This is a genomic window from Brevundimonas sp. UBA7534 (assembly GCF_002479325.1).
Taxonomy (GTDB): domain Bacteria; phylum Pseudomonadota; class Alphaproteobacteria; order Caulobacterales; family Caulobacteraceae; genus Brevundimonas.
The window spans coordinates 366-47,882 of the sequence record NZ_DLMO01000066.1; the positions used below are offsets into that span (position 1 = coordinate 366).

Here is a 47,517-nt window from a genome sequence, read left to right on the forward strand (position 1 = left end):
GCGCATGGCCAGATCATAGACGCGGTCCGCGCACGGCAGGTCTGCGTAGTCCTCCAGCCAGGCCGACAGCTCGTCGTAGGTCGCGACATGGTCGGGGTGGAACAGACGCTCGAATTCGACCTGGCCCAGCAGCACGCGGTCCTTGGCCTGGCGGGCCGACAGGCGCGCCGCCTCCAGGTCGCCGCGCCGCAGGGCGTCGAAGGCGGTGGTGTAGCTGAGACGGTCCGCCGGGGTCAGGGCGGTCGGACGCATGGAGCCGGACGCGGCGGCGGACGCTCCTCCCTCGTAGGGCGTTTCCGCAAGGGCGGCGTTCGCGCACCCGGCGAATACGAAGGCGAGCGTCGACGCGAAGATCGCGCGGCGGATCGAAATCATAAGGCGGCCCCCGTTGGCGTCCCCGGCCCGTCTCGACTCAGGCGATGGATCGTTTGGCGTCGGTCGTCAGCATGGAAACATGCTGCAAACAGTCGTGACCTCAAACCGAGTCCGTTTCAAGGCGGGACGCCACATTCAGAATGTCCGCCCACACCTGTCGCTTCGCCTGGGGCTGGCGAAGCAGGAAAGCCGGATGAAGCGTCGGCAGGGCGGGGGCCTGCACGGCGCCTTCGGCCAGGCGCCATTCCCGCCACTCGCCGCGCATCTTCATGATGCCCTCGTCGGTCTGCAGCACCGACTTTGCGGCCGCCGCGCCCAGCAGCAGCACGGCCCTGGGTTTCAGCAGGGCGAAGGCGCGCTCGACAAAGGGGGCGCACACGGCCTGCTCCTGCGGGCTGGGCGTGCGGTTGCCGGGCGGGCGCCAGAAGACGGTGTTGGTGATGAAGACCTTTCCGGTCAGGCCCCCGGCCTCCAGCATCCGGTCCAGCAGCTTGCCCGCCTTGCCGACGAAAGGCTGGCCCAGCCGGTCCTCGTCCGCGCCGGGGCCTTCGCCGATGATCAGGACGGGCGCGTTCGGGTCGCCCCGGCCGAACACCGACTGGGTCGCGCCCAGGCCGCGCAGGGCGCAGCCCTCGAAGGCCGCCACCGCCGCCGCCAGATCCTGCAGCGTGCTCGCCCCGGCCGCCAGCCGCCGCGCCTCCTCGATGGCCGCCCCGCCGTCCAGCGCGGTCGGACGCGCGACCACCGAAGCGGTCGCCCGCTGCACCGCCTTGACCGCCGGCGGTGGCGCGACATGGGTATGATCGACCGGCGCCTCGCCATAGCAGGCGTCGACCCCTGCATCCCGCCAGAAGGCGAGCAGGCTTTCCATCGCAGCGATGTCGTGGGGTTGCGCGTTCATGTCTCGATCCACCGATAAGCCTTGACCGCCCTCGCGTCACCTTCCGATAAGCGGCATAACCATACGAATAACCGGGATTTCAGGGGAAGACATGGCCGAGCAAGCCATCGAAGGCGGCGCCGAGAACGCCCGTCAGGAAGCCATCATCGACAATCTGCCGCCGATCGAGGCGCTGGAAGGCGTCGAGCGCGAGGTGATGGAATATGACGTCGTCATCGTCGGCGGCGGCCCCGCCGGCCTGTCNNTCCTGTCCGGCGCCGTCATCGACCCCAAGGCGCTGAACGAGCTGTTCCCCGACTGGAAGGATCGCGGCGCGCCGCTGGAGACGCCGGTGACGAAGGACCGCTTCCTGCTGCTGGGGCCGCAGGGGTCGGCGCCGCTGCCCATGCCGCTGATGCCGCCCTTCATGCACAACCACGGCTGCTACATCGCCTCGCTGGGCAATCTCACACGTTGGTTAGGCGAACAGGCCGAGGCGCTGGGTGTCGAAGTCTATCCCGGCATGGCCGCCAGCCATGTCGTCTGGGAAGAGGGCACGGGCCGGGTCAAGGGCGTCGTCGCCGGCGTCTTCGGCATCGACCGCGAGGGCAAGCCGACCGGCGACTTCCAGCCGGGCATCGAACTGCACGGCAAATACGTCTTCATCGCCGAGGGCGTGCGCGGCTCCCTGGCCAAGACCATCATCGCCAAGCACAAGCTTCAGGACGGGAAGTCGCCCCAGAAGTACGGCATCGGCCTGAAGGAACTGTGGCAGGTGCCGGCCGAACAGCATCAGCCCGGCCTGGCCCAACATACGACCGGCTGGCCGCTGGATGAACACACCGGCGGCGGCAGCTTCCTGTATCACTTCGGCGACCGCTACGTGGCCGTCGGCTATGTGGTGCACCTGAACTACAAGAACCCCCACCTGTCGCCGTTCGACGAGTTCCAACGCTTCAAGCACCACCCCGAGATCGCCCAGCATCTGGAGGGCGGAACCCGCATCTCCTACGGCGCGCGCGCCATCACCGAGGGCGGGCTGCAATCCATTCCGAAACTCAGCTTCCCCGGCGGCGTGCTGATCGGCTGTTCGGCCGGCTTCGTGAACGTGCCGCGCATCAAGGGCAGCCACAATGCCATGAAGACCGGCATGCTGGCCGCCGACGTCGCCTATGAGGCGGTGCGGGCCGGACGCGCGGGCGACGAACTGGTCGAATACCAGACCGCCTTCGAAAAGAGCTGGGTCCACAAGGAGCTGTCGGTCGTCAGGAACGCCAAGCCGCTGCTCAGCAAGTTCGGCACGACCCTGGGCGGGGCGCTGGGCATGGTCGACATGTGGTGCCGCACCCTGCTGGGCGGGTGGTCGCCGATCCCGACGCTGAAGCACGAGAAGACCGACGCCGCCTCCACCGAGCCGGCCGCCGGCCACAAGCAGATCGCCTATCCCAAGCCGGACGGAAAGCTGTCGTTCGACAAGCTGTCGTCGGTGTTCATCTCCAACACCAACCACGCCGAGGACCAGCCGGCCCACCTGAAGCTGCTGGACCCGTCCGTGCCGATCCGCGTCAACCTGCCCAAATATGGCGAGCCGGCGCGGCTGTATTGCCCCGCGGGGGTCTATGAGGTCGTCTATGGCGACGAGGCGGCGAAGAAGGACCCGCGCTTCGTCATCAACGCCCAGAACTGCGTCCATTGCAAAACCTGCGACATCAAGGATCCGTCGCAGAACATCGTCTGGACCACGCCGGAAGGCGGCGGCGGCCCGAACTATCCGAACATGTGATCGGCGGCGGGCACGGGGGCGTCCGCGCCCCTTGCCCGGCGCCGGAAAAGCGTGAAGTGTCCGGCGCATGACTGCTGCTGATCGTTCGCGCCTGTTCGCCGCCTCCCTGGGCGTGCTCGCCCTCGCCGTCGGAATGGGCGGCGGAGACGCCCGCGCGCAGACCCCGCCGCCGGGGTCGATCCAGACCGACCCTGAACCGACGTCGACCCCGCCGTCGGGGCAGCCTGCGCGCGGGGTCGCGCCGCAGGACCAACTGCCGCCCGCCGTCATCCTGGCGCCCGACCAGTCGCCCGACGAGGCCGCGCCCGGACAAACCTCGCCCGACGACGCCGAGACGCCGCCGACCGTGACCTTAGCCGAGGCGCCGGCCGAACCGGCCATCCCCGAGGTCTGGGCCCCCGTGCCGACCGATGCGGACGGCCGCAGCGCCTATGGCCTCTATCTGGCGGGCAAGCTGGCCCTGATGCAGGGCGAGGGCGGGGCGGGGGCCGACTATCTGGCGCGCGCCCAGGCCCTGACGCCCGAGCAGCCGCGCCTTAAGGCCCAGGCCTTCACCTCGGCCCTGCTGTCCGGCGACCTGGACCAGGCCGCCCGGATCGCCCCCGCGCCGGGCGAGGCGCCGGCCGTGATGGTGGAAGGCGGACGCCTGGTCCGCATCGTTCAGACCTTCGCGCATGGCGACGCCCGCGCCGCCGACACCGCCCTGGCCCGCGAACCGATCGCCTCGCCCCATGCGCGGGCCGGCCTGATGGTCTCGCCGTGGATCGCGGCGGCGGCCGGGGACTGGGACCGCGCCCTTCAGCCGTCGCCGACCGGCGCCGACCCCCTGACCGCAGCCTTCGCCCGGTTGAACCAGGCCCAGTTGCTGGAACGCCGCCGTCGCTACGACGAGGCGGAGGCCGCGCTGAAGGCGCTGTCCGACACCGCCGTGATCGGCGCTTTGTTCCACCGCCCCTATGGCGAGTTCCTGGAGCGGCGCGGACGTCGCGACGAGGCCCTGGCCGTCTATCGCAAGGCCATCGAGGGCGGCACGGTCGACCTGGCCCTGGTGCGAGCCTTGGCGCGGGCCCGTGACGGCGGCCGCGCCCCGGCCATGCCGACATTCCGCGAGGGCGCCGCCGAAGCCCTGGCCAACGCCGCCGCCCAGGCCTCGGCCGAGCGCGGGCACGAGTTCGCCGCCGTCTATCTGCGCCTGTCGCTGAACCTGAACGAGACGCCCGCCTCGCAGCTGGCGCTGGGCCAGACGCTGGATCGGGCCGGGCTGTCGGCCGCCTCGCGCACCGCCTATTCGCACGTCGGGACCGAGGACCCCGTGCTCTACGCCACGGCTCGGGCCCAGCTGGCGGCGGGCCTGCAAGAGGAGGGACGCCCCGAGGACGCCCTGGCCGAACTGCGCCGCGCGGCCGAGGCGGCCCCGGACGACCAGCGCATCGCCCTGATGCTGGCCGGCCAACTGATGACGGTCGAAAAGAACGCCGAGGCGCTGGATATCCTGAACGGCCCGCTGCTGAACCGCGAGGGCCAGACGGCCCAGGTCCACTTCCTGCGCGGCGCCGCCTATGAGGCGCTGGACCGGGTTCCCGAGGCCGAGGCCGAGCTGTGGGCCGCCGTCCAGGCCGCCCCCGAGGATGCCGACATGCTGAACTACCTGGGCTATCTGTGGGTGGACCGGGACCTGCGGGTGCAGCAGGGCGCCGAGATGATCCAGCGCGCCCTGGCCCTGGAGCCTGAGAACGGCAACATCCAGGACTCCCTCGGCTGGGCCCAGTATCGCCAGGGCGACTATTCCGCCGCCGTCGATACGCTGGAGCAGGCCATCGACAAGGAGCCGGCCAACGCCGAGATCAACGATCACCTGGGCGACGCCTATTGGCGGGTCGGACGCCGCCGCGAGGCGGAATGGATGTGGAAGCGCGTCCTGGTGCTGGATGCCGAGGACACGCGCCGCGCCGAGGTCGGGCGCAAGATCGAGCAGGGGCTGGACGACGCAGCGGTGACGGGCGGCGTGTCGCAATAGCCATGCGGCGGACGGCGACGGCCCCGGCCAAGATCAACCTGTTCCTGCACGTCGGCGCAGCGGACGCCGACGGCTATCACCCGCTGGCCAGCCTGGTCGCCTTCGCCGACATCGGCGACCGCGTGTCGGTCCAGCCGGCCGAGCGTCTGTCGCTGGAGGTCGAGGGGCCTTTCGCGCCGACCCTGGCGGGCGACAATGACAATCTGATCCTCAGGGCGCTGCGATGTCTGGGTCAGGCTACGGGGAAGGGGCCGCCGGCGCTGAAGGTCGTGCTGGACAAGCAGCTGCCGATCGCCGCCGGCCTGGGGGGCGGATCGTCGGACGCGGGCGCGGCCCTGCGCCTGGCCGCCCAGGTTCTGGGCCTTGCGGCTGACGATCCGGCGCTGGAGACGGCGGCGGCGGTCGTCGGCGCCGACGGGCCGATGTGCCTTCACGCCCGCCCGGCCTGGGCCGAGGGACGCGGCGACTGGCTGACGATCGAACCGCGCCTGCCGGACCTGCCGATCGTGCTGGTCAATCCCGGCGTCCCTTCGCCGACGGGGCCGGTCTATCGCGCCTATGACGCCGGACCCGTCCGGTCGGCCGATCGTCCTGCGCCTCCCGACGACTGGAGCCCGCACGGCGTGGCGGCCTGGCTGTCGCGCCAGCGCAACGACCTGGAGGCGCCGGCCCTGTCGCTGGCGCCCGCCATCGGCGAGGCCCTGGCCGCCGTCGCGGCCAGCCAAGGCGTGTTGCTGACGCGCATGTCGGGCTCGGGCGCGACGGTGTTCGGTCTCTATGCCGATGACGCGGCCGCGCGCGCGGCGGGTGAGGCCCTGGCGGCCCATCGGCCCGAGTGGTGGGTGCGCGCATGTCGTCTGCAAGGGGCGCAAGCAAACGTGCAGCTTTCGGGCGACAATCCGGCGTAATCGGCGCCCCCGCCCCTGTATGGCCGAGCTTTCGTCAAGATCATCACGAAAGTTTCCGATTGTTTCACTTTCGCGGAACCGTAGCGCCGGTTTTCGACTTTGCCAGCCAGTTCCGAACACGGGAACGGATCGCCGTCTCCCCTAGCGCGATCCCACAACGCAAAGAGGAAACCGCCATGCTTCGCACCAAACTGCTTGCCGCCACCGCCGTCGCCACCCTGATGGCCGCGCCCGCCCTGGCCCAGGAGGCCACGCCTCCGGCCCAGACCACGGTTCCGGACGCCGCGACCGCCAGCGCGCCGTCGACCATGCCCGCCCCGGCCGAGGCCGCGCCCCAAGCCGCCCCTCAGGCCATGACCACGGCCGAGACCGAAACCCCCGCCGCCGGCGAGACTGTCGTGGACGTGCTGCGCTCCAGCGGCCAGTTCTCGACCCTGCTCGGCGCCTTGGACCAGGCGCAGCTGACCGAGACGCTGTCGACGCGTCCGGCCATCTCCATCTTCGCCCCGACCGACGCGGCGTTCGCCGCCCTGCCGGAAGCCGAGCGCACCCGTCTGATGGATCCGGCCAACGCCAATGAACTGCGTCAGGTGCTGCTGTATCACGTGATCGTCGCCGACGTGACGCCCGACCAGATCGAAGGTCGCAAGGGCGGCGTGCCGACCGCGTCCGAGGCGCAGATCCTGCTGGACGGCACCGGCGACGCGATCAGGGCCGACGGCGCCACGGTCGTCAGCGCAGAGCTTGACGCCTCCAACGGCGCGGTCTTCCCCATCGACAAGGTGCTGAACCCGGCCCAGTCGATGGCCGCCATGGGCGACGAGGAAAGCGCGACCGCGACCGAGGCGACCGACGCTTCCGGCGACGATGCGGCTGCGGCCACGACCGAGACCACCACGCCGGCCGAGCCGGGCATGACGGCCCCGAACGGCCAGCCGGCCGCGACCACCACGACGGTCGCTTCCCCGCCGGTCGCCAACCCGACCGACGGCCAGATGGACAACCCCGCCGACCCGGCCGTGAATCCTTCGGCCACCCCGCCGGTCCAGACCCCTGATGCGGTCGACGGCGAACAGGAAGGCGACCCGACCCCGCAATAAGGCGTCGGACGGCCTTCGCCCCCTGTCGGGGCGAGTTGAAGCGGAAGGCGGCGGGCCCTATGGTCCGCCGTCTTTTTTCTGAGCCTTCCCCGAGCCTGCCTTGACCGCTTCGACTGAACCGCTCGCGTTTCAGGACCTGATCCTGACGCTGCACCGCTACTGGGGCGACCAGGGCTGCGCCATCCTGCAGCCGTACGACATCGAGGTCGGGGCCGGCACCCTGCACCCGGCGACCGTTCTGCGGGCCCTGGGCAGCAAGCCGTGGAAGGCCGCCTACGTCCAGCCCAGCCGCCGCCCCGGCGACGGCCGCTATGGCGAGAACCCCAACCGGCTTCAGCACTATTACCAGTATCAAGTCATTCTGAAGCCGAACCCGGACGACCTCCAGGCGCTCTATCTGGGGTCGCTGGCGGCCATCGGGATCGATCCGAAACTGCACGACATTCGCTTCGTCGAGGACGATTGGGAGAACCCGACCGTCGGGGCCTGGGGCCTGGGCTGGGAGGTCTGGTGCGACGGGATGGAGGTGACGCAGTTCACCTATTTTCAGGGCGTCGGCGGCATCGAGGTGGACGTGGTGTCGGGCGAGCTGACCTATGGCCTTGAGCGCTTGGCCATGTATGTCCAGGGCGTCGACAACGTCTATGACCTGAAGTTCAACAAGGACGGCCTGACCTATGGCGAGGTCTTCCTGGAGAACGAGCGCCAGCAGTCGGAAGCCAACTTCCACGGCTATGACGTCGACGGGCTGAAGCGCCGGTTCGAGGACATGGTCGCCGAGGTTTCGCGTCTGCTGGCCATGACCGGGCCGCAGGGCCAGCCGCTGGTCCTGCCCGCCTATGACCAGGTGCTGAAGGCCAGCCACCTGTTCAACCTGATGGACGCCCGCGGCGCCATCGCCGTCGCCGAGCGCCAGAGTTACATCGGCCGCATCCGCGAACTCTGCAAAGCCTGCGCCCTCGCCTACGTCGAACAAGAGCGGAAAACCGCCTGATGCCCCAGCTCCTCCTTGAAATCTTCTCCGAAGAAATCCCCGCCCGCATGCAGCAGGGCGCCGCGCGCGACCTGGAGCGGATGGCGTCCGAGCGGCTGAAGGCCGCCGGTCTGAGCTGGGACGCGCTGACGACCTACGCCGGGCCGCGCCGCCTGACCCTGGTGGTCGACGGCCTGCCCGCCGCCACGCCCGACCGGTCCGAAGAGGTGAAGGGACCCAAGACCTCCGCCCCGCCCCAGGCGCTGGAGGGCTTTCTGCGCAAGACCGGCCTGACGCGCGAACAGCTGGTTGAGCGAGACGGCGTCCTTTTCGCCGTCATCAGCAGCCAGGGCCGCGCCACCCCCGACCTGATCCCCGAGATGGTCGACCAGATCGTGCGGACCTTCCCCTGGCCCAAGTCGATGCGCTGGGGGACGGGGACGCTGCGCTGGGTGCGGCCGATCAAGCGCATCCTGTGCGTCTTCGACGGCGCGGTCGTTCCGTTCGAGATCGACGGCATTGCGTCCGATGCGGTCACCGAGGGCCACCGTTTCCTGGGCTCCGGCGCGCCTTTCGCCGTCAGCGACTTTGTCGACTATCGCCAGAAGCTGGAGCGCGAGCACGTCCTGCTGGACGTCGCCGACCGCAAGCTTCGCATTCTGGAACAGGCCAAGGCCGCCTGCGCCGCGCAGGGGCTGACCCTGGTGGACGACGACGGCCTGCTGGACGAGGTGGCGGGCCTGGCCGAATGGCCGACGCCGATCCTGGGCGACATGGACCCGCAGTTCCTGTCGTTGCCGCCCGAGGTGGTGCGCCTGTCGATGAAGGTGCACCAGAAGTATTTCGCCGTGCGGGATCCGGCCACGGAGGGTCTGGCGCCCAACTTCGTCGTGGTGGCCAATGTCGAGGCGACCGACGGCGGCAAGGCCCTGGCGGCCGGCAACAGCCGCGTCCTGTCCGCCCGCCTGAACGACGCCCGCTTCTTCTGGGACGAGGACCAGAAGGTCGGCTTCGACGCCTGGCTGAAGAAGCTGGAAGGCGTCACCTTCCACGCCAAGCTGGGCACGATGGCCGAACGGGTCGAACGCATCGCCGCCCTGGCCCGCGAGATCGCTCCCCTGGTGGGCGCCGATCCGGACCAGGCCGAACAGGCCGCCCGCCTGGCCAAGGCCGACCTGGCCAGCGGCATGGTCGGCGAGTTCCCGGAACTGCAAGGGATCATGGGCGGATATTACGCCCGCCTGGCCGGATACCCTGACGCCGTCGCCGACGCCGTCCGCGACCACTACAAGCCCCAGGGGCCGGCCGACACCGTCCCGACCGCGCCGGTCACGGTCGCCATCGCCCTGGCCGACAAGCTGGACACCCTGGTCGGCTTCTTCGCCATCGACGAGAAGCCGACGGGATCGAAGGACCCCTATGCGCTGCGGAGAGCGGCGCTGGGCGTGATCCGGCTCCTGCTGGAAAATGGGGTGCGGATTGACCTGATCAATTTCCTTGATGCGTCCTTCGCTCGACTTGATGATCAGATCGACGCCCGCGAGATCGCGCGCAAAACTGCTGCTGGGGGCGACTCCGTCCACGCCCGAGGTATCGTGGGGGATGGAAAGTCGCGGCATCGCGATCTCCTCGCCTTCTTCGCCGACCGCCTGACCGTCCTCCTCCGCGACCAGGGCCAACGTCACGACCTCGTCGCCGCCGTCTTCGCGCTGGGCGACGACGACCTCGTCCGCATCGTGCGTCGGGTGGAGGCTCTGGCGGCCTTCCTCGCCACGGACGACGGGGCGAACCTGCTGGCGGGCTACAAGCGCGCCTCCAACATCTTGCGCGCCGAGGAGAAGAAGGGGCCTGTCCCGACCGGCATGGTCCGGACCGGCCTGCCGAACCAGCCCGAGGAGGAGGTCGCCCTGGCCTTCGCCGTCGGCGCCGCCCGCACGGCGGTGGAGACGGCGCTGGACAAGGAGGACTTCGCCGCCGCCATGTCCGCCCTGGCGGGTCTGCGCGCGCCGGTCGACGCCTTCTTCGAGGCGGTGCTGGTCAACTCGGACATTGCCGAGGACCGCGACAACCGGCTGAAGTTGCTGGGTCAGGTGCGCGACGTCATGGGCCAGGTCGCCGACTTCGGCCAGATCGCGGGCTAACCTAATCCGTCACCCTCGGGTCTGTCCCGAGGGTGAAGATCTATTGCGAGGGGCGGTTCAAACCCGTCCCGTCACCGGCACCAGCGCGCCGGTCATCGCCCGGCTTTCCGGCGAGGCCAGGAACAGGATGACGGCGGCCAGGTCGGCGGGCGCCACCCATTGCGCCGGGTCGGCGTCCGGCATGTCCTTGCGGTTCGCCGGGGTGTCGATGATCGAGGGCAGCACGGCGTTGACCGTCACCGAGGTCGCCTTCAACTCCTCCGCCAGCGCCTGGGTCAGGGCGTGAACCCCCGCCTTGGCCGCGCCATAGGCGCCCATGCCCGAGCCCGCCTTCAGCGCGGCGGCCGAGCCGACGTTGACGATCCGCCCCTGATCCGACCCCTTCAGATAGGGCAGGGCGGCGCGGCTGGCGTTCAGGGCGGTGGTCACGTTCAGGGCGTGCATCCGGTCCCAGGCGGGGTCGGCGTCGTCGGTGGTCTGCCAGACGAAGCCGCCGGCGATGTTCAGCAGGGCGTCCAGCCGGCCGAAGCGGCCGATCACGGCGGCGACGGCGCGATTGGCCTGGGCCGGGTCAGTCAGGTCCACGCCGCCGACCTCCAGCACGCCGTCGGGCGCGGAATGGCCCGTCGCATGGTCGATCACCGCGACCTTCAGCCCCGCGGCCCGCGCCGCCTCCAGCACCGCGCGCCCCAGCGCCCCGTGTCCGCCCGTGATGGCGACGACCCGATCCGTCATGTCCGTTCTCCTTCGGTCGCGATCCTAGAGCCGGCGGCCGCGCGATCAACCGACGGCGAACACCTTGCCCATCAGCCGCTCCAGCGCCTGGGCGTCCGTCGCGTCGAAGGCGGCCTTTGTCGTCGCGTCCACGTCGAACACGGCGATCAGGACGCCCGAGGCGTCCTTGACCGGCACGACGATCTCGCTGGCCGAGCGGCTGTCGCAGGCGATGTGGCCGGGAAAGGCGTGGACGTCCTCGACGATCTGCGTCGTCTTCGTCGCCGCCGCCGTCCCGCACACGCCCCGGCCGAAGGCGATGCGCAGGCAGCCCAGCGTGCCCTGATAGGGCCCGACCACCAGCTCGTCCGTCTCGTCCGGCGCCACGACGTAGAAGCCCGTCCAGAAGAAGTCCTCGAACGCGTCGGCCAGCATGGACGACACCGTCGCCATCCGCGCCGTCACGTTCGGCTCGCCCTCCAGCACGGCCAGGATCTCGGCCTCGACCTCGGCGTAGCGAGCGGCCTTGTCGGCGGGGCGGTCGTCGCGGGCGACATAGGACATCACGGGTCTCCTTCGCGGCCGCATATAGGGGTCGCGGCCGGTGTTGCGAAGGGCGCTTCTGCCGACTGACGATATCGCTCGCCGCGCGAAAAAAGCGGCGCTAAAGAGCGGACGATGGATGAGTTGTTCCGCAGCGAGAACCTGGTCGCGCGCCGCGTCCCGGCCCAGGATCAGAGCCGCTGGGTGGTGACGTTCGACAACTACAGCATCGGCCACGGCTTCGACCGGGAAGGCTTCGGCGAGGCGTTCCTGAAGCAATACGGCGTTTCGGCCATCCACGTGATGGGCCAGCGCGAGGACTGGTACCAGTATCCCGACATGGAGGCGGCCTTGGCCACCGTGCGCGCGGCGACCGCAGGCGCGCGGGTGATGACCTACGGGTCCAGCATGGGCGCCTATGCGGCCATTCGGTTCGCCGACAGGGTCGGCGCCCAGGCCGCCCTGGCTCTTTCGCCGCAATACTCCATCGACCCCGCCAAGGCGCCGTTCGAAAAGCGCTGGCCGGCGGATGGACGGCGCATTAAGTGGCGGGCCGAACTGGACGGGCCGATAAGCTCCGCCATCCGGCCGGTCGTGGTCTATGATCCCGCCAGCGACGACCGCCTGCACCGCGATCTGATCGTCCGCGACATCGAGATCGACGAGATCGCCCTGCCGTACAGCGGCCATCCGGCGGCGACCTACATGCTGGAGGTCGGGCTGCTGGTTTCGCTGGTCTTCGGCGTTCTGGAGGGCACCGCCGACGTCCGCACCTTCCAGCGGGAGGGGCGTCAAAGGCGCCGGGTCAGCACGGCCTATATGTGCAACCTGGCCGAACGGCAGCCGGCGTCGCGGCAGATGACGGCCATCGCCCTGGCGCGCCGCGCGGTCGAGCAGAACCCCGACAGCGCCATCGCCGGCGTGACGCTGGCGCGGCTTCTGACGGCGGCGGGGCGGCATGAAGAGGCGTTGACCCTGCATCGCCGGAATGTCGAGTTGACCTCCCGCTACTTCATCTATCTGGTCGCCTATGCCGACGCCTTGGCCGCCGCCAAGGATCCGGCCGGGGCTTTGGCGGTCGCGCGCGAAGTCATGGCCGAGGCCGAGATGCAGCGCATGCCGCACCTGAACGGCTGGCTGGGGCTGATCTCCTGGTCGGCCGGCGAACGCGACGAAGCGATCACGGCCATGGCGCGCGCGGTGGAGCTGGATCCCGAGAACATGGGTTATCGTCGGCTCTTGCGAGACTACCGCGCCTCCGCCGGGGGCGTCCGTGCACGGGCGTCCGCCATTCTGGATCGCACCTGGGCCTGGCTGGGCCGCCAGCGAGGCTAGATCACGCCGCCCGGGCGGACGAACCGTCGGGATGGCTCCACACTGTTTGCGAGGCGCCGATATGCGGGCATGGCGAGTGATGATGAAGCGACTTCGCATGGCGTATCTCGGCGTGCGCGACTTCGCGCGCGCGAGGAAATCTAACTACGCCGCCTTCCGCCGGAGCTTGCGCCAGGCGGCCGAGGGCACGCGCTACTTCTACCTGGGGCCGGACGCCGCCCTGACGCGGCTGAAGTCGGGTCACCTGCTGTATGTCGACCCTCAGGACGAGGACATCAGCGCCCACCTGATCGGTCACGGTCACTGGGAGCGGTGGATCCACCACGTGGTGCTGCAACTGGTCCACCCCGGCCATCACGTCGTCGAGGTCGGCGCGAACCTGGGCTACTACACCGTCGCCATGGCGCGCCGCGTCGGGTCGGACGGTTCGGTGACCGCGTTGGAAGCCAACCCGCGCCTGGCCGGCCTGCTGCGCCGGTCGGTCGATCTGAACGCCTATAACGGACGCGTTCGCGTTCTGGACCAGGCGGCGGCGGATGCGCCGGGCCGCCTCAGCTTCGTGACCACGCGTCGTCATTCCGGCGGGGGCCACACCCGCGTCGTCGAGAGCGCGATCGGCGCGGAGACCGAGGTGATCGACGTCGAATCCGTGCGGCTGGACGACCTGGGCGTCGAGCGCGCGGACTTCATTCGGCTGGACGCGGAAGGGTCCGAGCCCCTGATCCTGCGCGGCGCCGAGCGGTTGCTGCAGAACCCGGACGTCGTCGTCTGCCTGGAATGGAGCGCGATCCAGATGCAGTGCCGCGCTTCCATGCCCGAGTTCGTCGGCTGGCTGGCGGGGCAGGGCTTCCGCTTCTGGAAGATCGAGGAAACGGCCGCGCTGACGCCGATGGAGGCGCATCAGATGATCGATCTGAACGGCTGCGACGTGGTCATGAGTCGGCGGCCGGTGAAGATCCGGCCGATGCGTCCCGCCTACTGATCGCCGCGCTGAACGATCAGGCCGATCGACGTCGTGGCGAAGCCGGCGAAGGCGACCTTGACGTGGGGTTGGGGCTTGTAGGGCGGCACGTCGTAATAGACATCCAGCGGCTCGTCGCCGGGATTCCAGTCGATGACCGCCATACGGTGGCCCTTGGCCGCCAGCCGCTGCGCCAGCGCCTCGAGATCGCGCCTGCGGAACAGGACGGTCTCCATATGATCCACCGTCGCGACATCCGACGAGAGGTTGAGCTCGGTCGTGTGCACGGCCCAGCCGCCAGGCTTCAGGCACTCGACGGACCGCTCGATGAAGGCCAGGCCCTTTTCGATCGACCCCAGATGTTCAAGCGCGCAGGCCGACCAGCAGAAATCGAAATCCACCAGGTCGGCGGGCACCGCGTTCATGTCGCACTCCCGGAACGAGACGTTGCGCTCGAACAGCGCGTCCGGACACACCAGCGGCCGGCGCAACGAGTCCTTGCCGTGGGCGTGCTGAAGGGTCTCGACCCATCCCATCTCGACGGCGCCGTCCACCGCCAGGTCCGTCGCCACGACCGCCACATCGTGCGACGCGAAGAAGGCCGGCAGCGGCTCCAGGCCGACGCCGAACCCCAGCGCGCGTGCGCCGGCCCGAACCGCCCCCCGCTCCCACAGCGCCTGGGCGATGAACACGAACTCCCACAGCTTGCGGTGATAGCGCAGCGACTCCCCCAGCCGGCCCGTCCAATAGGAAAAATACGGCGCGCGGAAGGAGTCCTGGCGACACAACGCACCCCCTGCGAACACCCGCTCGCCCGGCGCGGCGTTGGGGATGAAGGGCGGTTGACCCTTCCATTGTTCGACTGGCGGCAGCGCCAACGCATCCAGGATCAGGCGGGTTTCGCGCTTGTGCTCGGCGAAATCGACTTCCAGACGGGCAAGCGCGCGTTCCATCTGCGTCAGGCGGCCGGGCAGCCGGTTAAGTTGTCTAAAGAATCCGTCTAGGCGACGGAAGGCGTCGGCAAGGCCCGTCAAGGTCAAACTCCCTCCGCGGCGGGAATCGTCTCCGACCGAGGCTCAGGCCGACAGCCTCTACCCGTCCAACCGACGCGCGAAAAGAGGCGGCTTCGTCTCTGTGTCGTGATCGCTCCAGGGTTGGATCGCCGCGCGCCTGATCGGCCCGAACAAATCAGGCGCCATGCGCCGGTCTCAACGGACCATCGAAGGCGCGGCGGAGGTCGGCGCCGCCTTGGACGCTGATCAATCCCCGCCGCAGATCGGCAGTCAGCGGCGGACTATGTAACACGTTGCTATCCCGAGGGGCGGGCCCTAGGTAGCGCGGCATGGCCCTGGCGATGGCGACCTTGGCGAGAACTGTTGCGGCGCTGACCCTGCTCATCGCCGCCTTCGTGGTTGGGCCTGGCGCCGATGCGGCCGCCTGCGCCCCTGAAATTCCGTCGGCGCACCACGCCGCCGAACACCCTGCGTCGGGCGGCGACCATTCCGGAAAAGGCGCCGATCACGGCGTCTGCTCGCACGGGCATTGCCATCATTCCGGCAGCGAGAAGCCGGCGTCGCCTGATGTCGCCCCCGTCTGCGCCAACGCCGCCCTCGGTCATGACCTTGATCGAGGCGACGTCGTCGCATCGCATCGGACCGACGGACTGAAACGCCCTCCCAGAGGCTGACCGGAAGCCTGCGCGCCTTCGCGCGTCCTTCTCGTCAGACATCTGGAAAGTGAACCATGCCATCCTATCGTCGTCGGCCGCGTCTTGCGGTCGGCAGCGCGCTCGCCGCCATCGCGGTTGCGCTGGGAGGCCCTGCATGGGCCGAGCCCTCTCCCTCGTTCGCCGTCTTGCTGGCGCAGCTCGATCAGACGCCCGCCGCCGTCGAGGCGGACGCCCTCGTCGACGCGGCCGAGGCGCGCGTGCGCCAAGCCGGCGTTCGGCCCAATCCCGTGGTGGGGCTCGACGTCGAGAACGCCTTCGGGACCGGCCCCTTCTCGGGCACGGCCAATGCCGAGACCACCCTCGCCGTCAGCCAGAATCTGGAGCTTTGGGGCCGCCGTTCCGCGCGCGTCGCCGTCGCGCGAGCGGAGGCGGGAACCGCCGGTTTGCAACGTGACCTGGCCATCGTCGATGCGGCCGGAAGGCTGGCGCTTGTTTACGCCGAGGCCGAGGCCGCCGAACGACGGGCGGAACTGGCCGAGGAAAGCCTGACCCTGACCGTCGCCGACGCGCGGGCCGCCCTGGCCCTGGTCGGTCAGGGCCGCGAGCCGCTGATGCGCGGCATACAGGCGGAGAGCGAAGCCGCGTCCGCCCGGGCCCGTCGCGACGAAGCCCAGGCCGAGCGCGACGCCGCCTATGCACGGCTCACGGCGGTGGCGATGCTGCCGACGCCCGTCACGAGCGTCGGCAGCAGCCTGCTCGACCAGACGCCGCTCTCGGCGCCCGCATCGGCCGAGCGCGCGCCGACGGTTCGAATAGCCCAGGCCGAGCGCGAGACGGCCGAACGTCGCATGGCCGCCGAGCGCGTCCAGGCGCGGCCCTACATCAACGCCAGCATCGGCGTCCGCCGTTACGAGATGGAAGACGCCACGGCCCTGACCTTAGGCCTGAGCATGCCTCTGCCGCTGTTCGACCGGAACCGAGGAAATATCGAAGCGGCGCAGGCCGAGTTTCGCGCCGCCGACGCGCGGTTGGCCGGCCGGCGTCAGTAAGCCCAGGCGGATCGCGAGGCGGCGCGTGCGCGACTCGCGGCCTCGGCCAGTCGAGTGAGCGCCTCCGACGCGGGGGTCGACGCGGCCGAAGACGCCTACCGCCTTTCCCGCATCGGTTTCGAGGCCGGCCGCATCTCCCAACTGGAGCTTCGCGCCTCACGGACCGCCCTGATCAACGCCCGAACGGCGGCCGTCGACGCTCGCCTCGCGCGGGTGCGGGCCGAGATCGATCTGGCGCGCCAGGACGGCCGCGCCCCCTTCCAAGGAGCCTTCTGATGGCCAAGAGAAATTTCAATGGCGCCCTGCGGGTCGGCGCCGCCGCCGCCCTGGCGCTGCTCGTCGGCGGCGGCCTCTATTTCGCGATGCAGAAGCCGGCTGCCGAAGGTCGGGACGATCACGCCGGCCAGGTCGAGGGCGACCATGCGGGAGAGGACGCCGCACAGGACGCCGAAGGCTTCGTCGCCCTGACGCCGGCGCAGCTCCAGGCGACCGGAATCGGCGTCGTCGGGGTCTCCAGGGGCGGCGGGCAAGAGACGCGTCTGTCGGGGCGGGTGGAGCCGATGGTCGACGCGCGCGCGGTGGTCGCGGCCTCGGTCGGCGGGCGCGTCGAACGGGTTTTGATCGCACCGGGCCAATCGGTTCGGGCGGGCCAGCCCCTCGTATCTCTGGTCAGCGGGGACGCGGCCAGCCTGAGAGCTGAGGCGGACGCCGCCCAGGCGGTCTATGTCGCCGCCGAACAGTCGCACCGGCGCGACGAGGAACTGGCCGACCAGGGCGTGATCGCACGCCGGGAGGCCGAGGTGTCGCACGCCCAGGCGCTGAGCGCCCAATCCACCGCCCGCGCGGCCCAGGCGCGCGCGGCGGCCGCCGGCGCGCCCGACATCGCCGGTCGTCTCAACGTCACCAGCCCGATCGCGGGCGTCGTCACCAATGTGCAGGTCGGCCCCGGCGGTTTCGTCGCCCAGGGGGGCGTCGTGGCCGAGGTGACCAACCCTGCGCGTGTCGAGCTTGTCTTCAACGCTCCGCCCGCCCTGGCGGCGGCCGTTCGCGCCGGCTCCACCCTTCGCGCGACGGGGCCGAACGGCGCGTTCGACGCCGTCGTCATCGGCGTGGCGGCGGATGCGGGGACCGGAGAGAGCGGCGCGACCGTGATCCGCGCGCGGCCGTCGGGCGCCAGCCTGCCGCCGGCCGGCTCCGCGGTGACCGGCTCCATCGTGACCGGCGAAGCCGAGGCCAGCGGTCTGACCGTGCCGACCGAGGCCGTGCAGACGGTCGAGGGCGACACCGTCGTCTTCGTCCTGGTTCAGGGCGGCTTCCAGGCGACCCCGGTCCTGACCGGACGTCAGGCCTCGAGCCGCACCGAAATCCTGCGCGGCCTGACGGGGACCGAACGGATCGCCTCGACCAACGCCTTCCTGCTCAAGGCCGAGATGGCCAAGGGCGAGGCCGAGCACGGCCACTAGGGGAAGTTCATCATGTTCAAGGCCATCATCGAGGCGTCCGTGCGCTTCCGCTGGTTCGTGGTGCTCGCCACGGCCCTCGTCTCCGCCTGGGGGCTGTTCCAGCTTACCTTGCTGCCGATCGACGCCGTGCCGGACATCACCAACCGGCAGGTCCAGATCAACACCGTCGCTCCGGCCCTCGCGCCCGAGCAGATGGAGCGTCAGGTCACCTATCCTCTCGAAACCGCCATGTCCGGCATACCCGGACTGGAAAGCACGCGGTCGCTCAGCCGCAACGGCTTCAGCCAGGTCACGGTCATCTTCAGCGACCAGACCGACATCTATTTCGCCCGCCAGCAGGTGGCCGAACGGATGGCGCAGGCGCGCGAGAACCTGCCCGAGGGCGTCGAGCCGGGGCTGGCCCCGATCACGACAGGCCTGGGCGAAGTCCTGATGTGGACGGTCGACTACAAGCCGTTCAACAGCGACAATCTTGCCAGGCCGGGCCAGGCCGGCTGGCAGGCCGGCGGGGCCTATCTGACCCCGGACGGGGAACTGCTGACCACGCCGCGGCAGCGCGCAACCTACCTGCGCACCGTGCAGGACTGGATCATCGCCCCGCGGATGCGGACCGCCCAGGGTCTGGCCGACGTCGATGTCAACGGCGGCTACGTCAAGGAGTATGCGGTCCGTCCCGACGCCGCGCGCCTGGCGAGCTACGGCCTCAGCCTGAACGACCTTGTGGTCGCGCTGGAGCAGGCGAACACCCAAGCCGGCGCAGGCTACGTCCAGCGGGCCGGCGAGGCCCTGACCGTCCGGATCGACGCCCTGGCCGCCACCGTCGAGGACCTGGCCCAGGCCCCCGTCGTCAACCGCAACGGCCTCGTCGTTCGGGTGGCGGACGTCGCGACTGTCGAGGTCGGTCAGGCCCCCCGTCTGGGCGGCGCCAGCCGCGACGGCCACGAAGCCGTCGTCGGCACGGCGCTAATGCTCGCGGGCGGCAACAGCCGCACCGTCTCCCAGGCCGCCGAAGACCGTCTCGCCGAGGTGGCGTCCAGCCTTCCGCCCAGCGTCGTCGCCGAACCGGTGCTGAACCGGAGCGACCTCGTGAACAAGACCATCGCGACGGTCGCCAGGAACCTGACCGAGGGCGCGCTGCTGGTCATCGTCGTGCTCTTCCTTCTGCTGGGGAACATCCGCGCCGCCTCGATCACCGCCTTGATGATCCCGATCAGCTTCCTGTTCGCGGTCATCGGCATGAATCGCTTCGGCATCAGCGGAAACCTGATGAGCCTGGGCGCCCTCGACTTTGGCCTGCTGGTCGACGGGGCGGTCGTCGTGGTCGAGAACACCCTGCTGATGCTCAGCCGACGGCGCGCCGAGATCGGACACGCCCTGACCCGTCGCGAGCGCCTGCAGATCGCGGGCGCGGCGGCCCGCCAGATGGTCAAGCCGGCCGCCTTCGGGCAGCTGATCATCCTGCTCGTCTTCACGCCCCTGCTGATGCTTGAAGGGGTCGAGGGCAAGACCTTCATCCCGATGGGCGCGACGGTCATGTTGGCGCTGGTCGGCGCCTTCGTCTTCTCCTTCACCTTCGTGCCGGCGATGACGGCGCTGATCGTCCGTGACCCCAAGAGGGTGGACCTGGACGAGCGGGGTCATGCCCGCGAGCATGAGACCTTCATCCTGCGTCATGCCCGGCGCCGGATCGAGCCGGCGATCCGGGCGGCCGTCGCGCGTCCCAGGGGCGTCCTGGCGTCAGCGCTCGGCGCCCTGGTCGTCGGCGGCGTCGCTTTCACCACCTTGGGCCGGGAGTTCATCCCGACCCTCGACGAAGGCGACATCGCCATGCAGGCGCTGCGCGTCCCGTCCGCTTCCCTGGAGCAGTCCCTGGCCATGCAGATGGCCCTGGAGCGCGCCATCAAGGCCCAGCCCGAGGTGAAGACCATCTTCGCGCGCACCGGCACGGCGGCGGCGGCTGTCGATCCGATGCCGCCGAACATCTCGGACGCGGTGATCGTGCTGAAGGATCGCCAGGACTGGCCCGACCCCCGCCTTTCCAAGGCGGATCTGATCGGTCGCCTTGAGGCGGTCGCCGCCGCCCAGCTCGGCAACAGCGTCGAGTTCAGCCAGCCGATCGAGCTGCGCTTCAACGAGTTGATCTCCGGCGTGCGGACCGATCTCGCCGTCATGGTCTATGGCGACGATTTCACCCAACTCCAGGCCACGGCCGATCAGGTCGCGGCGGCTCTGCGCGCCACGCCGGGGTCGGCCGACGTCCGGGTGGAGCAGGCCACGGGTCTGCCGACCCTGACCGTCAAGGTCGATCGCTTCGCGGCGGCCAACTATGGCCTGTCGGCGGGCGACGTCTCCGACGCGGTGTCGACCGCCGTCGGCGGCACGACGGCCGGGCGGATTTTCGAGCGGGACAGGCGGTTCGACGTCGTCGTCCGCATGCCCGACGCAGCGCGCAACGACCCGGCCGCCCTCGCGGCCCTGCCGATCACCACCGCCAGCGGGGTCACCGTGCCGCTGTCCTCCGTGGCCAGCATCCAGATCGCGGAGGGGCAGAACCAGATCAGCCGCAATGACGGCAGCCGTCGCATGGTGGTGCAAGCCAATGTGCGCGGAACCGATCTGGGCGGCTTCGTCGCCCAGGCCCAGGCCCGCGTCGACGAACAGGTCAGGCTGCCGACCGGCTATTCTCTTGCCTGGGGCGGCCAGTTCGAGAACCTGAAGCGGGCGGAACAACGCCTGGGACTGGTCGTCCCGATCGTCTTCATCCTGATCGGCGTCCTTCTGTTCATGGCGCTGGGGTCGTTCGCAGAGGCTGGACTGGTGTTCGCCTGCGTGCCCCTGGCGCTGGTGGGCGGCGCGTTGGCGCTCCTGTTGCGGGGGATGCCGTTCTCGGTCTCGGCGGCGGTCGGCTTCATCGCCGTGTCGGGGGTGGCCACCCTCAACGGCCTGGTGCTGATGCAGGCCATCCGCGAGCGTCTGACGGCGGGGGCGGCGCCGGTCGCCGCGGCCATCGAAGGCGCGACCAGCCGCCTGCGCGCGGTCCTGACCACCGCGCTGGTGGCCATTGTCGGCTTCATCCCCATGGCCTTCGCCCACGGAGCGGGGGCCGAGGTTCAAAAGCCGCTGGCGACCGTCGTCATCGGCGGTCTGATCACCGCCACGGCCCTGACCCTGCTGGTCCTCCCGACCTTCGCGGCCAGGGCCGTGAAGCATCGAAAGTCCGAAGGGACGGAGCACTGAGGGGCGGCGACCGCGACACCGGGACGCTCCCCGGTGGTCTCGGCAGTCTCTGGTAGGCCTGGAGGGACTCGAACCCCCAACCAGACCGTTATGAGCGGTCGGCTCTAACCATTGAGCTACAGGCCCCCGAGACGAGGAGGTTCCGCCTAGCAGGGGGCGGCGGCCGCGCCAAGGGGCGGCGGGCTTTCGGCGAATTCACGCCGATGAACGGAACCTGACACGGCGCGTCGGGCGTTCATTCAGCCGCAAACGGCCAAGGTGCGCCCATGGACGGCGCACGGCCGGCCGGATCGACTTCACGGAGACCTTCATGACCCGCACCCTGAACGCCCTGATCAAGCCGGCCGCCCTGGCGGGCGCGGCCGTGGTCGCCGTGGCCTTGGCCGCCGGCGCGCCGCCCGCCATGGCCCAGACCCCTCCCGCGATGACGCATATGCAGCCGGCCCCTTCCCTGAACCTGTCGGCCTTCGGCGAGGTCAAGACCGCGCCCGACATGGCCACCATCACCTTTGGCGTCCAGACCGAGGCGCCGACCGCCGAGGCCGCCATGCGCGCCAACGCCGAGCGGATGAACCAGGTCATGGCCGCCCTGCGCCGCGCGGGCATCGCCGAGCGTCACGTCCAGACCTCGGGCCTGAACCTGTCGGCCCAGTACGACTATCAGGAAAACCAGCCGCCCAAACTGCGCGGCTATCAGGCCGTCAACCGGGTGACGGTGCGGATCGAGGACCTGTCCAAGGTCGGATCGACCGCCGACGCCGTGGTGGCCGCCGGCGTCAATCAGATCGACGGCATCGGCTTCGGCCTGAAGGACCCGACCACGGCCGAGAACGAGGCGCGCCGCCTGGCCGTGCGCGCCTTGCAGGAGAAGGCGGCCCTGTACGCCCAGGCGCTGGGCGTCCAGCTGGGCGGCGTGCGCAGCCTGAGCGAGGGCGGCGGCTATACGCCCCAGCCGCCGATGCCGATGTACGCCCGCGCCGTGTCGTTGCAGGCGGCGGATTCCAGCCCTGTGTCGGGCGGCGAACTGTCGGTGCGGATCGACATCACCGGCGTCTATGACATCGTTCGCTGAGGCTTGACCGCTTGACGCCGGCCCCCGTCGTTGCTCCGCTGGCTGCGGGGCGCGACGGGGGATTGGGCGGTTGACCGACGCCAGACTGGAGATCGCCGCCGGCTTCGCCACGATGCAGGGGCCCAAGGCGGACAATCAGGATTTCGGCGGCGTCCATCTGGGCTCGCCGATCGAGCGGCGCGAGCATGGCGTCGTGGCCGTCGTCGCCGATGGCGTGTCCGGTTCCAAGGCCGGGCGCACGGCGGCCGAACTGGCCACGCGCAGCTTCATCGACGGCTATCTGGACCAGAATCCGCTGAACGGCATCGCCGCCAACGGGATCAAGGCGCTGCGCGGCTTCAACCGCTGGCTCCACGCCAAGGGACGGTCCGACCCGGCCATGACGGCGGCCGCCACCACCTTCACCGCCCTGGTGCTGAGGGGGCGCGAGGCGACGGCTCTGCACGTCGGCGACAGCCGCGCCTGGCATTTCCGCGACGGCGTGCTGACGCGGCTGACCGAGGACCATACCCGCGCGGTCGAGGGGCTGAACCACGTCCTCTATCGCGCCGTGGGAATCGAGGCGGACGTCAAGCTGGACGTGCGCCACCTCGGCCTGGCGCCCCATGACCGACTGATGCTGACCACCGACGGTGTGCACGGCGTGCTGGACGAGGCGGCCCTGGCGCGGCTGCTGAGCCGCCGCGCCTCGCCCGACGCCGACGCCCGGGCGGTGCTGGCCGAGGTCGAGGCGGTCGGGGCCCGCGACAACGCCACGGTCATCGTCATCGATGTGATCCAGACCGGCGCGCCGGACTGGGAGGCGATCACCGCCGAGGCCGAGGGACTGGCGGCGCAACCGCCGCCCGACGCCGGAGCGGCGGTCGACGGGTTCACGCTGCAGCGGCTGGTCGCGGACGGCCGTTACACCCGCCTGTTCCTGGCGCGCGACACGACCGGCGACCTGGGCCAGGTGGCGTTGAAATTTCCCAAGACCGCCGTGGTTTCGGCGCGCGGCGCGCGGCTGGCCTTCCTGCGCGAGGCCTTCATCGGCCGCCGGATCGACAGCCCCTTCGTGGGCAAGGTGCTGACGCTGGAGGCCGGTCGCCAGAGCCGGCTCTATATCGCCCAGCCCTTCTACGCCGGGCGCACCCTGCACGCGCGTCTGGCCGACGACGGCCCGCCCGAAATTCCCGAAGGGGTCGACATCGCCCTGCGGCTGGCGCGCGCGGTGGCGGCCCTGCATCGCGCGGGGGTGATCCACCGCGACATCAAGCCCGACAATGTGATCCTGGAGGCGAACGGCGGGCTGAAGCTGGTGGACCTGGGCGTCGCGCGCCTGCGTCAGGCCGAGGAGTTCGCCGAGGCCGAGGCGCCGGGCACCAACGGCTACAAGGCGCCCGAGATGTATCGCGGCGAGGCCGGTTCGCCGGCGACGGACCAGTTCGCCCTGGGCGTGACCCTGTACCGGCTGTTCACCAAGACCTATCCCTGGGGCCCGGTCGATCCCGAGGACGCGCCGCGCTTCGACCGCACGCCGACACCCGCCGGCCGCCACCGCCCGGACATGCCCGCCTGGCTGGAAGCGGCCATCATGCGGGCGGTGTCCCTGGACCCCGGCGACCGCTTCGAGGACGTGGAGGAACTGGTCCATGTTCTGGAGACGGGCAGCGCCGTCGCCGCCCCGCCGCCCCGCCCGCTGTCGCTGATCGAACGCGATCCGGTGCGGTTCTGGCAGGGCGTGTGTCTGCTGCTGGTGCTGGCGCTGCTGGTCTCGCTGGCCACACGATAGGCGACGCTACGCAGCGAGCGGACGATCGGATGCCGCGGCGTTTAGCGGCGGGGACGCAGGGGAACGCGCGCGTTCGGCGCGCCTTCTGGCCGGATGCGGGCCGCTTGTCCGCTCGGCAAGAAGGACCCCGCCATGATCAAGACCGCCTCATGCGCCCTGGCGCTGGCGCTCGTCGCCTCTCCCGCCCTGGCTCAGACCACCCCGAACTGGACCGGCCCCTACATCGGAATCTTCGGCGGCTACGGCCAGGCCAATGACGACAAGGACGAACGCCTCGGCTTCGACCGCAACCTTGACGGCGTCTATGGCGAGACGGTCGCCACGGCCGCGGGCGCCGACGCCTTCAGTCCCGGCTTCTGCGACGGCGCCGCCAACAGTTCCGTGGCTGCGGACGGCTGCGACGGCGACAAGGGGTCGCCGGAAGCGGGGGTGCGGGTCGGCTACGACTGGCAGTTCGGCGCCTTCGTCGTCGGCGCCCTGGCCGAATACGGTGTGACGGACATTGAAGACCGGGTGACGGGCTTCTCCACGACCCCGGCCTACTACACCTTCGAGCGTGAGCTGGACAGTTTGGCGGCCGTGCGGGCGCGGATCGGCTACGCCCTGGGGCCGGCTCTGATCTACGGCACGGGCGGCTACGCCTATGGCACGTTCGACAACGCCTTCACCACCAGCAACCGCGCCAACAGCTTCACCATCACCCAGGATTCCTACGACGGCGACGGCTGGCAGGCCGGCGGCGGGGTGGAATACGCCCTGGGGCGCGGTCTGACGGTGACCGGCGAATACCTCTACACCTCGCTGGATGTGGACAGCCCGGTGGTCCGCGTCGGTCCCGGTTCGGCGCCGGCCACCAACCCCTTCATCCTGCCCCCGAACACGACCGGCACGGACATGATCCGGTCGAACGACAAGTTCGGCGCGCACCATGTGCGCATCGGCATGAGCTATCGCTTCTAGGCCGTGCGCGGCCGGGCCGTCAGGCCCGGCCGCCCTGGCTGGACAGCATGGCCGCGTCCACGCCCATCCGGGCCAGGGCGCGGCTCCATTTCGTGTCGTGCTCGCCGTCGAAAATCAGGTCCATGTCCGCGTCGACCGTCAGCCAGACGTTCTCGGCCAGCTCCTCCTCCAGTTGGCCCTCGCCCCAGCCGGCGTAGCCCAGAAGCAGGGTCGAACGGCGCGGGCCGGACACGGCGTCGGTCATGGCCGCCAGGGCCTCTCTTGTGCCGGTCATGGCCAAGCCCTCGCCGAACGGCAGGCTGTCGTCGCCGGTCATCCAGTCGTCGGTGTGCAGCACGAAGCCGCGCTCACGCTCGACCGGTCCGCCCATCAGCACGACCCGTCCCGCCGCCTGGTCTGGCGCGGGCTGGTCCAGCTTGTCCAACACCGTCTTCAGGTCCACGCCCGGCGCGGGGCGGTCCAGCCGCAGGCCCATCGCATGGTCCGCGCCGTGGGCGCAGATCAGGATCACCGCGTGTTCGAACCGGGCGTCGCCGATGCCGGGCATGGCGACCAGGAGACGGCCCGTCAGGGAGGAGGCGTCGGTCATGATGGCCTTATCATCGGGTGCGAAAGAGGCGCGCGCAAGACGCATCGGCGCTTGCGGTCCCGGCCGGCGTGTCTATGTGTCGCGGGCATTCCTCTCATCCCGTGCGGAGACCTTCCATGACCATTCAGATCGGCGATCGCATTCCCGCCGCGACCCTGGCCCAGGCGACCGCCGACGGTCCCAAGCCCGTCTCCACTGCCGAGATCTTCAACGGCAAGACCGTGGCCCTGTTCGCCGTGCCCGGCGCCTTCACCCCGACGTGCTCGGCGCGCCATCTGCCAGGCTTCAAGGACCACCTGCAGGACATCCGCGCCAAGGGCGTCGATACGGTCGCTTGCATCTCGGTGAACGACGCCTTCGTGATGAAGGCCTGGGCCGACAGCCAGGGCATCGAGGACGAGTCCATCGTCATGCTGGCCGACGGCAACGGCGAGCTGACCCGCGCCCTGGGCCTGGTGCTGGACGGCTCGGGCTTCGGCCTGGGCGAGCGTTCGCAGCGCTATTCCATGCTGGTCAAGGACGGGACCGTCACCCAGCTGAACATCGAGCAAGGCGGCGAGTTCAAGGTGTCCTCGGCCGAGCACCTGATCGCCCAGCTCTGACCGCTGCGTCGGTGGTCGAAGCGGCAGGCCGGACCGCCCAACCATGACCACCGACGTCTTCAGCCCGGAACAGCGCAGCGCCGTCATGCGGCGCGTGAAGGGGCGCGACACCGGGCCGGAGCGGACGGTGCGGCGCATCCTGCGCGCGGCCGGGATCGGCTATCGGCTGGGCGGCCAGGGGCTGCCCGGCCGTCCCGACGTCGTGATGAAGGGGCGCCGCACGGCCCTGTTCGTCCACGGCTGCTTCTGGCACGGCCACGACTGCCCGCGCGGCGCGCGAAAGCCCAAGGCCAACGCCGACTACTGGCTGGCCAAGATCGCGCGCAATCGCGCCCGCGACGACCGCGCGGTCGCGGACCTGGCGGCCGCGGGCTGGCGCGTCCTGATCGTCTGGGAATGCGAGATGCGCGCGGCCGCCTTCGCCGAAAGACTGGTCGCGCGCGTGCGGGATCAGGCCGCGGCCTGATCTCCATCAGCCTGCGCCCCGCCGCCCTGGGTTCCGCCGCCCTGGGTTTCCTCCAGAACGTGCTGCAGCGCGCCGAGCAGGGCCGGCGGCGTCAGCGGCTTGGGCACGAAATAGGCCATGCCCGCGGCCTTGCAGGCGGCGATGTCCTCGGGCGCGGTGTCGGCGGTGACGGCGACCACGGGCGTCGCGGCGTTCGGCCCGCCCTCGGCCCGCAGGCGGCGGGTCGTCTCGCGCCCATCCAACTCGGGCATCCGCACGTCCATGAAGATGACGTCGAACACCGTCTCGCGGCACCGGTCCAGCGCGGCCAGGCCGTCGGCGGCGGCGACGATGTCGCAGCCCAGCGGCTGCAGGATCAGCTGCACCGCGCGGCGGTTGATGTCGTGGTCGTCGACCACCAGCAGGCGCAGGGGCCGATCCTCGTCGTCGGCCTCGGACCTCAGCGGCGGTTCGGGCTCGACCGGTTCAGGCGCAGCGGGCGCCGGGTCGAGGGGGACCGAAGCGGGACGAGCCGGCCCGGCCTCGGGCGCGCGGCGTTCGGCCAGAACGCGCGCCACCGCCAGTCGGCTGTCGTCCAGGGTCGGCGCCGCCGCGGCCGCCGCCACGCTTTCGGCGCGCGGCAGGAAAAGGGAGATGGTGAAGCGGGCGCCCTGGCCGGGGGCGCTTCGCGCGGTCAGGCGACCGCCCATCAACTCGATCAGGTTGCGGCTGATCGCCAGCCCCAGGCCCGACCCGCCGTGCGCGGCGCCCACGCCCTCGGCGGTCTGGTCGAACGGTTTGAACAGGCGGCCCAACTGGTCCGACGTCATTCCCGGACCCGTGTCGGCCACCTCTATCAGCAGGGCGTAGCCGGACGGCTCCTCGTTCCAGGCGTTCAGGCGCAGGGTCACGTGGCCGCTGGCCGTGAACTTGACCGCGTTCGACATCAGGTTGTTCAGCACCTGGCGCAGACGCATGGCGTCGCCCCGCACGCCGGCGGGAATGCTGTGGGCGCCTTCGATGCGCAGCTTCAGCCCCTTGGCCTCCACCGCCCCGCGCCACAGGCGGATGGTCTGGGCCAGCATCGCGCGCAGGTCGAAATCGCTGACCTCGATCTTCATGCGCCCCGCCTCGATGCGGGAATGGTCCAGCAGGTCGTCCAGCAGCGACTTCATCATCCGCCCGGCGTCGGTGATCAACTCGGCGTTCTGGCGCACCTGGACGTCGCCGCCGCGCAGTTCGGCCGCCCCGCTCAGTATGGCCCCGATCGGGGTGCGAAGGTCATGGCCGATCGCGGCCAGGAAGGCGCCCTGTTCGTCCAGCGCCTTGCGCAGCCGCGCCGCCTGGTCTTCCGCCAGCAGCCGATCCTTCTGTTCGCGCCTGGCGCGCTCGGCCAGCCCGCGCCAGACGCTCAGGCAATAGATGGTGAAGATGGTCACCGCCGCCGCCGCCGTGATCGCGGTCGCCGGGGGCGCCCCCAGTTCGATCAACAGCAGGGGGAAGGCGGCCATGTAGAGAATCTGGGGCGTCACCGTGCAGGCCAGAACGGTCAGGGAGCGCGGCGCGTTGACCATCGAATAGACCATGGCGGCCGGCAACATGATGGCCGCCGACACCCCGCCCGCCGGGCCGCCGAACACCCAGAGCAGCAGCGAAAGCGCGCCGTAGAGCCCAGTGTTCGCGAACATGGTCGCGCCGCCCAGGATGTGTCGCGCCCGCGACATCGACCGCGAGGAAGAGGCGTTGACGGGGCCGAAGACGAAGGCCTCCCACGCCTGGATGGCCATATAGGCGACGCCCCAGGCCAGGGCGATCGGCCAGCCGACCAAGGGCGTCGCCGCCAGGCTGCTGGCCAGGCCCACGGCGACGCGCTGCATCATCGCGCCACGGCGTTGCCGGACGGCGAAAGTCCAGCCGCTGACCGCGTCGACGCCCGTGGTGTCCGACATTCGTTTCCCCGTTGGCGCATGAAGCGCGTTTGCGGCCATCTTGGCGGCTCGAGGCTAACGCTCCGTCAACGGCCCGCGCCGACGGCCTCGGAAACGGTGGAAAATCCGTCCGCGCGCAGTCGTTCGGCCAGGTCGCGCGTGATCCGTCCGACCAGGCCGGGGCCTTCGTAGATCAGGGCGGAATAGACCTGCACAGCCGTCGCGCCCAGCCGTATGCGGCGATAGGCTTCGGCCCCGCTGTCGATCCCGCCGACCGCGACCAGGGGCAGCCGCCCCTGCGCCGCCTCGGCCGCCGCGATCAGGGCCTTCTCGGCGAAGGGCCGGATCGGCGCGCCCGACAGGCCGCCGGTCTCCTGGGCGTGGGTCGAGCGCAGGCTGGCGGGCCGTTCCAGCGTGGTGTTCGACACGACCAGGGCGTCGATGCGGTGGGCCAGGGCGGCCTCCACGATCATGGCGATCTCGGCGGTGGCCAGGTCGGGCGCGATCTTCAGGAAGACGGGCGACCGCATGGTCCCTTGGGGGCGGGCGGCGTCGATCCGGCCCAGCAGGTCGTCCAACCGCGCGCGACCCTGCAGGGCGCGCAGGCCCGGCGTGTTGGGCGAGGAGATGTTGACGGTGAAATAGTCCGCCAGGCCGCGCAGCCGCTGCAGGCCCGCGACATAGTCCGCCGCCTTGTCCTCGGTTTCCTTGTTGGCGCCCAGATTGGCGCCGACCACCGCCGTCGTCGGCCGCGCCGCCAGCCGGTCGGCGAAGGCCTCAAGCCCGGCATTGTTGAAGCCCATGCGGTTGATGATCGCCCGGTCCTCGGCCAGGCGGAACAGGCGCGGCTTCGGATTGCCCGGTTGCGGCCGGGGCGTGACGGAGCCGCATTCGACGAAGCCGAAGCCCAGCCGGGACAGGCCGCGCAACGCCTCGCCGTTCTTGTCCAGGCCCGCCGCCAGGCCGACCGGATTGGGCAGGTCAAGGCCCGCCAGCCGGGTCCGCAGGATCGGCGCATCGGCGGCCGGGGCGGGCAGGGGCGCCAGCGCCAGGCCCCGCAGGGCCAGGACGTGGGCCTGCTCCGGGTCCAAACGACGCAACAGGGCGGCGCCGACGTCCATCAGGCTCATGCCGGCTCTCCGACCCGCATGGTCCCCTCGGCGTCGACGGTCATGGAGCGGGCCTCGCCCACGGCCGCGACCGGCAGCGGTGAATAGAGATGCGGGAACAGATCGCCGCCGCGCGACGGCTCCCACACCGGGGCGTCCTCCAGCCGATCCAAATGCACGCTCAGCAGCATCAGCCCGTCCCGCCCGGCGTAGTGGCGGCGCGCCGTCTCGGCCAACTGAGCCTGGGTCGACAGGTGGATATAGCCGTCGGCCCGATCCACCGCCGACCCCTCATAGCGGCCTTCGGCGACCGCTTGCCGCCATTCGCCCGCGTCGATGATCTTGTAGGCGATCTCGGTCATGCGCCGCCTGTCCGCGGCGTGATGAAACCCTCGTAGGCGCAGCGGCCGGCGACATCGACGCCGAAGATCGCCGCGGAGCCGGGCGCGAAGCCGCCCGCCAGCCGGTCCAGCACCGCCGGCGACGCCGCGCTCTCGGCCAGATATTCGACCGCCAGCAGGTGGACCCCGGGATTATGGGCCAGAATCATCAGGCAGCCGGCCTCTTCCTCGGATCCCTCGACCAGGCTGCGGATGACGTTGGCGCCGGCGTTGTAGAGCATGGACAGGTCGCGCACCTCCACGTCGCCGAAGGCGTCGTGCATCAGATCCCAGGTCTGGCGCGTGCGTGCGGCGGTCGAGACCAACGCCAGGTCAGGCTTGATCCCGCGCTCGGCCAGCGCCCGGCCCATGGCGGCGGCCTCCGTTCGGCCCTGGGGCGCCAGCGGGCGCGCCTTGTCGCCGCCGGAAGGGGCGGACATCTCGGCCTGGGCGTGGCGCATGAGGATCAGTCGATGCATGGGATCGCCATTAGGGCGGTTCGCGGCGCGGGGCCAGACGCCGCGTCGGTCAACTCCGCGTCAGGGGGTCTCGGACGTGGGGCGATGAAACGGAGGCGGCCGGCTGGGGCGTCAAGACAGGCGCCGATACGCGCTGGGCGTGGCCGCTGGGCCGGATGCGGGCGTAGGCCTGGCGGGTCGCCTCCAGCAGGATCAGGCCCGCTGCGCCCGGGGCGATCCGCCGCCCCACCTGCTCGAACCCGTCCGCCAGCGGCAGCAACGGCCCCCACGGCGGCACATAAAGGGTCTGCGACCAGGCCGAGGGCTCCAGCCCCGCCTCCCGAACCAGCCGCTCCAGCTGCCGGCGCGAGAAGGGACGGCCGTAGCCAAACGGGGTATTCTCGGTGCGGGCCCACAGGCCGCCGCGCGCCGCCGCGACCAGGATGATCCGCCCCGCCGGCGCCAGGGCCCGCACCGCCTCGGCCAGCACGGCGCCCGGATCGTCGGCCTCTTCCAGCACATGGACCAGCAGGATGCGATCGAAGGTTCCCGCCTGGAACGGCAGCCGCCGCTCGTCGGCCAGCAGGGTGCGGTTGCGGCCCACCGCGGGCCAGTGCTCGACCCCCTGTCCGCCCGGCATGGCCGCGACCACGCGCCGCGCGCCGACGAAGGCGTCCAGCCAGGGCGTGGCGTAACCCAGGCCCAGCACGTCGCAGTCCGCCGCCTCGCCCCAGGCGTCGTCCAGCCTTCGCGCCAGCAGCCGGCGCGCCAGCACGCCGGTCGGCTCGCCGTAAAAGGTTCTCAGCTCGTCGATGCTGCGCCGCATGGGACACACTATAGGCCGGCGAGGGCCCGCGCTGCTAGGATGGGCGCATGACCCTGGACGTGCACCTGTTTCCCTGTCGCAGCGACAACTACGGCTTCCTGGCGCGCGACCGCGCCACGGGCGTCGTGGCGGCGATCGACACGCCGGACGCTGCGCGCATCCTGGAGGAACTTCAAACCCTGGGCTGGGGGCGGCTGGACCTGATCCTGAACACCCACTGGCACCCCGACCACACCGAGGGCAACGAACGGCTGAAGGCCGAGACCGGGTGCGAAATCGTCGGCCCCGAGGAGGTGGCGCGCGTCGCGCCGCTGGATCGGGTCGTGGCGGACGGCGACACGGTCAGCGTCGGCGACACGGCGCTGAAGGTCGTGGCCACGCCGGGCCACACCCTGGGCCATGTGGTCTATCACGACGCGGCGAACGGTCTGGCCTTCGTCGGCGACACCCTGTTCGCCCTCGGCTGCGGCCGCCTGTTCGAAGGGACGCCGGAGCAGATGTGGGACAGCCTTTCGCGACTGGCGGCCTGGCCGGACGAGACGGTGATCTGGTGCGCACACGAATACACCGCCGCCAACGCCCGCTTCGCCTTGAGCCTGGACGACCGTCCCGAGATGAAGTCGCACGCCGAGGCGGTCTTCAAGTCGCGCGAGCGGGGGGAACCGACGGTTCCCACGACGATCGGGATCGAGCGGCGTTTCAATCCCTTCCTGCGCGCCGGTGATGCGGAGGCGTTCGCCGCCCGCCGCCGGGCCAAGGACGACTACCCCGGCTGAGGCTCAGTCGCCCGCCATGGTGCGGATCACCACGGCCGAGGACGGACGGCCGACGACGCCGCGCGAAGGATCGACCATGACGCGCAGCTCCCCGCGCGAGAAGCTGACGGAGGCGCGTCCGCCCTCGATGATGCTGATCTTGCGCAGGCGGTTGACGGCGCCACGGGTGGAGGGGTTGCGGGCCATGCGGATCACCGCGTCGGTGGTGACGATCAGGGCCTCGACGCACAGCGCCTCCGACTGGCTGCCGTCCAGGTCGATGGTGATCAGCCGCCCGACCGCCTCGGACACCAGATTGCTGCGCCGGGCCATCAGGTTGAACAGCTGCACCGGCCCCAGATTGGGCGTGCGCAGCGGCTGGGCCGTGCCCGAACGCGACACCGGCGAGCCCTGGGGCGTGCGCGTGGTGTAAAGGGTGATGCCCCCGTCGGCCGTCACCCGCAGGATCTGGTCGCCGTTGTCGTTGCGGTAGATGATGTCGCCGCGCGGGGCCGGGGTGGGGCGCAACACCCAGATCTCGGCCGACTCGTCGAAGCGCAGCAGCGGACGGACGCCCGAACTGTCCAGCACGAAGGCCTGACCGCCGTCCGAGACGTAGCGGCCGGTCGATGGCATGGCCCGCCGCGACTGGGCCTCGGCCAGCGACGGCGCGAACAGGATCAGCAGCGACAGGGTCGCAGCCACGAGGGCGACGAGCGCCATCGCGGTCATGCGTGGCGAGTTTTTCGCCCTGACCTCGTCCGTCAACTTCATGAGACTAGGGATGAAACCGACGCGCGGCGGATTTTTGGCGAAGGCCCGTCAACCGACCAGATACTGACCGCCGTTCAACGACAGTGTACAGCCTGTGACATATCCGGCACGCTCGCCGACCAGCCAGGACACCATGTCGGCGATTTCCTCTCCCTTGCCCAACCGACCGACGGGAATCTGACCGACGATCGCCTCCAGCACCTTGGGATCCATCGCCCCCACCATCTCGGTGTCGATGTAGCCGGGCGCGATGCAGTTCACCGTGACGCCCTTCCTGGCGTTCTCCAGCGCCAGGGCCTTGGTGAAGCCGATCATGCCGGCCTTGGCGGCGGAATAGTTGGTCTGGCCGATCTGGCCCTTCTGGCCGTTGATCGAGGAGATGTTGACGATGCGGCCGTGGCCCCGGTCGCGCATGCCGTTGATGACCTGGCGGGTCATGTTGAACACGCTGTCCATGTTCACCCGGATCACGTCGGACCACTGGTCGTGGCTCATCTTGTGGAAGAAGCCGTCGCGGGTGATGCCGGCGTTGTTGACCAGAATGTCGATGGGGCCCAGTTCGGCCTCGACCTCGGCCACCGCGCGGGCGCAGTCCTCGAAGCTGCCGACGTTGCCCTTGACGACCATGGTGCCCAGCGCCTTGGCGGTCGCGTTGGCCGCCTCGTCATTGCCGGAATAGCCTGCGGCGACGCGGATGCCGTCCTCGTTCAACCGCTGGACGATGGCCTTGCCGATGCCCCGGGTGCCGCCGGTCACGAATGCGACGCGCGCCATGATCGTCTCCTGTCCCTGTCTTCGGCCCTTGCAAGGCCTTGTCGTGGCTCACGATTAACGACCGTGGCGGCGCGCGCAAGGCGCGAATCCGACGTCAGGGAAAGTTTCAGGCGTCCATCCGCGCCATGTCGATGACAAAGCGATAGCGCACGTCGGATTTCAGCATCCGCTCATAGGCCTCGTTGATCTGGTCCGGCGCGATGGTCTCGATTTCGCAAGTGATGCCGTGCTCGGCGCAGAAATCGAGCATCTCCTGGGTCTCCTTGATCCCGCCGATCAGCGAGCCGGCGATGCGGCGACGACGCCACAGCAGCGGAACGGCGTAGACCGGCAGGCCCTCGGTGGTCAGGCCCAGCATCACCATCGTCCCGTCGCGGGCCAGCAGCTGGATATGGCTGGCGACCTCGTGCGTCGCCGACACGGTGTTGATGATCAGGTCGAAGCTTTCCGCCGCCGCCTTCATCGCCGCCTTGTCGGAGTTGATCAGGAAATGCCTGGCGCCCATCCGCTCGGCGTCGGCCTTCTTGCGGTCGGAGGTGGACAGCACCGTCACCTCCGCGCCCATGGCCGCCGCCAGCTTGACCGCCATGTGTCCCAGGCCGCCCAGGCCGATCACGGCGACCTTCGATCCCGGCCCGATCTCCCATTCCTTCAGCGGCGAATAGGTGGTGATCCCCGCGCACAGCAGGGGCGCGGCGGCGTCCAGCGGCAGGCTGTCCGGGATCGACAGGACGAAATGCTGGTCCACCGTGATGTGGTCGGAATAGCCGCCCTGGGTGATCGGCTCGGGCGTGCCGCCCTTCCTGTCCTTGCCGCCGTAGGTGCCTGTGAAGCCGGGCACGCAATACTGCTCCAGCCCCTCCTGGCACGAGGGGCAGGTGCGGCAGCTGTCGACCATGCAGCCGACGCCGACGCGGTCGCCTTCCTTGAAGCGGGTGACGTTCGACCCGACCGCCTTCACCACGCCCGCGATCTCGTGGCCCGGCACCAGGGGATAGGTCGCCGGCCCGGTTTCGCTGCGCGCCATGTGGATGTCGGAATGGCAGACGCCGCAGTATTTGATGTCGATCAGCACGTCGTCCGGGCCCGGATCGCGCCGCTCGAAGCTGTAAGGCGACAACGGCTTGTCGGCGGCGGTCGCGGCGAAGGCGCGGGTGGCGATCGTCATGGATAGGTCCTTGGGCTTTGCGGCGAGCACCTCAGATGAGGCGGGCCGTCCTCGCCCGCAAGGCGCGGGCGGTCATTTCAGCTTGGCGATCAGCGCCTGGGCCGCCGCCGGGTTCCGCACCTTCGCCCCCGAAATGAAATAGGCGAAGACGTCGCCGCGTTTCGCCCAGGCCCTGGCCTGCTTCGCCACGGCGTCCAATTCGGCGCCGGTCATGCCGGTCGGTTCGTCCTCGCGGCTGGACATCAACCGCGCATAGGTGAAGTCGGCGGTGTCCTCGTCGATCTGGGGCCAGGTCGGCTCCTCGTCGTCGACCGCATAGACGATGGCGGCGCCGTATTTGCGGGCCAGATCGTAGAACTGCTCAGTGGCGAACGTCGGGTTGCGCACCTCCAGCGCATGGCGCAGCCGCACGCCGTCCTTCTCCTTCGGCAGCAGCTTCAGAAAGCTCTCGAAATCCTCGGGATCGAACTTCTTGGTCCCCATGAACTGCCAGTTGATCGGTCCCAGCTTGTCGCCCAGCTCGGTCAGGCCCTGGGACAGGAAGCGCTCGAAGCTCTCGCCGCCCTCGGACAGGATTTTGCGATTGGTGCAGTAGCGGCTGGCCTTGACCGAGAAGACGAAGCCGTCGGGTGTCTCGTCGCGCCACTTCCGCCAACTGTCGGGCTTGAAGGTCGAATAGTAGGTGCCGTTGATCTCGATCGAGGTCAGCTTGGAGGCGGCGTATTCCAGCTCGCGCTTCTGGACCAGGCCGTCGGGATAGAAGACCCCGCGCCACGGCTCATAGGTCCAGCCGCCGACGCCGATGTGGATGGAGTGCGTCATGGTTCGCTCCGTTCGTCGCCGTCGCCTTGCGGATCGGTCTGCCAGTCTTCGTGCCCGTGTCGGACGCGCTGGATCAGGACGCCTCCCGGCTCTTCGTCATAGATGACTACATGAGCCTTGAAGGTGAAGACCCGAATGGGCGGGTCGTAGTCGGCGCGCAGCCGGGCGATGCCGGGCGATGCCGCCAGTCGGTTAAGCAGGGCTTCCAGTTCGTCCTGATAACGATCGGCCTGTCGCGGACCGAACTGGTCGTGGCTCTGTATGTAGATGGCGATGAGATCCTCGCTGGCCGCGACGGACAGCCGATAGCGGCTCATCCCGTCTTGCGCCTCTCAGCGATAAGGGAAAGAGCTTCGGCGCGAATATCGGCCATAGTCCTGTCGCTGACGCCGCTGGCTCGGCCCTCGTCGATCAGCCGCTGCATGTTGGCGATCTTGTCGGCCTTGACCTGTTCGCGGCGGATCAGGTCGCGGACGACGTCCGAGGTGTTGGCGTAGCGGCCGGATTTCGCCTGTTCCTCGACCCAGGCCTTCATCGGGTCGGGCAGGGAGATATTCATCGTCGCCATGGTCGCCTCCTCCCTTGAAGAGTGGGCTTTTGGCAAAGTTTGTCAATGGCGGCGAGGTTTCAGACGCGGGCCGCGAGAAAGACAGTGTGAATAGTCTGAAATCACCCTCTTCCCGTTGTCAGGCGAGGCGCTAGCAGAGCGCTCCGTCGAAAGAGCACACAGGATCAATAGGCGAAGTCGGCGTACATCCGCTTCACGTCGCCCTGCCAGGGGCCGTGATAGAGGTCCAGCAGACGCTCGGCGGGCGTGATCCCGCTGTCGGCGATGTCCTCCAGTTCCGCCAGATAGCCGCGCTCGTCCACCATGCCGCCCGAGAACTTGGCGCGGTTCTTCAGGCCCTGGCGGGCGATGACGACCAGATCGACGGCGACGTCCCGCACCGAACGGCCCGCCACTTCGGCCTTCAGGCCCAGGCGCGTCACGTCGCGGCGCAGGCGTTCGTGGTCGGCGATGTCCCAGCCCTTGACCAGGTCCCAGGCCGCGGCCAGCGACGGCGCATCGTACAGCACGCCGGCCCACAGGGCGGGCAGGGCGCAGATGCGGCTCCACGGCCCGCCGTCGGCGCCGCGCATCTCCAGATAGGCCTTCAGCCGCACCTCCGGGAAAAGCGTCGTCAGATGGTCGTTCCAGTCCTTGATCGTCGGATACTGGCCGGGCAGGGCGGGCAGCTTCCCCGCCTGGAAATCGCGGAACGACTGCCCCGAGGCGTCGACGTATTTCCCGTCGCGCTTGGCGAAGTACATCGGCGTATCCAGCGCATAGTCGGCATAGCGCTCGAAGCCGAAGCCGTCCTGGAAGACGAAATCCAGCATGCCGGTGCGGTCGGCGTCGGTGTCGGTCCAGACGTTGGCGCGCGCCGACAGGAAACCGTTCGGGCGGCCCTCGGTGAAGGGGCTGTTGGCGAACAGGGCGGTGGCGATCGGCTGCAGCGCCAGAGAGGTGCGGAACTTGGCCACCATGTCCGCTTCGGAATCGAAGTCCAGGTTCGCCTGGATGGTGCAGGTGCGCAGCATCATGTCCAGGCCCAGCGTCCCGACCTTGGGCATATAGGCGCGCATGATGTCGTATCGGCCCTTGGGCATCACCGGGATGTCGGCGCGGGGCCACAGCGGATCGAAGCCGGCCCCCAGGAAGCCCACGCCGATCTGGTCGGCCACCTGCTTGACCTCCATCAGGTGCTGGCCGGTCTCGTTGCAGATGTCGTGGATGGTCAGAAGCGGCGCGCCCGACAGTTCGAACTGGCCGCCGGGCTCCAGGCTGACCGAGGCGACGAAGCCCTCGGCGTTCCGGCGCTCCAGCCCGATCAGGATGCCGTTTTCCTCCACCGGGGACCAGCCGAACCGTTGCAGGCCTTCCAGCATGGCGCGGATGCCGCCGGGACCGTCATATGCGGGGCGGGCCAGGGTGGTCTTGTCGAAGCCGAACTTCTCGTGCTCGGCGCCGATGCGCCATTGGTCGCGGGGCTTGATCCCCTTGGACATGGCCTCGATCAGGGCGTCCCGGCTCAGCGGCGCGTTGTCGGTCATGCGTCAGTCCCCTGCGGCGCATCAGCGACCGTCTGTCGCGGCTAGATGGGCGAGGTTCAGTCCCTGCTCAAGAGCATCAGCGACACTTATCGTTCCCAATCGCCCAGCGCCGCCTGCCACAGGGTCATGGCGGCGATGGCGGCGGTGTCGGCGCGCAGGATGCGCGGGCCCAGCGAGACGGCGGTGGTGAAGGGCAGGGATCGCAGCCGCTCGCCCTCTTCCGGCGAGAAGCCGCCCTCCGGCCCAATGAGAATGGACCAGGGGCCCGGGCCGGCCGCCGTCAGCGCCGCCACCGCCGGCGCCCCGCCGGTCTCGTCGCAGAACATCAGCCGCCGCCCGGCTTCCCAGCCGTCCAGCAGGGCGTCCAGCCTGATCGGATCATCGACGGCGGGCACGTCCATCCGCCCGGTCTGTTCGGCGGCTTCCTCGGCGATGGCGTCCAGCCGGTCCAGGCGGATGCGGTCGGCGTTGGTGCGTTTCGTCAGGACCAACCGCACCCGGCGCGCGCCAAGTTCGGCGGCCTTCTCCACGATGGTCTCGACCCGCGCCTTCTTCACCACCGCGACGATCAGCTCCAGGTCGGGACCGAAGGTCTGGGGTCGCACCTGTTCCTCGGCGCGCAGGATCACGCCCTTCTTCAGCACTTCCGCGACGGTGCAGCGCCACTCCCCATCGCGCCCGTTGAACGCCAGCAGATCGTCCCCGGCCTTCAGCCGCATGACCTGAGTCAGATAGCGCGACTGGTCCAGCGTGGGCGCGACGGGAGCGGCGGCGGCGAGCGGCGATGTAACGTGAAGGCGGATCATCGGTCGTAATGGTAGCGGCATTGGGCGATCAAAAGCGCATCGTCGGTCACGCGATAGACGAGGCGATGTTCCTGGTCGATGCGCCGCGACCACCATCCCGCAAAATCGCCCTTCAACGGTTCTGGCTTTCCAGTCCCGGAAAAAGGCGTCCGCTGGCATTCCATGATCAGCCGATTGAGCTTTCGCAGCATCTTTCGATCATGATCTTGCCAGTGAAGGTAATCCTCCCACCCGTAGGTCTGGAAGGTCAGCTTCATTCTTCGATCAGTTCGCGAACCTGACCGCCGCCCGCATGGAGTTCGGAGATCGCCTCACGCAACCGCGCGGCGTTCGCCGGGCTGCGCAGCAGATACTCGGTTTCCTGCCAGGACGCGAAGTCCTCCAAGGACATCAGCACCGCAGCCGGCTTCCCGCCTTCGCGCGTGATGATGGTGTAGTCATGATCCGCCGTCACCCGGTCGATGGCCGAGGCGAGGTTCTTGCGGAGTTCGGTGACGGACATCGCGTTCATGGCGCGAATGTACAGATTTCTGTACATTCGCGCAAGCGGGCTGTCACAGCGTCCGCGCGATCAGCAGCTTCATGATCTCATTCGTGCCGCCGTAGATGCGTTGGACGCGGGCGTCCTTGTACAGCTGGGCGATGGCGTATTCGTTCATGTAGCCATAGCCGCCGTGCAGCTGGAGCATCTCGTCGATGGTCTCGCCCTGGATGTCTGTCACCCAGTATTTGGCCATGGAGGCGGTGGCGGCGTCCAACTGGCCCTTCAGGTGCAGGCCGATGCAGTGGTCGACGAAGACCTTGGCGACGGTCAGCTTGGTCTTGACCTCGGCCAGCTTGAACTGGGTGTTCTGGAAGTCGATGACGCGTTTCCCAAACGCCTTGCGCTCCTTGACGTAGGCCAGGGTCGCCTCAAGCCCGCGCTCGGCGGCGGCGACGCCCTGGACGGCGATGTTCAGCCGTTCCTGCGGCAGCTGCTGCATCAGCTGGACGAAGCCCTGGCCCTCGGTCCCGCCGATGATGTTGTCGCCGGGGACCTTCACGTCATTGAAGAACAGTTCGGAGGTGTCGTTGGCCTCCATGCCGATCTTGTGCAGGTTGCGGCCGCGCTCGAAGCCCTCGGCGCCGTCCGTTTCCACCACGATCAGCGACGTGCCCTTGGCGCCCTCGGCCGGGTCGGTCTTGGCCACCACGATGATGAAATTGGCCAGCTGGCCGTTGGTGATGAAGGTCTTGGAGCCGTTCACCACATAGCCGTTGCCGCTCTTGATGGCCGTGGTCTTGACGCCCTGCAGGTCCGAGCCGGCGCCCGGTTCGGTCATGGCGATGGCGCCGACCAGTTCGCCCGACTGCAGGCGCGGCAGCCAGCGCTGCTTCTGCTCCTCGGTGCCGTAATGCCAGATGTAGGGCATCACGATCGCATTGTGCAGCGAGATGCCGAAGTGGTCCGCGCCCTTCCAGCCCAGCTGGCGCATCAGCGCGACTTCGTGGCGATAGTCGCCGCCGAAGCCGCCGTCCTCTTCCGGCAGGCTCAACCCCAGCAGGCCGGCCTCGCCCGCGTCGTTCCACAGCTGGCGGGGGACGCTGGAGTCCGCGATCCACTTCTGGACCTTCTCCAGCGGGGCATGCTGGTCGATCCATTTGCCGACGCTGTCGGAGAAGAGGGTGATCTCTTCTTCACGCATGAAGTCGGGGTCGGGGCTGCCCAGCACGTTCATCGGTTTCGTCCCTTGTCTCTATGATTGCAGTTGGGCTTCTGCGTCCCAACCGTCAGGTCTTGGCGTGGATTGCGACCACCAATGAAGGCCAGCCGCAATCCATTTCTGACGAAGCTCGGCGTGTGTCGCCTTGGCGTCATCGTAACCAAAGTGTGTCCCGCAGCAGGGGCAGATTTCGAACGACTGTGTCGGTTCGAAATCCAGTTCCCATTTGCAGACAGGACAGGCCGTCACAGTCTTCAGAACGCCTCCGCCGGCATGGCCATCAGCACCTCGGCGCCGGTCTTCATCTTCTTCAGGTGCGCGCCGGCGTCGGGCAGGATGCGTTCGACGAAGTAGCGGCCGGTCTGCAGCTTGGTGGCGTAATAGGGGTCGGTCGAGCCGGCCTCGATCTGGGCTTGCGCCGCCTTGGCCATCTGCGCCCACATATAGGCCAGCGCCGTCAGGCCGAAGATGTTCAGATAGTCGGTCGAGGCGGCGCCGGCGTTGTCCGGGTTGGCCATGCCGTTCTGCATCAGCCACATGGTGCCGTCCTGCAGCTTGGCCTTGGCGTCGGCCAGGCCGTCGACGAAGGGCTTGATGGCCTCGTTCGACCCGTTCTCGGCGACGAAGGCGTCGATCTCGCCGAACCAGGTCATGATCGCCCGGCCGCCGTTCGACGGCAGCTTGCGGCCCACCAGGTCCAGCGCCTGGATGCCGTTGGCGCCTTCGTAGATCATGGTGATCCGCGCATCGCGCAGATACTGGCTGGCGGGGAAGTGTTCGGTATAGCCCGAACCGCCGTGCACCTGCATGGCCAGGGACGCGACGTGGAAACCCTTGTCCGTCAGATAGGCCTTCAGCACCGGGGTCAGCAGGCCCATGTAATCCTTGGCCTTGGTCGCCACGGCCTCGTCTTCGGACTTTTCCAGGTCGGCGTGGAGCGCGGTCCACAGGATGAAGGCCTGTCCGCCCTCGACGAAGGCGCGGGCCTCCAGCAGCATCCGGCGCACGTCGGGGTGGACGATGATCGGGTCGGCCGGGCCGTCCGGGTTCTTCGGTCCGGTCAGGCTGCGGCCCTGCAGGCGGTCCTTGGCGAAGTCGACGGCGGCCTGATAGGCGGCCGTGCCGATGGCCAGCCCTTGCAGGCCGGTGCCCAGGCGCGCCTCGTTCATGACCACGAACATGTTGTTCATGCCGCGGCCTTCCTCGCCCAGCAGCCAGCCCTTGGCGCCGTCGTACTGCATGACGCAGGTGGCGTTGCCGTGGATGCCCATCTTCTCTTCCAGGCCGGCGCATTCCAGGCTGTTGCGCTCACCCAGGGAGCCGTCCTCGTTGACCAGGTACTTCGGCACCACGAACAGGCTCAGCCCCTTGATGCCGGGGACCGCGCCCTCGATCCGGGCCAGGACGGTGTGGATGATGTTGTCCGAGAAGTCGTGCTCGCCCGCCGAGATCCAGATCTTCTGACCGGTGATCGAGAAGCTGCCGTCGTCGTTGCGCACGGCCTTGGTGCGGACCATGCCCAGGTCGGTGCCGCACTGGGGCTCGGTCAGGTTCATGGTGCCCGACCATTCGCCCGACACCATCTTGGGCAGGTACTTCTGCTTGATCTCGTCCGAGGCGCTGGCGTGGATGCCGGCGTAGGCCGACGACGTCAGGCCCGGATACATGGAGAAGGCCGCCGAGGCGCCGGCCGTCATCTGGCCGAAGGCCGAGGCGACGACGCTGGGCATGCCCTGGCCGCCGTATTCCGGATCGGCGGCCAGCGCCATCCAGCCGGCCTCGGACATGGCCTTGTAGGCTTCCTTCCAGCCCTTGGGGCCGGTCACGACGCCGCCCGGCGCCCAGTGACAGCCTTCCTTGTCGCCGGGGTTGTTGATGGGGGCGATGACCTCGTCGGCGAACTTGGCGCCTTCCTCCAGGATCTGGCCGACCAGGTCGGACGAGACGTCCTGGAAGCCGGGCTGGTTGGTGTAGCGGTCGATCTCCAGCACCTCGTTCAGGATGAAGGTGAAGTCGCGGACGGGCGCCTTGTAGGCCATGATTACGCTCTCGCTTTGAACGGGTGGTGGTCGTGGTTGAGGCGGGACTTGAGCAGCCGCTCATAGTCCTCGGCGCCCGGCAGCAGGTCCGGGCGGTGTTCGGACAGTTTGGACTCCATCCAGGCGCAGGCCTCCTCGGCCGTCTCGATGGCGCCCTCGATGTCTTCCAGCTGTTGTTTCAGCGCCTCGATCTGGGCGCGGTGGCGGACCAGGGCCACGGCCATCTGGTGGACGTTGTGATCCTTGCGGTCATAGAGATCCATCATCTCCTGGATCTCCTGCAGGGTGAAGCCGATGCGGCGTCCCCTCAGGATCAGTTTCAGCCGGGCCCGGTCGCGGGCGTCGTACACGCGGGTCTGGCCCTTGCGCGCGGGCGTCAGCAGGCCCTTGTCCTCATAGAAGCGAAGGGCGCGCGCCGTCGCGCCGAACTCGCGGCACAGCTGGCGGATGGAATAGGTGCGATGATCGTCGGCGGTCGCCATGCCGCCTTCATAACTTTACGTGCGCGTAAAGGGAAGCGTCTTTACGCGCACGTAAGGGTAAGGTCTGCGCCCCGCTCCCTCACGCATGAAAAGGCCCGGAACCGGGGGGGTGGTTCCGGGCCTGTCGGCGCCGCCGGCTGGGGGAGGGGTCAGGCCTTGCGGCGACCCAGCAGCACCGAAACGGTGAAGGCCAGAAGGACGGCGTTGACCGCCGCCAGGCCGAAATCCTGGCTGAGGCCGTGAATGGTCAGCATGGCGATCTCCAGCCCGGCCAGGCCGACCGCCGAGGTCAGCAGCACCGGGCGGAACAGGCGCCAGGACAGGAGCGGGGACAGAACGCCGAGGGCCAGGACGATCTCGACCACTCCGAGACCGCGCACCAGGTTTTCGGGCGCGACGGCGGGCCACCCCAGCAGGGTGATCAGATTGGTCATCGACTCCGTCAGCTTGGCGTAGCCGGCGGCGATGAAGAACATCGCCAGCCAACCCTGCAGGGTCCAGAGGGCGATGTTGCGGTAGGCGGCGCGGCTGCGCGCCCGGGGGGAGGAAACGGGAAGGGTGGTCGTGGTCATCGTGAGAGCGCCTGAATTCGCAACAGTGGCGATATCGGATTGCCGGCCGCCCTGCGCAAGAGGTCCTATAGCGACGCTCGCGATTTTTGTCATCACGCGATGACATCAGCTGATGACATCAACTGATGACTTATTGTTTCAGTCGCGTGACGGTTCCGTTTCGGGGTGCGGTCCGGGCGTCTGGACGATCAGGTCGCCGGGCTGACACTCCAGTTCGCGACATAGGGCGTCCAGGGTCGAGAAGCGCACCGCGCGGGCCTTGCCGGTCTTCAGGATCGACAGGTTGGCCATCGTCACGCCGACCCGGTCGGACAGTTCGGTCAGGGACATGCGGCGTTCGAGCAGCAGGCGGTCGAGCTGGATCAGGATCATGGGGCGCTCCTCAGACCGTGGTCAGCTGTTCGTCGCGCATCGCCGCCCCCTGCCGGAACACCTCGGCCAGGATGAAGACGACCAGGATTCCCAGCCACGAGCCCAGATCGAACTGATAGTCCGAGGCGGGTTGGCCGATCGCATGGGGCGCCACCAGCGACAGCATCAGGGCGGTCAGCTGAATGCCAAGCAGGCCCAGGCCAACGGCCTGCAATCGCGCGACGTTGGCGAACTCGAAGGCGTCGCCCTGGTTCACCGCCAGCAGGATGCGGCGAAGGCGGTTGATGATCCACCAGGTGAAGCCGCAGGCGAGGAAGGCGCCCAGGATGGTCAGCCGTTCGGCCAGGCCCAAGGCCGTTTGCGGATCCCTCTCCACGCGCCTCATCCCGTCGATGAAACCGGCGGCGAAGTCCGGAGAAATAAAGCTGACGATCAGGCAAAGCCCCATCAGCAGGGCGGCCAGCATGACGAAGACATTGCCGAGACCCATGAGCCAGCGCAGGCCGCTGGCGACGGAATATTTGCCGACGAGTTTCATCCGATAGCCCTCTCGCGCCGCCCTCCGCGGCTTCATGGCGACAATCGATATGGATTTATCGAATATCGAGCAAGGGAAATATCGATAAACGAGATGAAGCTTTTGTAAGGTTCAGGTCGCGAAACCCCAGGCCGTGCGTGCGGCCTCCAGGCGGGCCAGCTTGGCCTGGAAAGGCGCCCAGTCGTCGGCGGCGGCGATCGCGGACCAGATCGCCTCGACCTCCTCGATCCGCATCTCCTCGGGTTCGCGCGCGGCGAACATCGGATGCTCCAGCCGCTCTATCCGGTCGGGCTCGTGCGCCATCAGGGCGAAGCGAAAGGTGTCGAAGGCCTCCCCCTGATAGAGTTTGGCGCGCGGGCCGGACAGGGCGCGGGCCGAGGAGGCGAAGCCGCCGAACCAGTCGAAGAACAGCGGCTCCCACCGCAGCGCCTCCCCGCCTTCCCGCAGCAGAGCCAGGGTCGCATCCAGCAGCCGCTGGTCCGCCGCCTCGCCCAGGCTCAGCACGCCCAGACGCATCAGGAAGACGGCCCGCAGTTCCCGGATGTAGGTCGGGCCGAAACCGTTCAGCGCTTCCGTCAGCGGCTCCCCCTCGGCGACCAGCTTCAGGCAGCCGGCCAGCTGCGTCAGGTTCCAGAACACCGCCTCCGGCTGGCGGGCGAAGGCGTAAAGGCCGGTCTGGTCGAAATAGGCGGCGGTGAAACCGGGATCATAGAAGGGCAGGAACCGCCACGGGCCGTAGTCGAAACTCTCGCCCGTGACGTTCAGATTGTCGGTGTTCAACACCCCGTGGACGAAGCCGGCGGCGATCCAGCGCGCCGTCAGCCGCGCCGAGGCGTCCACGATCGCGGCCAGCAGGCCCGGCGCGTCTCCGGCCGCGACCTGCGGGTGGTAGAGGGCGCGCACGTGCTCGACCAGGGCCTCGATCTGATCCTTGCGGCCCAGATAGGCGGCGCGCTGGAAGGTGCCGAAGCGGACATGGCTGTGCGACAGCCGCACCAGCACGGCCGAGCGCGTGGGCGAGGGTTCGTCGCCGCGCTCCAGCGACTCCCCGGTCTCGATCAAGGACAGGGCGCGGCTGGTCGGGACCCCCAAGGCCTCCAGCATCGCCGCCGCCAGCGCCTCGCGCACCCCGCCCTTCAGCGTCAGCCGACCGTCGCCGCCGCGCGACCAGGGCGTCCGCCCGGACCCCTTGGTCCCCAGGTCCATCAGTCTTGGCCTATCGCCGCGCTCGCGGAGCGCGGCGGCTTGAGGCGTTTCGCGCAGCTGGGCGGCCAGGAAGCCGCGGCCGTCGCCCAGGTCGGGATTGTAGGTGCGGAACTGATGGCCGTGATAGCGCATGGCGATGGGGCCGGGCTGGCCGGGCAGGGGCTGGAACCGGCCGAAGGCGGCGATCCATTCGGCGTCGCTCAGGGTCTCCAGCCCCACCTCGGCGGCGGCGCGGTCGTTGCGCAGGCGCAGGATCGTCTGGGGAAAGTCCGCCGCCGTCACCGCATCGGCGTAGTCGGGGCCCAGGTCGAAGACGCGGGGTTCGGGGCGGTAGGCGGGGGATACGGGCATGGTCGCTAGGTGCGTCGCTCGGACGCCGGGCGCAAGCGGACGTCGCGTCTTTGCCTGGCGTCAAAGACGCCCCGGCGGTTGAACCTTGAGCGTGGAGCCGTATTATCTCCGGCAGAGATCAGGTCGTACGGCGTTCGCCGGGACGGCCAGGCCGGCGTCGCCTCCCTCGGGAAGGCGGCGAACCCGGTCCGGCGCCCGTCGATAACCTGGCGCCGCGACAGCTTCAGCAGATCAAGACCGGAGGCCGCCGTGGCGCGCAAACTCACGCTCGATTTCCTCAAGACCGAGGCCGCGTCCGGCTCGGCCCTGGCGCTGGCGGCGATCGCCGCGGTGCTGGTGGCCAACTCGCCCTGGTCGGCGGACTATTTCACCTGGCTGAAAAGCTATCACGTGCTCCAGATCGGGCCGCTGCGGCTGGAGGAGACGATTTCCGACTGGATCAAGGAAGGCCTGATGGCCATCTTCTTCCTGGTTGTCGGTCTGGAGATCAAATACGAGATCCTGCGCGGCGAGCTCAGCGATCCCAAGAAGCTGGCGACGCCGGTGCTGGCCGCGCTGGGCGGCATGGCGGGACCGGCGGCGGTCTATCTGGCGCTGACCGGCCTGATCGGGGCGCCGCACCAGGGCTGGCCCATCCCGCTGGCCACCGACATCGCCTTCGCCCTGGCCATCTTCGGCTTCGTGGGCAAGGGCCTGCCCTCGTCGCTGCGCATCTTCCTGCTGACCCTGGCCATCGTCGACGACTTGGGCGCCATCGCCCTGATCGCGGTGCTGTTCAGCGAGGGCGTCAACTGGATGCCGCTGCTGTGGGCCGCGGCCATGCTGCTGCTGGGCGCCGTGGCCGCCCGCCGGTTCCAGATTCCGGCGCCCTTCTGGGTGCTGGGCTTCGCGGCGGTCTGGTATCTGACGGTCATCTCGGGCCTGTCCACCTCGCTGACCGCTGTGGCCTTCGCCGCCATCGTGCCGATCAAGGCCCGTCGCGAGACGCACCAGAGCCCGCTGAAGGAGGCGATGCACGATCTGCACCCGTGGAACGCCTATCTGGTCCTGCCGCTGTTCGCCTTCGCCAAGGCCGGGGTGTCCTTCTCCGGCCTGTCGATGGAACAGGCGTTCGCGCCCCTGGTCATTGCCATCGCCCTGGGCCTGTTCCTGGGCAAGCAGGCCGGCGTCCTGACCGCCGCCTGGCTGGCCTCGGCGCTCAAGATCGGCGCGCGCCCCAGCGGCGCCAGCTGGATGCAGGTCTATGGCGTGTCGCTGCTGTGCGGCGTCGGCTTCACCATGAGCCTGTTCATCGGCGTGCTGGCCTTCCCCGGCGCGGTCGATTCGCCCGAGCAGATCGAGGTCAAGCTGGGCGTCATCGGCGGGTCGATCCTGTCGGCGGTCGCCGCCGCCGTGGTGCTGGCCCTGGCCGGCCGCGGCCGGGAGGCCGACCCCGCCGCCGAGGAGCCCGATGTCGAGCCGTTGCAGGGACATGGCGTGCAAAAACTGACCTAAGGTCAGGATTTTCTGTCTCTTCCGTGTCACAGATCGGCGAAGTAGGGCGAAAAATCGTCGCGGCGAACAACGCTCGCTTGTCCCGCGGCGCGAAGCGGGCTTAGCCTCGCGATACTGAACTCGTCCCCACGCAAGGGCCGGGTCGCCAAGGGAACAAGGAAACGCCGCGGTCGCCCCGCGCGACCGGGCCTCTAGAGCCGGGAGGACGCCTCATGCGCCGCATCAACCATCTCAGGACCACCGTGTCCGCCGCCGTCGTCGGCGCCGCCGCCTTCGGTC

Annotated in this window: 45 protein-coding genes, 1 tRNA gene and 2 pseudogenes; 19 read left to right on the forward strand and 29 right to left on the reverse strand. The window is 69.3% G+C overall.

Annotated elements, in window-relative coordinates; genetic code table 11:
* Positions 1–252 (reverse strand): annotated as a pseudogene (locus B2U11_RS04855) (lytic transglycosylase domain-containing protein); the annotation flags it as partial.
* A 223-nt stretch (positions 253–475) separates the two neighbouring features.
* The gene (locus B2U11_RS04860; RefSeq protein WP_292070307.1) at positions 476–1,276 is read right to left on the reverse strand and encodes a uracil-DNA glycosylase; all 801 of its coding nucleotides are present in this window, start codon (positions 1,274–1,276) and stop codon (positions 476–478) included.
* A gap of 196 nt (positions 1,277–1,472) precedes the next feature.
* On the opposite strand from B2U11_RS04860, the gene B2U11_RS04865 reads away from it, so the two are divergent.
* The 6 genes from B2U11_RS04865 (at position 1,473) to glyS (ending at position 10,177) form a co-directional block, all read left to right on the forward strand.
* On the forward strand, positions 1,473–3,038 hold the full coding sequence (locus B2U11_RS04865; protein WP_292070370.1) for an electron transfer flavoprotein-ubiquinone oxidoreductase: 1,566 nt from the start codon (positions 1,473–1,475) through the stop codon (positions 3,036–3,038).
* Between the two features lie 67 nt (positions 3,039–3,105).
* Entirely contained in the window at positions 3,106–5,055 is a 1,950-nt protein-coding gene (locus tag B2U11_RS04870) for a tetratricopeptide repeat protein (protein WP_292070308.1), read from the forward strand.
* 2 nt (positions 5,056–5,057) lie between these two features.
* On the forward strand, positions 5,058–5,963 hold the full coding sequence (locus B2U11_RS04875; RefSeq protein WP_292070309.1) for a 4-(cytidine 5'-diphospho)-2-C-methyl-D-erythritol kinase: 906 nt from the start codon (positions 5,058–5,060) through the stop codon (positions 5,961–5,963).
* Positions 5,964–6,139: 176 nt separating this feature from the next.
* Complete coding sequence (locus B2U11_RS04880; RefSeq protein ID WP_292070310.1) at positions 6,140–7,063, forward strand: fasciclin domain-containing protein; 924 nt, start codon at positions 6,140–6,142, stop codon at positions 7,061–7,063.
* 100 nt (positions 7,064–7,163) lie between these two features.
* Positions 7,164–8,057, forward strand: coding sequence for a glycine--tRNA ligase subunit alpha (locus B2U11_RS04885; protein ID WP_292070311.1), 894 nt, complete (start codon positions 7,164–7,166; stop codon positions 8,055–8,057).
* Positions 8,057–10,177, forward strand: a complete 2,121-nt coding sequence (gene glyS / locus B2U11_RS04890; RefSeq protein WP_292070312.1) for a glycine--tRNA ligase subunit beta — start codon at positions 8,057–8,059, stop codon at positions 10,175–10,177. The genes B2U11_RS04885 and glyS overlap by 1 nt, the downstream gene beginning before the upstream one ends.
* Positions 10,178–10,234: 57 nt before the next feature.
* On the opposite strand, the gene B2U11_RS04895 is transcribed toward glyS, so the two are convergent.
* Both B2U11_RS04895 and B2U11_RS04900 read right to left on the reverse strand, forming a co-directional pair.
* The gene (locus B2U11_RS04895; protein WP_292070314.1) at positions 10,235–10,912 is read right to left on the reverse strand and encodes an SDR family NAD(P)-dependent oxidoreductase; all 678 of its coding nucleotides are present in this window, start codon (positions 10,910–10,912) and stop codon (positions 10,235–10,237) included.
* Between the two features lie 45 nt (positions 10,913–10,957).
* Positions 10,958–11,455: a GAF domain-containing protein gene (locus B2U11_RS04900; RefSeq protein WP_292070315.1), complete on the reverse strand. Its 498-nt coding sequence runs from the start codon at positions 11,453–11,455 to the stop codon at positions 10,958–10,960.
* A 114-nt stretch (positions 11,456–11,569) separates the two neighbouring features.
* On the opposite strand from B2U11_RS04900, the gene B2U11_RS04905 reads away from it, so the two are divergent.
* Both B2U11_RS04905 and B2U11_RS04910 read left to right on the forward strand, forming a co-directional pair.
* Positions 11,570–12,769: a hypothetical protein gene (locus tag B2U11_RS04905; RefSeq protein WP_292070316.1), complete on the forward strand. Its 1,200-nt coding sequence runs from the start codon at positions 11,570–11,572 to the stop codon at positions 12,767–12,769.
* Positions 12,770–12,866: 97 nt separating this feature from the next.
* A complete protein-coding gene (locus tag B2U11_RS04910; RefSeq protein WP_292070318.1) occupies positions 12,867–13,751 on the forward strand; it encodes an FkbM family methyltransferase in 885 nt (294 codons plus the stop codon).
* Here B2U11_RS04910 and B2U11_RS04915 read toward each other — a convergent pair.
* Positions 13,745–14,683 (reverse strand): SAM-dependent methyltransferase, encoded by a 939-nt coding sequence (locus B2U11_RS04915; RefSeq protein ID WP_292070319.1) that lies wholly within the window; start codon positions 14,681–14,683, stop codon positions 13,745–13,747. The genes B2U11_RS04910 and B2U11_RS04915 overlap by 7 nt on opposite strands.
* Before the next feature lie 389 nt (positions 14,684–15,072).
* Here B2U11_RS04915 and B2U11_RS04920 point away from each other — a divergent pair, with 389 nt between their 5' ends.
* From B2U11_RS04920 to B2U11_RS04935, 4 genes and pseudogenes are all read left to right on the forward strand, one after another.
* The gene (locus B2U11_RS04920) at positions 15,073–15,417 is read left to right on the forward strand and encodes a hypothetical protein (RefSeq protein ID WP_292070320.1); all 345 of its coding nucleotides are present in this window, start codon (positions 15,073–15,075) and stop codon (positions 15,415–15,417) included.
* Between the two features lie 56 nt (positions 15,418–15,473).
* Positions 15,474–16,724, forward strand: a pseudogene (locus tag B2U11_RS04925) (TolC family protein).
* Positions 16,724–17,911, forward strand: coding sequence for an efflux RND transporter periplasmic adaptor subunit (locus B2U11_RS04930; protein WP_292070321.1), 1,188 nt, complete (start codon positions 16,724–16,726; stop codon positions 17,909–17,911). Before B2U11_RS04925 ends, B2U11_RS04930 begins: the two are co-directional and overlap by 1 nt.
* 12 nt (positions 17,912–17,923) lie before the next feature.
* Positions 17,924–21,148, forward strand: coding sequence for an efflux RND transporter permease subunit (locus B2U11_RS04935; protein ID WP_292070322.1), 3,225 nt, complete (start codon positions 17,924–17,926; stop codon positions 21,146–21,148).
* A gap of 50 nt (positions 21,149–21,198) precedes the next feature.
* Here the strand turns inward: B2U11_RS04935 and B2U11_RS04940 are convergent.
* Positions 21,199–21,274, reverse strand: a tRNA-Ile gene (locus B2U11_RS04940).
* 184 nt (positions 21,275–21,458) lie between these two features.
* Between B2U11_RS04940 and B2U11_RS04945 the strand changes: the two genes are divergently transcribed.
* The 3 genes from B2U11_RS04945 (at position 21,459) to B2U11_RS04955 (ending at position 24,951) form a co-directional block, all read left to right on the forward strand.
* Positions 21,459–22,220: an SIMPL domain-containing protein gene (locus tag B2U11_RS04945; RefSeq protein WP_292070323.1), complete on the forward strand. Its 762-nt coding sequence runs from the start codon at positions 21,459–21,461 to the stop codon at positions 22,218–22,220.
* A gap of 70 nt (positions 22,221–22,290) precedes the next feature.
* Positions 22,291–23,991 carry a bifunctional protein-serine/threonine kinase/phosphatase gene (locus tag B2U11_RS04950; protein WP_292070325.1) on the forward strand — a complete coding sequence of 567 codons (1,701 nt, stop codon included), beginning with the start codon at positions 22,291–22,293 and terminating at the stop codon, positions 23,989–23,991.
* A 132-nt stretch (positions 23,992–24,123) separates the two neighbouring features.
* Positions 24,124–24,951 (forward strand): outer membrane protein, encoded by an 828-nt coding sequence (locus B2U11_RS04955; RefSeq protein WP_292070326.1) that lies wholly within the window; start codon positions 24,124–24,126, stop codon positions 24,949–24,951.
* Positions 24,952–24,970: 19 nt separating this feature from the next.
* Here B2U11_RS04955 and B2U11_RS04960 read toward each other — a convergent pair whose 3' ends face one another.
* On the reverse strand, positions 24,971–25,585 hold the full coding sequence (locus B2U11_RS04960; RefSeq protein WP_414632933.1) for a YqgE/AlgH family protein: 615 nt from the start codon (positions 25,583–25,585) through the stop codon (positions 24,971–24,973).
* A 71-nt stretch (positions 25,586–25,656) separates the two neighbouring features.
* On the opposite strand from B2U11_RS04960, the gene B2U11_RS04965 reads away from it, so the two are divergent.
* Both B2U11_RS04965 and B2U11_RS04970 read left to right on the forward strand, forming a co-directional pair.
* Positions 25,657–26,142 (forward strand): peroxiredoxin, encoded by a 486-nt coding sequence (locus tag B2U11_RS04965; RefSeq protein WP_292070330.1) that lies wholly within the window; start codon positions 25,657–25,659, stop codon positions 26,140–26,142.
* A gap of 43 nt (positions 26,143–26,185) precedes the next feature.
* Complete coding sequence (locus tag B2U11_RS04970; RefSeq protein ID WP_292070331.1) at positions 26,186–26,608, forward strand: very short patch repair endonuclease; 423 nt, start codon at positions 26,186–26,188, stop codon at positions 26,606–26,608.
* On the opposite strand, the gene B2U11_RS04975 is transcribed toward B2U11_RS04970, so the two are convergent.
* From B2U11_RS04975 to B2U11_RS04995, 5 genes are all read right to left on the reverse strand, one after another.
* Entirely contained in the window at positions 26,593–28,536 is a 1,944-nt protein-coding gene (locus tag B2U11_RS04975; protein WP_292070333.1) for a hybrid sensor histidine kinase/response regulator, read from the reverse strand. The two genes, B2U11_RS04970 and B2U11_RS04975, sit on opposite strands and share 16 nt — an antisense overlap.
* Positions 28,537–28,601: 65 nt before the next feature.
* On the reverse strand, positions 28,602–29,645 hold the full coding sequence (locus B2U11_RS04980) for a quinone-dependent dihydroorotate dehydrogenase (RefSeq protein ID WP_292070334.1): 1,044 nt from the start codon (positions 29,643–29,645) through the stop codon (positions 28,602–28,604).
* The gene (locus B2U11_RS04985) at positions 29,642–29,986 is read right to left on the reverse strand and encodes a DUF952 domain-containing protein (RefSeq protein ID WP_292070335.1); all 345 of its coding nucleotides are present in this window, start codon (positions 29,984–29,986) and stop codon (positions 29,642–29,644) included. The genes B2U11_RS04980 and B2U11_RS04985 overlap by 4 nt, the downstream gene beginning before the upstream one ends.
* Entirely contained in the window at positions 29,983–30,483 is a 501-nt protein-coding gene (locus tag B2U11_RS04990; RefSeq protein ID WP_292070336.1) for a SixA phosphatase family protein, read from the reverse strand. The genes B2U11_RS04985 and B2U11_RS04990 overlap by 4 nt, the downstream gene beginning before the upstream one ends.
* Positions 30,484–30,532: 49 nt before the next feature.
* The gene (locus tag B2U11_RS04995; RefSeq protein WP_292070338.1) at positions 30,533–31,288 is read right to left on the reverse strand and encodes a class I SAM-dependent methyltransferase; all 756 of its coding nucleotides are present in this window, start codon (positions 31,286–31,288) and stop codon (positions 30,533–30,535) included.
* Between the two features lie 47 nt (positions 31,289–31,335).
* Between B2U11_RS04995 and gloB the strand changes: the two genes are divergently transcribed.
* The gene (gloB, locus tag B2U11_RS05000) at positions 31,336–32,064 is read left to right on the forward strand and encodes a hydroxyacylglutathione hydrolase (protein ID WP_292070339.1); all 729 of its coding nucleotides are present in this window, start codon (positions 31,336–31,338) and stop codon (positions 32,062–32,064) included.
* A 3-nt stretch (positions 32,065–32,067) separates the two neighbouring features.
* On the opposite strand, the gene B2U11_RS05005 is transcribed toward gloB, so the two are convergent.
* The 17 genes from B2U11_RS05005 to B2U11_RS05085 all read right to left on the reverse strand — a co-directional run bounded on the left by B2U11_RS05005 (position 32,068) and on the right by B2U11_RS05085 (position 45,744).
* Complete coding sequence (locus B2U11_RS05005) at positions 32,068–32,775, reverse strand: DUF4908 domain-containing protein (protein WP_292070341.1); 708 nt, start codon at positions 32,773–32,775, stop codon at positions 32,068–32,070.
* 90 nt (positions 32,776–32,865) lie between these two features.
* The gene (gene phbB, locus B2U11_RS05010) at positions 32,866–33,591 is read right to left on the reverse strand and encodes an acetoacetyl-CoA reductase (protein WP_292070343.1); all 726 of its coding nucleotides are present in this window, start codon (positions 33,589–33,591) and stop codon (positions 32,866–32,868) included.
* Positions 33,592–33,697: 106 nt separating this feature from the next.
* A complete protein-coding gene (locus tag B2U11_RS05015; RefSeq protein ID WP_292070344.1) occupies positions 33,698–34,759 on the reverse strand; it encodes an NAD(P)-dependent alcohol dehydrogenase in 1,062 nt (353 codons plus the stop codon).
* A 72-nt stretch (positions 34,760–34,831) separates the two neighbouring features.
* Complete coding sequence (locus tag B2U11_RS05020) at positions 34,832–35,581, reverse strand: DUF72 domain-containing protein (RefSeq protein WP_292070345.1); 750 nt, start codon at positions 35,579–35,581, stop codon at positions 34,832–34,834.
* Complete coding sequence (locus B2U11_RS05025; protein WP_292070347.1) at positions 35,578–35,898, reverse strand: type II toxin-antitoxin system RelE/ParE family toxin; 321 nt, start codon at positions 35,896–35,898, stop codon at positions 35,578–35,580. Before B2U11_RS05025 ends, B2U11_RS05020 begins: the two co-directional genes overlap by 4 nt.
* Complete coding sequence (locus B2U11_RS05030) at positions 35,895–36,149, reverse strand: type II toxin-antitoxin system ParD family antitoxin (RefSeq protein ID WP_292070348.1); 255 nt, start codon at positions 36,147–36,149, stop codon at positions 35,895–35,897. Before B2U11_RS05030 ends, B2U11_RS05025 begins: the two co-directional genes overlap by 4 nt.
* Positions 36,150–36,313: 164 nt before the next feature.
* Positions 36,314–37,675 (reverse strand): glutamate--cysteine ligase, encoded by a 1,362-nt coding sequence (locus B2U11_RS05035; protein WP_292070350.1) that lies wholly within the window; start codon positions 37,673–37,675, stop codon positions 36,314–36,316.
* A gap of 86 nt (positions 37,676–37,761) precedes the next feature.
* A complete protein-coding gene (locus B2U11_RS05040; RefSeq protein ID WP_292070351.1) occupies positions 37,762–38,481 on the reverse strand; it encodes a 16S rRNA (uracil(1498)-N(3))-methyltransferase in 720 nt (239 codons plus the stop codon).
* On the reverse strand, positions 38,478–38,738 hold the full coding sequence (locus tag B2U11_RS05045) for a Txe/YoeB family addiction module toxin (protein WP_039244790.1): 261 nt from the start codon (positions 38,736–38,738) through the stop codon (positions 38,478–38,480). Before B2U11_RS05045 ends, B2U11_RS05040 begins: the two co-directional genes overlap by 4 nt.
* The gene (locus B2U11_RS05050) at positions 38,735–38,992 is read right to left on the reverse strand and encodes a type II toxin-antitoxin system Phd/YefM family antitoxin (protein ID WP_292070352.1); all 258 of its coding nucleotides are present in this window, start codon (positions 38,990–38,992) and stop codon (positions 38,735–38,737) included. Before B2U11_RS05050 ends, B2U11_RS05045 begins: the two co-directional genes overlap by 4 nt.
* A gap of 43 nt (positions 38,993–39,035) precedes the next feature.
* Positions 39,036–40,199, reverse strand: coding sequence for an acyl-CoA dehydrogenase family protein (locus B2U11_RS05055; protein WP_292070353.1), 1,164 nt, complete (start codon positions 40,197–40,199; stop codon positions 39,036–39,038).
* Between the two features lie 239 nt (positions 40,200–40,438).
* Positions 40,439–42,223 carry an acyl-CoA dehydrogenase C-terminal domain-containing protein gene (locus B2U11_RS05060; protein ID WP_292070354.1) on the reverse strand — a complete coding sequence of 595 codons (1,785 nt, stop codon included), beginning with the start codon at positions 42,221–42,223 and terminating at the stop codon, positions 40,439–40,441.
* A 2-nt stretch (positions 42,224–42,225) separates the two neighbouring features.
* Positions 42,226–42,705: a MerR family transcriptional regulator gene (locus tag B2U11_RS05065; protein WP_249749754.1), complete on the reverse strand. Its 480-nt coding sequence runs from the start codon at positions 42,703–42,705 to the stop codon at positions 42,226–42,228.
* A gap of 149 nt (positions 42,706–42,854) precedes the next feature.
* Complete coding sequence (locus B2U11_RS05070; RefSeq protein WP_292070355.1) at positions 42,855–43,277, reverse strand: DoxX family protein; 423 nt, start codon at positions 43,275–43,277, stop codon at positions 42,855–42,857.
* 138 nt (positions 43,278–43,415) lie between these two features.
* On the reverse strand, positions 43,416–43,649 hold the full coding sequence (locus B2U11_RS05075; RefSeq protein WP_292070356.1) for a helix-turn-helix domain-containing protein: 234 nt from the start codon (positions 43,647–43,649) through the stop codon (positions 43,416–43,418).
* A gap of 10 nt (positions 43,650–43,659) precedes the next feature.
* Positions 43,660–44,187 carry a DUF2975 domain-containing protein gene (locus B2U11_RS05080; protein WP_292070357.1) on the reverse strand — a complete coding sequence of 176 codons (528 nt, stop codon included), beginning with the start codon at positions 44,185–44,187 and terminating at the stop codon, positions 43,660–43,662.
* A gap of 111 nt (positions 44,188–44,298) precedes the next feature.
* Positions 44,299–45,744, reverse strand: coding sequence for a protein adenylyltransferase SelO family protein (locus B2U11_RS05085; protein ID WP_292070358.1), 1,446 nt, complete (start codon positions 45,742–45,744; stop codon positions 44,299–44,301).
* A gap of 249 nt (positions 45,745–45,993) precedes the next feature.
* On the opposite strand from B2U11_RS05085, the gene nhaA reads away from it, so the two are divergent.
* A complete protein-coding gene (gene nhaA / locus B2U11_RS05090; RefSeq protein ID WP_292070359.1) occupies positions 45,994–47,238 on the forward strand; it encodes a Na+/H+ antiporter NhaA in 1,245 nt (414 codons plus the stop codon).
* Positions 47,239–47,517: the final 279 nt, after the last annotated feature.

Bases quoted from the DNA above. Each gene is read 5' to 3' on its own strand.
- B2U11_RS04905 (WP_292070316.1), top strand. From the start codon at position 11,570: ATGGATGAGTTGTTCCGCAGCGAGAACCTGGTCGCGCGCCGCGTCCCG.
- B2U11_RS05040 (WP_292070351.1), bottom strand. From the start codon at position 38,481: ATGATCCGCCTTCACGTTACATCGCCGCTCGCCGCCGCCGCTCCCGTC.
- B2U11_RS04970 (WP_292070331.1), top strand. From the start codon at position 26,186: ATGACCACCGACGTCTTCAGCCCGGAACAGCGCAGCGCCGTCATGCGG.
- B2U11_RS04880 (WP_292070310.1), top strand. From the start codon at position 6,140: ATGCTTCGCACCAAACTGCTTGCCGCCACCGCCGTCGCCACCCTGATG.
- B2U11_RS05080 (WP_292070357.1), bottom strand. From the start codon at position 44,187: ATGAAACTCGTCGGCAAATATTCCGTCGCCAGCGGCCTGCGCTGGCTC.
- B2U11_RS04915 (WP_292070319.1), bottom strand. From the start codon at position 14,683: ATGGAACGCGCGCTTGCCCGTCTGGAAGTCGATTTCGCCGAGCACAAG.
- B2U11_RS05085 (WP_292070358.1), bottom strand. From the start codon at position 45,744: ATGCCCGTATCCCCCGCCTACCGCCCCGAACCCCGCGTCTTCGACCTG.
- B2U11_RS05070 (WP_292070355.1), bottom strand. From the start codon at position 43,277: ATGACCACGACCACCCTTCCCGTTTCCTCCCCCCGGGCGCGCAGCCGC.
- B2U11_RS04960 (WP_414632933.1), bottom strand. From the start codon at position 25,585: ATGCGTCTTGCGCGCGCCTCTTTCGCACCCGATGATAAGGCCATCATG.
- B2U11_RS05025 (WP_292070347.1), bottom strand. From the start codon at position 35,898: ATGAGCCGCTATCGGCTGTCCGTCGCGGCCAGCGAGGATCTCATCGCC.
- B2U11_RS05005 (WP_292070341.1), bottom strand. From the start codon at position 32,775: ATGACCGCGATGGCGCTCGTCGCCCTCGTGGCTGCGACCCTGTCGCTG.
- B2U11_RS05030 (WP_292070348.1), bottom strand. From the start codon at position 36,149: ATGGCGACGATGAATATCTCCCTGCCCGACCCGATGAAGGCCTGGGTC.
- B2U11_RS04990 (WP_292070336.1), bottom strand. From the start codon at position 30,483: ATGCATCGACTGATCCTCATGCGCCACGCCCAGGCCGAGATGTCCGCC.
- B2U11_RS05020 (WP_292070345.1), bottom strand. From the start codon at position 35,581: ATGACGCACTCCATCCACATCGGCGTCGGCGGCTGGACCTATGAGCCG.
- B2U11_RS05015 (WP_292070344.1), bottom strand. From the start codon at position 34,759: ATGACGATCGCCACCCGCGCCTTCGCCGCGACCGCCGCCGACAAGCCG.
- B2U11_RS04860 (WP_292070307.1), bottom strand. From the start codon at position 1,276: ATGAACGCGCAACCCCACGACATCGCTGCGATGGAAAGCCTGCTCGCC.
- B2U11_RS05060 (WP_292070354.1), bottom strand. From the start codon at position 42,223: ATGGCCTACAAGGCGCCCGTCCGCGACTTCACCTTCATCCTGAACGAG.
- phbB (WP_292070343.1), bottom strand. From the start codon at position 33,591: ATGGCGCGCGTCGCATTCGTGACCGGCGGCACCCGGGGCATCGGCAAG.
- B2U11_RS05035 (WP_292070350.1), bottom strand. From the start codon at position 37,675: ATGACCGACAACGCGCCGCTGAGCCGGGACGCCCTGATCGAGGCCATG.
- B2U11_RS04920 (WP_292070320.1), top strand. From the start codon at position 15,073: ATGGCCCTGGCGATGGCGACCTTGGCGAGAACTGTTGCGGCGCTGACC.
- B2U11_RS05055 (WP_292070353.1), bottom strand. From the start codon at position 40,199: ATGAACGTGCTGGGCAGCCCCGACCCCGACTTCATGCGTGAAGAAGAG.
- glyS (WP_292070312.1), top strand. From the start codon at position 8,057: ATGCCCCAGCTCCTCCTTGAAATCTTCTCCGAAGAAATCCCCGCCCGC.
- B2U11_RS05075 (WP_292070356.1), bottom strand. From the start codon at position 43,649: ATGATCCTGATCCAGCTCGACCGCCTGCTGCTCGAACGCCGCATGTCC.
- B2U11_RS05045 (WP_039244790.1), bottom strand. From the start codon at position 38,738: ATGAAGCTGACCTTCCAGACCTACGGGTGGGAGGATTACCTTCACTGG.
- B2U11_RS04955 (WP_292070326.1), top strand. From the start codon at position 24,124: ATGATCAAGACCGCCTCATGCGCCCTGGCGCTGGCGCTCGTCGCCTCT.
- B2U11_RS05065 (WP_249749754.1), bottom strand. From the start codon at position 42,705: ATGGCGACCGCCGACGATCATCGCACCTATTCCATCCGCCAGCTGTGC.
- B2U11_RS04965 (WP_292070330.1), top strand. From the start codon at position 25,657: ATGACCATTCAGATCGGCGATCGCATTCCCGCCGCGACCCTGGCCCAG.
- B2U11_RS04875 (WP_292070309.1), top strand. From the start codon at position 5,058: ATGCGGCGGACGGCGACGGCCCCGGCCAAGATCAACCTGTTCCTGCAC.
- gloB (WP_292070339.1), top strand. From the start codon at position 31,336: ATGACCCTGGACGTGCACCTGTTTCCCTGTCGCAGCGACAACTACGGC.
- B2U11_RS04995 (WP_292070338.1), bottom strand. From the start codon at position 31,288: ATGCGGCGCAGCATCGACGAGCTGAGAACCTTTTACGGCGAGCCGACC.
- B2U11_RS04935 (WP_292070322.1), top strand. From the start codon at position 17,924: ATGTTCAAGGCCATCATCGAGGCGTCCGTGCGCTTCCGCTGGTTCGTG.
- B2U11_RS04895 (WP_292070314.1), bottom strand. From the start codon at position 10,912: ATGACGGATCGGGTCGTCGCCATCACGGGCGGACACGGGGCGCTGGGG.
- B2U11_RS04985 (WP_292070335.1), bottom strand. From the start codon at position 29,986: ATGACCGAGATCGCCTACAAGATCATCGACGCGGGCGAATGGCGGCAA.
- B2U11_RS04900 (WP_292070315.1), bottom strand. From the start codon at position 11,455: ATGTCCTATGTCGCCCGCGACGACCGCCCCGCCGACAAGGCCGCTCGC.
- B2U11_RS04910 (WP_292070318.1), top strand. From the start codon at position 12,867: ATGGCGTATCTCGGCGTGCGCGACTTCGCGCGCGCGAGGAAATCTAAC.
- B2U11_RS04980 (WP_292070334.1), bottom strand. From the start codon at position 29,645: ATGAGCCTGATGGACGTCGGCGCCGCCCTGTTGCGTCGTTTGGACCCG.
- B2U11_RS05050 (WP_292070352.1), bottom strand. From the start codon at position 38,992: ATGAACGCGATGTCCGTCACCGAACTCCGCAAGAACCTCGCCTCGGCC.
- B2U11_RS04930 (WP_292070321.1), top strand. From the start codon at position 16,724: ATGGCCAAGAGAAATTTCAATGGCGCCCTGCGGGTCGGCGCCGCCGCC.
- B2U11_RS04870 (WP_292070308.1), top strand. From the start codon at position 3,106: ATGACTGCTGCTGATCGTTCGCGCCTGTTCGCCGCCTCCCTGGGCGTG.
- B2U11_RS04975 (WP_292070333.1), bottom strand. From the start codon at position 28,536: ATGTCGGACACCACGGGCGTCGACGCGGTCAGCGGCTGGACTTTCGCC.
- B2U11_RS04945 (WP_292070323.1), top strand. From the start codon at position 21,459: ATGACCCGCACCCTGAACGCCCTGATCAAGCCGGCCGCCCTGGCGGGC.